The sequence below is a fragment of the Pelagibacterium halotolerans genome (assembly GCF_044811015.1).
Lineage (GTDB): Bacteria > Pseudomonadota > Alphaproteobacteria > Rhizobiales > Devosiaceae > Pelagibacterium > Pelagibacterium halotolerans_A.
On record NZ_CP085243.1, the window covers coordinates 2,392,112 to 2,447,334 of the forward strand.

At 62.3% G+C, this 55,223-nt stretch carries 59 protein-coding genes (1 of these 59 cut by a window edge); 29 read left to right on the plus strand and 30 right to left on the minus strand.

Going from position 1 to position 55,223, the window contains the following annotated elements:
• Positions 1–20: the 3' portion of a radical SAM family heme chaperone HemW gene (gene hemW, locus LG281_RS11725; RefSeq protein ID WP_404400868.1), read on the plus strand. The gene continues 1,132 nt to the left of window position 1, outside the view; the window shows 20 of its 1,152 coding nt (coding positions 1,133–1,152); its start codon lies off the left edge, out of view; it ends in the stop codon at positions 18–20.
• Here the strand turns inward: hemW and LG281_RS11730 are convergent.
• Positions 17–1,279, minus strand: coding sequence for a penicillin-binding protein activator (locus LG281_RS11730; RefSeq protein WP_404400870.1), 1,263 nt, complete (start codon positions 1,277–1,279; stop codon positions 17–19). The genes hemW and LG281_RS11730 overlap by 4 nt on opposite strands.
• Positions 1,280–1,487: 208 nt before the next feature.
• Here LG281_RS11730 and rsmI point away from each other — a divergent pair, with 208 nt between their 5' ends.
• The 3 genes from rsmI to gshB all read left to right on the plus strand — a co-directional run bounded on the left by rsmI (position 1,488) and on the right by gshB (position 3,752).
• Positions 1,488–2,378 (plus strand): 16S rRNA (cytidine(1402)-2'-O)-methyltransferase, encoded by an 891-nt coding sequence (rsmI, locus tag LG281_RS11735; RefSeq protein WP_404400872.1) that lies wholly within the window; start codon positions 1,488–1,490, stop codon positions 2,376–2,378.
• On the plus strand, positions 2,347–2,733 hold the full coding sequence (locus LG281_RS11740; protein ID WP_404400874.1) for a YraN family protein: 387 nt from the start codon (positions 2,347–2,349) through the stop codon (positions 2,731–2,733). The genes rsmI and LG281_RS11740 overlap by 32 nt, the downstream gene beginning before the upstream one ends.
• A 77-nt stretch (positions 2,734–2,810) precedes the next feature.
• Positions 2,811–3,752, plus strand: a complete 942-nt coding sequence (gene gshB / locus LG281_RS11745) for a glutathione synthase (RefSeq protein ID WP_404400876.1) — start codon at positions 2,811–2,813, stop codon at positions 3,750–3,752.
• A gap of 262 nt (positions 3,753–4,014) precedes the next feature.
• On the opposite strand, the gene LG281_RS11750 is transcribed toward gshB, so the two are convergent.
• Complete coding sequence (locus LG281_RS11750) at positions 4,015–4,386, minus strand: hypothetical protein (protein ID WP_404400878.1); 372 nt, start codon at positions 4,384–4,386, stop codon at positions 4,015–4,017.
• A 360-nt stretch (positions 4,387–4,746) separates the two neighbouring features.
• Between LG281_RS11750 and dnaK the strand changes: the two genes are divergently transcribed.
• The 6 genes from dnaK (at position 4,747) to LG281_RS11780 (ending at position 11,314) form a co-directional block, all read left to right on the plus strand.
• Entirely contained in the window at positions 4,747–6,666 is a 1,920-nt protein-coding gene (dnaK, locus tag LG281_RS11755; protein WP_404400880.1) for a molecular chaperone DnaK, read from the plus strand.
• Between the two features lie 239 nt (positions 6,667–6,905).
• Positions 6,906–8,036, plus strand: a complete 1,131-nt coding sequence (gene dnaJ, locus LG281_RS11760) for a molecular chaperone DnaJ (RefSeq protein ID WP_404400882.1) — start codon at positions 6,906–6,908, stop codon at positions 8,034–8,036.
• Positions 8,037–8,195: 159 nt separating this feature from the next.
• Entirely contained in the window at positions 8,196–8,747 is a 552-nt protein-coding gene (locus LG281_RS11765) for an NADPH-dependent FMN reductase (RefSeq protein WP_404400884.1), read from the plus strand.
• Between the two features lie 369 nt (positions 8,748–9,116).
• Entirely contained in the window at positions 9,117–9,803 is a 687-nt protein-coding gene (gene pyrF, locus LG281_RS11770; protein WP_404400886.1) for an orotidine-5'-phosphate decarboxylase, read from the plus strand.
• A 57-nt stretch (positions 9,804–9,860) separates the two neighbouring features.
• Positions 9,861–10,673, plus strand: a complete 813-nt coding sequence (gene dapB / locus LG281_RS11775; protein WP_404400888.1) for a 4-hydroxy-tetrahydrodipicolinate reductase — start codon at positions 9,861–9,863, stop codon at positions 10,671–10,673.
• 17 nt (positions 10,674–10,690) lie between these two features.
• Positions 10,691–11,314, plus strand: coding sequence for a 2,3-bisphosphoglycerate-dependent phosphoglycerate mutase (locus tag LG281_RS11780; RefSeq protein ID WP_404400890.1), 624 nt, complete (start codon positions 10,691–10,693; stop codon positions 11,312–11,314).
• On the opposite strand, the gene LG281_RS11785 is transcribed toward LG281_RS11780, so the two are convergent.
• Both LG281_RS11785 and LG281_RS11790 read right to left on the minus strand, forming a co-directional pair.
• A complete protein-coding gene (locus LG281_RS11785) occupies positions 11,303–12,184 on the minus strand; it encodes a methylated-DNA--[protein]-cysteine S-methyltransferase (protein WP_404400892.1) in 882 nt (293 codons plus the stop codon). The genes LG281_RS11780 and LG281_RS11785 overlap by 12 nt on opposite strands.
• Positions 12,185–12,268: 84 nt before the next feature.
• Positions 12,269–12,748, minus strand: coding sequence for a DUF2244 domain-containing protein (locus tag LG281_RS11790; protein WP_404400894.1), 480 nt, complete (start codon positions 12,746–12,748; stop codon positions 12,269–12,271).
• 20 nt (positions 12,749–12,768) lie between these two features.
• Here LG281_RS11790 and nth point away from each other — a divergent pair, with 20 nt between their 5' ends.
• The gene (gene nth / locus LG281_RS11795; RefSeq protein WP_404400896.1) at positions 12,769–13,479 is read left to right on the plus strand and encodes an endonuclease III; all 711 of its coding nucleotides are present in this window, start codon (positions 12,769–12,771) and stop codon (positions 13,477–13,479) included.
• A gap of 78 nt (positions 13,480–13,557) precedes the next feature.
• Positions 13,558–14,559, plus strand: a complete 1,002-nt coding sequence (locus LG281_RS11800) for an adenosine kinase (RefSeq protein ID WP_404400898.1) — start codon at positions 13,558–13,560, stop codon at positions 14,557–14,559.
• A 311-nt stretch (positions 14,560–14,870) separates the two neighbouring features.
• On the opposite strand, the gene coaA is transcribed toward LG281_RS11800, so the two are convergent.
• From coaA to hisB, 9 genes are all read right to left on the minus strand, one after another.
• Complete coding sequence (coaA, locus tag LG281_RS11805) at positions 14,871–15,821, minus strand: type I pantothenate kinase (protein WP_404400900.1); 951 nt, start codon at positions 15,819–15,821, stop codon at positions 14,871–14,873.
• Positions 15,821–16,138 (minus strand): phosphoribosyl-ATP diphosphatase, encoded by a 318-nt coding sequence (locus LG281_RS11810; protein WP_404400902.1) that lies wholly within the window; start codon positions 16,136–16,138, stop codon positions 15,821–15,823. Before LG281_RS11810 ends, coaA begins: the two co-directional genes overlap by 1 nt.
• 109 nt (positions 16,139–16,247) lie before the next feature.
• Complete coding sequence (gene hisF / locus LG281_RS11815) at positions 16,248–17,036, minus strand: imidazole glycerol phosphate synthase subunit HisF (RefSeq protein WP_404400904.1); 789 nt, start codon at positions 17,034–17,036, stop codon at positions 16,248–16,250.
• A gap of 106 nt (positions 17,037–17,142) precedes the next feature.
• Positions 17,143–17,484 (minus strand): hypothetical protein, encoded by a 342-nt coding sequence (locus LG281_RS11820; protein ID WP_404400906.1) that lies wholly within the window; start codon positions 17,482–17,484, stop codon positions 17,143–17,145.
• Positions 17,485–18,216, minus strand: a complete 732-nt coding sequence (hisA, locus tag LG281_RS11825) for a 1-(5-phosphoribosyl)-5-[(5-phosphoribosylamino)methylideneamino]imidazole-4-carboxamide isomerase (protein WP_404400908.1) — start codon at positions 18,214–18,216, stop codon at positions 17,485–17,487. It abuts the gene before it with no gap.
• Complete coding sequence (locus LG281_RS11830; RefSeq protein WP_404400910.1) at positions 18,213–18,581, minus strand: hypothetical protein; 369 nt, start codon at positions 18,579–18,581, stop codon at positions 18,213–18,215. Before LG281_RS11830 ends, hisA begins: the two co-directional genes overlap by 4 nt.
• Complete coding sequence (hisH, locus tag LG281_RS11835) at positions 18,581–19,231, minus strand: imidazole glycerol phosphate synthase subunit HisH (RefSeq protein WP_404400912.1); 651 nt, start codon at positions 19,229–19,231, stop codon at positions 18,581–18,583. The genes LG281_RS11830 and hisH overlap by 1 nt, the downstream gene beginning before the upstream one ends.
• Positions 19,228–19,596, minus strand: a complete 369-nt coding sequence (locus LG281_RS11840) for a DUF2628 domain-containing protein (RefSeq protein ID WP_404400914.1) — start codon at positions 19,594–19,596, stop codon at positions 19,228–19,230. The genes hisH and LG281_RS11840 overlap by 4 nt, the downstream gene beginning before the upstream one ends.
• 38 nt (positions 19,597–19,634) lie before the next feature.
• Entirely contained in the window at positions 19,635–20,222 is a 588-nt protein-coding gene (gene hisB, locus LG281_RS11845) for an imidazoleglycerol-phosphate dehydratase HisB (protein WP_404400916.1), read from the minus strand.
• Between the two features lie 770 nt (positions 20,223–20,992).
• Here hisB and hslV point away from each other — a divergent pair.
• The 3 genes from hslV to hslU are packed head-to-tail and all read left to right on the plus strand — an operon-like array spanning position 20,993 to position 23,343.
• On the plus strand, positions 20,993–21,517 hold the full coding sequence (hslV, locus tag LG281_RS11850) for an ATP-dependent protease subunit HslV (protein ID WP_404400918.1): 525 nt from the start codon (positions 20,993–20,995) through the stop codon (positions 21,515–21,517).
• Entirely contained in the window at positions 21,517–22,026 is a 510-nt protein-coding gene (locus LG281_RS11855) for a GNAT family N-acetyltransferase (protein ID WP_404400920.1), read from the plus strand. Before hslV ends, LG281_RS11855 begins: the two co-directional genes overlap by 1 nt.
• Before the next feature lie 3 nt (positions 22,027–22,029).
• Positions 22,030–23,343: an ATP-dependent protease ATPase subunit HslU gene (gene hslU, locus LG281_RS11860; protein ID WP_404400922.1), complete on the plus strand. Its 1,314-nt coding sequence runs from the start codon at positions 22,030–22,032 to the stop codon at positions 23,341–23,343.
• Here the strand turns inward: hslU and LG281_RS11865 are convergent.
• The 6 genes from LG281_RS11865 to LG281_RS11890 all read right to left on the minus strand — a co-directional run bounded on the left by LG281_RS11865 (position 23,331) and on the right by LG281_RS11890 (position 27,852).
• Complete coding sequence (locus tag LG281_RS11865; protein ID WP_404400924.1) at positions 23,331–25,058, minus strand: putative bifunctional diguanylate cyclase/phosphodiesterase; 1,728 nt, start codon at positions 25,056–25,058, stop codon at positions 23,331–23,333. The two genes, hslU and LG281_RS11865, sit on opposite strands and share 13 nt — an antisense overlap.
• A gap of 115 nt (positions 25,059–25,173) precedes the next feature.
• On the minus strand, positions 25,174–25,632 hold the full coding sequence (locus LG281_RS11870; RefSeq protein WP_404400926.1) for a DUF6644 family protein: 459 nt from the start codon (positions 25,630–25,632) through the stop codon (positions 25,174–25,176).
• Positions 25,633–25,638: 6 nt separating this feature from the next.
• Complete coding sequence (locus LG281_RS11875) at positions 25,639–26,034, minus strand: hypothetical protein (RefSeq protein WP_404400928.1); 396 nt, start codon at positions 26,032–26,034, stop codon at positions 25,639–25,641.
• Positions 26,035–26,112: 78 nt separating this feature from the next.
• A complete protein-coding gene (locus LG281_RS11880) occupies positions 26,113–26,484 on the minus strand; it encodes a helix-turn-helix domain-containing protein (protein ID WP_404400930.1) in 372 nt (123 codons plus the stop codon).
• On the minus strand, positions 26,481–27,098 hold the full coding sequence (locus LG281_RS11885) for a Smr/MutS family protein (protein ID WP_404400932.1): 618 nt from the start codon (positions 27,096–27,098) through the stop codon (positions 26,481–26,483). Before LG281_RS11885 ends, LG281_RS11880 begins: the two co-directional genes overlap by 4 nt.
• A 34-nt stretch (positions 27,099–27,132) precedes the next feature.
• On the minus strand, positions 27,133–27,852 hold the full coding sequence (locus tag LG281_RS11890; protein WP_404400934.1) for a Tim44/TimA family putative adaptor protein: 720 nt from the start codon (positions 27,850–27,852) through the stop codon (positions 27,133–27,135).
• Positions 27,853–28,138: 286 nt separating this feature from the next.
• Here LG281_RS11890 and LG281_RS11895 point away from each other — a divergent pair, with 286 nt between their 5' ends.
• Positions 28,139–28,573 (plus strand): FxsA family protein, encoded by a 435-nt coding sequence (locus LG281_RS11895; protein ID WP_404400936.1) that lies wholly within the window; start codon positions 28,139–28,141, stop codon positions 28,571–28,573.
• Between the two features lie 148 nt (positions 28,574–28,721).
• Positions 28,722–29,267: a protein-export chaperone SecB gene (gene secB / locus LG281_RS11900; protein WP_404400938.1), complete on the plus strand. Its 546-nt coding sequence runs from the start codon at positions 28,722–28,724 to the stop codon at positions 29,265–29,267.
• A 54-nt stretch (positions 29,268–29,321) separates the two neighbouring features.
• Here secB and dnaQ read toward each other — a convergent pair whose 3' ends face one another.
• From dnaQ to LG281_RS11920, 4 genes are read right to left on the minus strand one after another with little or no spacing between them, the layout of a single operon-like run.
• Positions 29,322–30,026 (minus strand): DNA polymerase III subunit epsilon, encoded by a 705-nt coding sequence (gene dnaQ, locus LG281_RS11905; protein WP_404400940.1) that lies wholly within the window; start codon positions 30,024–30,026, stop codon positions 29,322–29,324.
• A gap of 9 nt (positions 30,027–30,035) precedes the next feature.
• Positions 30,036–30,641, minus strand: a complete 606-nt coding sequence (gene coaE / locus LG281_RS11910; RefSeq protein ID WP_404400942.1) for a dephospho-CoA kinase — start codon at positions 30,639–30,641, stop codon at positions 30,036–30,038.
• Entirely contained in the window at positions 30,638–31,486 is an 849-nt protein-coding gene (locus tag LG281_RS11915; RefSeq protein ID WP_404400944.1) for a shikimate dehydrogenase, read from the minus strand. The genes coaE and LG281_RS11915 overlap by 4 nt, the downstream gene beginning before the upstream one ends.
• Positions 31,483–32,088 carry a Maf family protein gene (locus LG281_RS11920; protein WP_404400946.1) on the minus strand — a complete coding sequence of 202 codons (606 nt, stop codon included), beginning with the start codon at positions 32,086–32,088 and terminating at the stop codon, positions 31,483–31,485. Before LG281_RS11920 ends, LG281_RS11915 begins: the two co-directional genes overlap by 4 nt.
• A 445-nt stretch (positions 32,089–32,533) precedes the next feature.
• Here LG281_RS11920 and hemE point away from each other — a divergent pair, with 445 nt between their 5' ends.
• The 8 genes from hemE to LG281_RS11960 all read left to right on the plus strand — a co-directional run bounded on the left by hemE (position 32,534) and on the right by LG281_RS11960 (position 41,336).
• Positions 32,534–33,568: a uroporphyrinogen decarboxylase gene (hemE, locus tag LG281_RS11925; RefSeq protein WP_404400948.1), complete on the plus strand. Its 1,035-nt coding sequence runs from the start codon at positions 32,534–32,536 to the stop codon at positions 33,566–33,568.
• 13 nt (positions 33,569–33,581) lie between these two features.
• On the plus strand, positions 33,582–34,016 hold the full coding sequence (hemJ, locus tag LG281_RS11930) for a protoporphyrinogen oxidase HemJ (protein WP_404400950.1): 435 nt from the start codon (positions 33,582–33,584) through the stop codon (positions 34,014–34,016).
• A 174-nt stretch (positions 34,017–34,190) separates the two neighbouring features.
• Positions 34,191–35,456 carry a transcription termination factor Rho gene (gene rho / locus LG281_RS11935; protein ID WP_404400952.1) on the plus strand — a complete coding sequence of 422 codons (1,266 nt, stop codon included), beginning with the start codon at positions 34,191–34,193 and terminating at the stop codon, positions 35,454–35,456.
• Between the two features lie 130 nt (positions 35,457–35,586).
• Positions 35,587–36,894, plus strand: coding sequence for a tRNA uridine-5-carboxymethylaminomethyl(34) synthesis GTPase MnmE (gene mnmE, locus LG281_RS11940; protein WP_404400954.1), 1,308 nt, complete (start codon positions 35,587–35,589; stop codon positions 36,892–36,894).
• A 138-nt stretch (positions 36,895–37,032) separates the two neighbouring features.
• Entirely contained in the window at positions 37,033–38,898 is a 1,866-nt protein-coding gene (gene mnmG / locus LG281_RS11945) for a tRNA uridine-5-carboxymethylaminomethyl(34) synthesis enzyme MnmG (RefSeq protein ID WP_404400956.1), read from the plus strand.
• Positions 38,895–39,557 (plus strand): 16S rRNA (guanine(527)-N(7))-methyltransferase RsmG, encoded by a 663-nt coding sequence (rsmG, locus tag LG281_RS11950; RefSeq protein WP_404400958.1) that lies wholly within the window; start codon positions 38,895–38,897, stop codon positions 39,555–39,557. Before mnmG ends, rsmG begins: the two co-directional genes overlap by 4 nt.
• Positions 39,558–39,642: 85 nt before the next feature.
• Positions 39,643–40,443, plus strand: a complete 801-nt coding sequence (locus tag LG281_RS11955; protein WP_404400960.1) for a ParA family protein — start codon at positions 39,643–39,645, stop codon at positions 40,441–40,443.
• 11 nt (positions 40,444–40,454) lie between these two features.
• Positions 40,455–41,336 (plus strand): ParB/RepB/Spo0J family partition protein, encoded by an 882-nt coding sequence (locus LG281_RS11960; protein ID WP_404400962.1) that lies wholly within the window; start codon positions 40,455–40,457, stop codon positions 41,334–41,336.
• Between the two features lie 230 nt (positions 41,337–41,566).
• Here LG281_RS11960 and holA read toward each other — a convergent pair whose 3' ends face one another.
• From holA to leuS, 3 genes are all read right to left on the minus strand, one after another.
• The gene (gene holA / locus LG281_RS11965; protein ID WP_404400964.1) at positions 41,567–42,589 is read right to left on the minus strand and encodes a DNA polymerase III subunit delta; all 1,023 of its coding nucleotides are present in this window, start codon (positions 42,587–42,589) and stop codon (positions 41,567–41,569) included.
• Entirely contained in the window at positions 42,586–43,089 is a 504-nt protein-coding gene (locus LG281_RS11970; protein WP_404400966.1) for a hypothetical protein, read from the minus strand. The genes holA and LG281_RS11970 overlap by 4 nt, the downstream gene beginning before the upstream one ends.
• A 190-nt stretch (positions 43,090–43,279) precedes the next feature.
• Positions 43,280–45,901, minus strand: a complete 2,622-nt coding sequence (leuS, locus tag LG281_RS11975; RefSeq protein WP_404400968.1) for a leucine--tRNA ligase — start codon at positions 45,899–45,901, stop codon at positions 43,280–43,282.
• 136 nt (positions 45,902–46,037) lie between these two features.
• On the opposite strand from leuS, the gene LG281_RS11980 reads away from it, so the two are divergent.
• The 3 genes from LG281_RS11980 (at position 46,038) to LG281_RS11990 (ending at position 48,052) form a co-directional block, all read left to right on the plus strand.
• A complete protein-coding gene (locus tag LG281_RS11980) occupies positions 46,038–46,727 on the plus strand; it encodes a YggS family pyridoxal phosphate-dependent enzyme (protein WP_404400970.1) in 690 nt (229 codons plus the stop codon).
• 119 nt (positions 46,728–46,846) lie between these two features.
• On the plus strand, positions 46,847–47,527 hold the full coding sequence (locus LG281_RS11985) for a response regulator transcription factor (RefSeq protein ID WP_404400972.1): 681 nt from the start codon (positions 46,847–46,849) through the stop codon (positions 47,525–47,527).
• Positions 47,528–47,590: 63 nt separating this feature from the next.
• Entirely contained in the window at positions 47,591–48,052 is a 462-nt protein-coding gene (locus tag LG281_RS11990; protein ID WP_404400974.1) for a Crp/Fnr family transcriptional regulator, read from the plus strand.
• 157 nt (positions 48,053–48,209) lie between these two features.
• Here LG281_RS11990 and LG281_RS11995 read toward each other — a convergent pair whose 3' ends face one another.
• A complete protein-coding gene (locus tag LG281_RS11995; protein ID WP_404400976.1) occupies positions 48,210–49,163 on the minus strand; it encodes an IS5 family transposase in 954 nt (317 codons plus the stop codon).
• Between the two features lie 338 nt (positions 49,164–49,501).
• On the opposite strand from LG281_RS11995, the gene LG281_RS12000 reads away from it, so the two are divergent.
• Positions 49,502–50,473, plus strand: a complete 972-nt coding sequence (locus tag LG281_RS12000; protein WP_404400978.1) for an IS110 family transposase — start codon at positions 49,502–49,504, stop codon at positions 50,471–50,473.
• A gap of 134 nt (positions 50,474–50,607) precedes the next feature.
• On the opposite strand, the gene LG281_RS12005 is transcribed toward LG281_RS12000, so the two are convergent.
• The 3 genes from LG281_RS12005 to LG281_RS12015 all read right to left on the minus strand — a co-directional run bounded on the left by LG281_RS12005 (position 50,608) and on the right by LG281_RS12015 (position 55,181).
• Positions 50,608–51,408 carry an exodeoxyribonuclease III gene (locus LG281_RS12005; RefSeq protein WP_404400980.1) on the minus strand — a complete coding sequence of 267 codons (801 nt, stop codon included), beginning with the start codon at positions 51,406–51,408 and terminating at the stop codon, positions 50,608–50,610.
• 443 nt (positions 51,409–51,851) lie between these two features.
• Positions 51,852–52,475, minus strand: a complete 624-nt coding sequence (locus LG281_RS12010; RefSeq protein ID WP_404400982.1) for an outer membrane lipoprotein carrier protein LolA — start codon at positions 52,473–52,475, stop codon at positions 51,852–51,854.
• Between the two features lie 114 nt (positions 52,476–52,589).
• Positions 52,590–55,181: a DNA translocase FtsK gene (locus tag LG281_RS12015; RefSeq protein WP_404400984.1), complete on the minus strand. Its 2,592-nt coding sequence runs from the start codon at positions 55,179–55,181 to the stop codon at positions 52,590–52,592.
• Positions 55,182–55,223: the final 42 nt, after the last annotated feature.

Genomic DNA, 55,223 nt, shown 5'->3' on the forward strand with positions numbered 1-55,223 from the left:
TGGCGGATTTAGCAGCCTAATTCGAAACCAAACTCGCCCCCACGGGCGGAATCACATTTCCGCCCCCCGAAGGCCGCGCCGTCTGCGCGGGCACGCCGCCGAGCCGTACCGGATCGAGCACCTGCGCCCGGCCCTGCAGGATTTGCTTGATGACGAGCCCATATTCCGCCCGTCCATCGGGCAGGAACCGGAACGGCCCGTCGCGCCCCGTAAACCCCGAAAGCCGCGTCAGAACGCCGTTCGCATAGCGCGGCTGGGTCAGGACGAGCGCGTCGTTGCCAGCCAGAAGTACCGCCGTATAGGCGAGCGTTGCGAAGGGATGCGGCGCGCCGCCGAACCGGGTCTGGTATTCGCGCGCGAGCATCGCCAGCCCGTTGGGGTCGACCGCCGGATAAATCGCGCCAGAGAGGTAGGGCTGGTTGAGGATGGCGTTATCGCCCTCCCAATCCGCCGATCCGATGATGACGATCCGGTCGCGCCGGACCCCTGCCGCTTCGAGCAGGATGCCAAAGCTCGGCGCTGTAGCGCGGTCGGGCAAAAAGAGCGTATCGATCTGTCCGGCCTTCAAAAGCGGCACGAGCGCTTCAATCGCCCGCCGTCCGCTTGCCTCGTCGGCGAACATTTCCACCCCGCGCACGGTAAGGTTCAATTCCCGCGTTGCCGCCTCGAACGCCGCGCGCTGCAACTGCCCATAGGCGTTATCGGGAATGAGCGCGGCAATCGCCTGCGCGCCCTGCGCGCGCGCAAATCCGATGGACCGCATCACCTCGACCTCGGGCATCACGTTCAAAAGATAGACGCCGGGTTCGGCCACCGCCGAGGTGTTGGAAAACCCGATGAGCGGAATGTCCGCACTCTTGGCGACCGCACCGGCCGCCGCAACCGAATCGGCGAGCAGAGGCCCGAGGATGAGGCTCGCCTTCTCGCTCACCGCCGCCTGCGCCGCCGCCCGCGCGCCAGAAGCAGTCCCGCCCGTATCCTTGATGACGAGCTGGATATTACCCCCGGCGATCTCCATCGCCATACGCGATGCCGCAGCCATCGACCCGCCGACCGTGCTTGCGCTGCCGGTCAACGGCAACAGCACCGCCACCCGCACCGGCCCCGACCCCACGATATCCCCGCGCGCCGGCGGCAGCGGTGCGGCGGTTACGGGTGCCCCACTGGAGGGCATTGGCAATCCAGTGTTGGCGGGGAAGCCGAAATCGGCGGTTGGCGAGCACGCGGCAACAACCGCAAGCGCGCAGAACCCAAGAAGGAATCTCAAAGCCCTGCGCATGTGGTCCGCCCTTATGGTGATTCGCCCGATCCGGTGAGGATGCGATTCTATACAAACCTGCCGGCAATGCTAAAAGGCTTTGACCGACCCGCTTGGAGCGCTTTGCGATTTGCTTGACGCAAATCCGCGCTCTAACTTTTTGTCTTGTCGCGTTTCCGAACCGAAAAAGTGGTTTCCATTTTTTCTGGAAACGCTTTAGGAGCCGCCCGTGTCCGACACCGGAAAAGATTACGCCATCGGCGCGCACCGCTACGTCCCCGAGCGACCGGCGCCGGGGCTCTACCTCGTTGCGACGCCGATCGGGAATTTGAGGGATATCACCATTCGCGCATTGGATATCCTCGCGGGCGCGGACCTGATCCTGTGCGAAGACACCCGCCACACCGCCCGGCTCTGCGACGCCTACGGCATCAAGACCCCGCGCACCGCCCTTCACGAGCACAACGAACGCGCCCGCATCGAGGGCATTCTCAAGCGCCTCGAAGAAGGTGCTGTCATCGCGCTCGTTTCGGACGCGGGCACGCCACTCCTTTCCGATCCGGGCTTCCCCCTCGTCCGCGCGGCGCGCGAGGCGCAGCTACCGGTCTTTCCCATTCCCGGCGCCTCGGCGCTGCTTGCGGCATTGACCGGCGCGGGGCTCCCTACGGACGCTTTCTCCTTCATCGGCTTCCTGCCCGCCAAGACCGGCCAGCGCAAGAACGCCCTCGCCCCGCTCGCGATCCGCACCGAGACGCTTGTTTTTTACGAATCGCCCCGCCGTATCGCCGATGCGCTTGCGGACATGACCGAGATCTTCGGCCCAGACCGCCCTGCCGTCGTTGCCATGGAGCTCACGAAACGCTTCGAGCGCTTCGCCTCGGGCACGATCAAGGACCTCGCGCAAGATTTCGCCGCCGACGCGCCCAAAGGGGAAGCCGTCATCCTCGTCGGCGGCGGTGACGGCACCGCGCCGGCACTTGAGGGCGACTGGCAGGAGGACCTCGCCGCGCTCATGTCCGAAAAGCCCCTGCGCGCCGCTGTTGACGAGATCGCGCAAAAATTCGGGCTCCGCCGCAAGGAGGTCTATAATGCCGCCCTTGGCCTCAAAGCCGAAAAATAGCCGACGGCAAGCTGCCGAACGGCGCGGGCGGCGCGGTGAATTCCTCGCCGAGATGTTCCTGCGCGCCAAATTCTACAAGATCCTCTACCGCCGTTACAAAACCCCCTTGGGCGAAATCGATCTCATCGCCCGGCGCGGGCGCACGATCGTCTTTGTCGAGGTCAAGCAGCGGGCGAGCGCGGAGACGTACGGCGAGGCGATGGAGGCGGTCAACACCCGCCGCATCTCCCGCGCCGCAGGCTGGTTCGAAGCCCGCCACCCGCGCTATGCGGGCTTCGATTACCGCTTCGACGTGATTTTTCTTGCGCCGGGCCGCTGGCCGTCCCATCTCTCAAACGCATTCTTTGCCGACTGATTTTCATTATTGTGTCGCGCTTCCGAACCGAAAAAGTCTATCAACTTTTTCTGGAAGCGCTTTAGCCGGAGCCCTTTATGCCCCTTTCCGTTGCCGTCCAGATGGACCCCATCGACGCCATCAACCCGCTTGGCGATTCGAGCTTTGCGCTCATGCTCGAAGCGCAGGCGCGCGGCCATACGCTTTTTTATTATACCCCCTCTTCGCTCGCCCAGCGCGGCGATACCGTCACCGCCCGCGTGCACCGGGTCACGGTCGATGACAAGGAAAAGGGCCTGCATTTCACGCTCGAAGAGTGGAAGAAGACCGATCTGTCCACCTTCGACGTGGTGCTGCTGCGTCAGGACCCGCCGTTCGACATGAACTACATCACGACAACCCACATGCTCGAGCGCATCCACCCCAAAACGCTGGTGGTCAATCACCCCGGCGAAGTGCGCAACGCGCCGGAAAAAATCCTCGTCACCCAATTTCCCGAGTTGATGCCCGATACGCTCATCACCCGTGACCGCGAGGAAATCCGCGCCTTCCGCGAGGAGTTCGGCGACATTATCGTCAAGCCGCTCTTCGGCAATGGCGGCGCGGGGGTTTTCCGCGTTCAGCCGGGCGACGAGAACCTTGCCTCGCTGCTGGAACTGTTCGAAGCCAATTTCCGCGAGCCGTTCATGATCCAGCGCTATCTGCCGGAGGTGAGGAAGGGCGACAAGCGCATCATCCTCGTCGACGGCGAGCCGATCGCAGCGCTTAATCGCATCCCAGCCGAGGGCGAGGCACGCTCGAATATGCACGTGGGCGGGCGTCCCGAGCTTTCGGAATTGACCGACCGCGAGCGCGAAATCTGTGCGGTGATCGGCCCAGAGCTTAAAAGGCGCGACCTGATCTTCGTCGGCATCGACGTGATCGGCGGGTACCTCACCGAAATCAACGTCACCTCCCCAACCGGTATCCGCGAAGTCAAACGCTTCGGCGGGCCGGATATCGCCGTGCTCGTGTGGGACGCGATCGAAAAGCGGCGGTGATGGCGGTGGCTAGTGGTGGTGCACAGAGATTATGACGGGTTGCGCGGCTTCGCCTTTCCTCCGCCGTCATCCTCGCGCTTGACGCGAGGACCCGCAAGCTCTGAGCAGCCCGAGCAGGAGTTGGGAGCTTTGAGCTTGCGCGGTGCGCCCGACTTCTGCCGGGGACGCGGCGGCCCAGCGGGTCCTCGCGTCAAGCGCGAGGATGACGGCGGAGTGGGGGATAGCGACGGTGCCAACCTGTCATAATCACTGTGCAGAACCACTAGAGCCCTTGGAGGTCCAATGCCGCAATGCAGGCGTCGGACGTATAGGGCAATTCCCCGCCGCTTTCGAAGTCGGTGACAACGCGCTCGTCATAGAGTGCGACGATGCCCTCGACGTCTTCGGATGGAATTTCGGCGGCCATGAGCGTTTCCGCGGCCTTTTCGACGAGCATCTGGCTGGCGGCGAAGTAATTGCCGGCCTCGGTCTCGTTCTCGGTCGCGACGCCCAACAGGTGGAGGGCCGAGGAGCACCAGAGGAGCATATCGGCCTCTTGGGGCAGTGTATCCGTGTCCTGCGCAACCGAGGGTCCGGCAAACGCCGTGGCAAGAAGCAGAAAGAGAGCGCCGAAGCGGCGGAGAGGCAGGAGCATGGCCAATCCTTTGTTTATAGCTTTCGTTTATCGCGCTTTCGAACCGAAAAAGTCGACCAACTTTTTCTGAAAGCGCTCCGGTTTTGCCGTTAGGAGGGCCATCCTTACGGAAAATCGTGCCCAAAAGCCATGTTTTGCCGCAAATGACACAAAAAGCGGCGGCATTGCGTTCCCACGCTTGAAGGGGAAAGGGCACCTCCTTATATAGCCAGCCAAGCCCGCCAAACGGGCAAAACGAACCAACGCATCCCCAGAGGGGTCCGGTCCCGCCGCCAGGACGCGATGCCGCAGTTAAAAGGGCGCATCTGAGGCGTAGGGAAAGAAACCAGTACGGGCTCGCTCGAAGAAAGAGGCAGATGAATGGGAAAAGTAATCGGTATCGACCTCGGCACGACGAATTCGTGCGTCGCCGTGATGGACGGCAAAAACCCCAAAGTGATCGAGAATGCCGAAGGCGCGCGGACCACGCCCTCTATGGTTGCATTCTCCAATGATGGCGAACGTCTGGTCGGCCAGCCGGCCAAACGCCAGGCCGTCACCAACCCCGAAGGCACGCTATTTGCCGTCAAGCGCCTGATCGGGCGCCGGTACGACGACAAGACGGTCGAAAAGGACAAGGGCCTCGTCCCCTACAAGATCGTCAAGGGCGACAATGGCGACGCCTGGGTGGAATATGACGGCAAGAAGTCTTCGCCGTCGGAAATCTCGGCGATGATCCTCACCAAGATGAAGGAAACCGCCGAATCCTACCTCGGCGAACCTGTCACGCAGGCCGTCATCACGGTTCCCGCCTACTTCAACGATTCCCAGCGCCAGGCCACCAAGGACGCCGGCAAGATTGCCGGGCTCGAAGTCCTGCGCATCATCAACGAACCGACCGCCGCCGCGCTCGCCTATGGGCTCGAAAAGCGCGAGTCCGGCACGATTGCCGTTTACGACCTTGGCGGTGGCACGTTCGACATCTCGATCCTCGAAATCGGCGACGGCGTGTTCGAGGTGAAGTCCACCAATGGCGACACCTTCCTTGGCGGTGAAGACTTCGACATGCGTCTGGTCGATTACCTCGCCGACGAGTTCAAGAAGGAACAGGGCATCGACCTCAGGGGCGACAAGCTGGCGCTGCAGCGGCTCAAGGAAGCCGCCGAAAAGGCCAAGATCGAGCTTTCGAGCGCCTCGCAGACCGAAGTCAACCTGCCGTTCATCACGGCGGACGCCTCTGGCCCCAAGCACCTGCAATTGAAGCTGTCGCGGTCGAAATTCGAGAGCCTCGTCGAGGATCTCATCAAGCGCACTGTCGAGCCGGTCAAGGCTGCGCTGAAGGATGCCGGCATCCGCGCTGGCGAAATCGACGAAATCGTGCTCGTGGGCGGCATGACCCGCATGCCCAAGGTGCAGGAGACGGTCAAGGAGTTCTTCGGCAAGGAGCCGCATAAGGGTGTGAACCCGGACGAAGTCGTCGCGCTCGGCGCCGCGATCCAGGCCGGCGTCTTGCAGGGCGACGTCAAGGACGTGCTGCTCCTGGACGTAACCCCGCTTTCGCTCGGCATCGAAACGCTGGGCGGCGTGTTTACGCGCCTTATCGACCGCAACACCACGATCCCGACCAAGAAGTCCCAGGTCTTCTCGACCGCCGAGGACAATCAGTCGGCGGTGACCATCCGGGTTTTCCAGGGTGAGCGCGAGATGGCCGCGGACAACAAGATGCTCGGCCAGTTCGACCTCGTGGGCATCCCGTCCGCACCGCGCGGCGTGCCGCAGATCGAGGTGACCTTCGACATCGACGCCAACGGCATCGTCAACGTTTCGGCGAAGGACAAGGGCACCGGCAAGGAGCAGCAGATCCGCATCCAGGCATCGGGCGGTCTTTCGGACGAAGACATCGAAAAGATGGTCAAGGACGCCGAAGCCAATGCCGAGGCCGACAAGAAGCGCCGCGAGCTTGTCGAGGCCAAGAACCAGGCCGAAAGCCTCATCCACTCGACCGAAAAGTCGCTTTCCGAACACGGCGACAAGGTGAGCGAAGAGGTCAAGTCCGAGATCGAGACGGCGATCGCCGATGCGAAATCCGCGCTTGAGGGCGAGGATGCCGAGGCGATTTCGGAAAAGACCAATGCGCTCGCGCAGGCGTCCATGAAGCTCGGCGAAGCCATGTACAAGGCCCAGCAGGACGAAGCCGCGCAATCGGATGCGCAGGCGGACGCCAATGAGGACGACGTCGTCGACGCCGACTTCGAAGAAGTCAAGGATGACGACGACGACGAAAACAAGAAGTCGGCGTAAGAGCCATGATCCGGTCCGTTTCACGTGAATCAGGGCCGGCACAAATAGCGCCCGGGTCGAAAGATCCGGGCGTTCGCACTTGCTCTTTCAGGAAACGCCGCCAATATCTTGGGCAGCAGACCCGGCGGGCCGCCTCAGTTCCGGACGCGCAGAGCGGCCAGATACATAATCACTTGGCACGAGAAATGACCGCGACACAGCTTTTCCCGTTCCGTGCCCCAAAAAAGAGGGGCATATAAATGTCCGCAAAGGCCGATTTCTACGACGTTCTGGGCGTTACGCGCAGTTGTGACGAAAAGGCGCTCAAATCCGCCTATCGCAAGCTCGCCATGCAGTATCACCCGGACCGTAATCCCGGTGACAGCGACGCGGAGCACAAGTTCAAGGAAATCTCCGAAGCCTACGACACGCTCAAGGACCCGCAAAAGCGGGCTGCCTATGACCGGTTCGGCCACGCGGCCTTCAACGGCCATGGCGGCGGGCACAGCGGGTTCGGGCCGGATTTCTCGTCTTCTATGTCCGATATCTTCGAGGATATTTTCGGGGAATTCATGGGTGGCGCGGCGCGGCAACGCCAGCGCGACGCGCGCATGCGCGGATCGGACCTTCGCTACAATCTCGAAATCACGCTCGAGGACGCCTTCACCGGCACGACGGTGGATATCGACGTGCCCTCGATGAGCCAGTGCGAAACCTGCGAGGGCTCGGGCGCCAAGCCGGGGACGGGGTTTTCGACCTGCCGGATGTGCAATGGCCGCGGCAAGGTGCGCGCGGCGCAAGGGTTCTTCACCATCGAACGCGCCTGCCCGCAATGCCAGGGCCGGGGCGAGACGATGGACCAGCCGTGCACGGACTGCTCGGGCCAGGGCCGCAAGCAAACCAGCCGGACGCTTTCGGTCGATATTCCCAAGGGCATCGAAGAGGGTACGCGCATCCGGCTTGGCGGCGAGGGCGAAGCGGGCCTGCGTGGCGGGCCTTCGGGCGACCTCTACATCTTCGTTTCCATCAAGCCGCATCAATTGTTCCAGCGCGACGGCGCGGACCTTTTCGCCAAGGTGCCGATCTCGATGATCACAGCGGCCTTGGGCGGTGAGTTCGAGGTGCCAACGCTCGAAGGCACGCGCGCCAAGGTTAAGGTCAACGAAGGCACGCAACCGGGTCAGCGCGTGCGCCTCAAGGGCAAGGGCATGCCGGTTCTGCGCTCCCAGCAGGTGGGCGATCTTTACGTTCAGCTCGACGTCGAAACGCCCCAGGGGCTGACCAGGCGCCAGCGCGAGTTGCTCGAAGAGTTCGAGCGCGAATCGGACCATTCGACATCGCCGGCGTCCGAAGGGTTCTTCGACAGGCTCAAGAAAATGTTCGAGGCCTAGAGGCTTCGGACACGACTACCGATCAAGCGCCCTCCCGCATACGGAGGGCGTTTTGTTTTGCGAAACATCGCGTTCGCCCCCGCACCCTTGTTCTTGCCCCGTTGCTGCGTTCTTAATGGCGGCGCCCAATCAATTTCAAAGACCTGAGGATTTCCTGCCATGCCCACAGCCCTCACCCTTTCAGGCTCCATCCGCACCGGCTCAATCAACCAAAAGCTACAGATGGCCATGGGGGAACGATTACGCACCGCGGGGGTCGAGGTGAATGCGATAACGCTCAAAGATTTCGACATGCCGATCTTCAACGAAGACCTCGAGCCCGACAACGTGCCCGAGGCCGCAGGCCGGCTGGCCGAACTCTTTCGCACCCACGACATCGTCTTTATCGCATGCCCGGAATATAATGGCGGCGTGCCGCCCCTGATGGTCAACACCATCGCCTGGCTCTCGCGGCAAAAGCCTTCGCCGTTCCGCCACGCGATCTTCGGGATCGGCGGGGTCTCTTCAGGGAAATACGGGACGATCTGGGCGCAGTCGCACCTGCGCGATTCACTTTCAAAAATCGGCGCTCTTGTGGTGCCGACGCTGCTGGGCATCGGCCCGGACGAAAGCGCGATCGGGCCGGAGGGGGAGATTCTCGAAACGGCAATCGAGAAGAAGATGGAGCAGATGGTGAAGGAGCTCACACATTTTTCGCGGGGCGGGATTTAGCAGGGCAATCGCTTGAAGGGACGTCTCCTGCCTGGATGAAGGTATGCTCCGGCTCCGGCTCCGGCGCCTCCACTTCCCCACCGCTGCCCCCGACTTGATCGGGGCCCCATCAGCGTTTGAGGCCCTAACCCATGCCACGCGCACGATTTCCCTTCTCCCCTTGAGGGAGAAGGAAAGCCGTGCCCGGGATAAGGATTAGGGCCTCAAACGGAGATGTGTGAATGTCGTAGGATCAAGTCGGGGGCGGCGAGGGGTGGTGGAGAGGCGTCTCTTCAAGCGATTGCCCTGGGGATTTAGCCCGAAGTCTTGCGCAAACCCGCCAAACATGGCATCGAGCCGCAACACCATTCAGACATCGGGGAGAAAGCCATGGCCGGGACGCTGATCGTCGGGCTGGACGTTTCCACGCGCGGGGAAGCCGAAGACCTCATCGCCAAGCTCGGCGATACGGTGGACGTCTTCAAGATCGGCTATCAGCTCTTTTATGGCGGCGACGGGCTCACCGTGGGACGCGAGCTGATCAAAGCCGGCAAGAAGGTTTTCTTCGATCTCAAGCTTCTCGACATCGACAACACGGTGGCCAAGGGCGTTGCGGCGATTGCCGAAACCGGCGCGCATATGCTCACCGTCCACGCCTATCCCAAGGCCATGGCGGCTGCGGTCGAAGCGGCAAAGGGCAGCGATCTGTGCCTTCTGGGCGTTACCGTCCTCACCTCGATGGACCAGGGCGATCTCGAAGATGCCGGGTACGGCGCTTCGGTTTCCAACCTTGTCGAGCGCCGCGCGGGCCAGGCGCGGGAGGCGGGGATGGGCGGGCTCGTCGCGTCAGCCTTCGAGGCCGGGCGCATCCGTGCAATCGTGGGACCGGACATGGCCATCGTCACGCCGGGCATCCGGCCCGCCGGGTCCGCCGCAGGCGATCAGAAACGCATCATGACGCCGGCGGACGCGCTCAGGGCCGGTGCGAGCCATCTCGTCGTCGCGCGCCCGATCATCGCGGCGCCCGACCCCAAGGCAGCCGCGCGCGGCATCCTCGACGAAATGGCAGCGGTCTGATTTGCCAAACGCACGCGCACTGGCTAAAGACCGGATGAACGAAGGGCGAGGGCAATCATGACGCTTAAGATCGGCATTGTGGGCGCGGGCGGGCGCATGGGGCAGGCCAATATCAAGGCCGTCGCCGCGCATAACGACCTCACCCTCGCCGCGGCCATCGGCCGCGCGGGCACGGGGGCCGTCGGCAAGGATGCGGGCGTTCTTGCCGGGCTCGAACCGTTGGGGGTCACGATTGGTGACGATCTTCCCGCGCTGCTCGAGCGAGTCGATGCGGTTCTCGATTTCACCGCACCGGCGCTGAGTGTCGAGATCGCCGGACGCGCGGCGGAAAAGGGGCTCATCCATATCATCGGGACGACGGGCTGTTCGGCGCAAGACGATGCGGCCATCGCAAAGGCTGCCGAGGCTGGCGCGCGGATCGTTAAATCGGGCAATATGAGCCTCGGGGTCAATCTCCTCGCTGCGCTCGTCAAAAAGGCCGCCGCAGCGCTCGATGAGGATTTCGATATCGAAGTGCTCGAAATGCATCACCGCCACAAGGTCGATGCGCCGTCGGGCACGGCCTTGCTTCTGGGTGAAGCGGCGGCCGAAGGGCGCGGGATCGCCCTTGCTTCTCATTCGGTGCGCGTGCGCGACGGGCATACGGGCCCGCGTGAAAGCGGGTCCATCGGCTTTGCCACGCTCAGGGGCGGTGGGATCATCGGAGAACACTCGGTGCTCTTTTCCTCAATGGCGGAAACCATCACGCTTTCGCATTCGGCGCGCGACCGGTCGCTTTTCGCCGATGGTGCCGTGCGCGCGGCGCTCTGGGCCGCCGACAAGCCCAAGGGTCTCTATTCCATGGCCGACGTGCTCGGCCTTAACGACTAAAAAGGACAATTGCAGACATGACCGGCACGCTGATCCTCGTTCGCCACGGCCAGAGCGAATGGAATTTGAAGAACCTCTTCACCGGCTGGCGCAATCCCGGCCTCACCGAACAGGGCATCGCCGAAGCCCGCGCGGCGGGCAAGGCCCTCAAGGCCAAAGGGTATAAGCCGGACGCCTATTACACCTCGGCGCTCGTGCGCGCCCAGCGCACGCTGGACCTCATCCTTGAGGAAATGGGAATCGAGAACCTCACCATCGTGCGCAACCAGGCTCTCAACGAGCGCGACTATGGCGACCTCGCCGGGCTCAACAAGGACGACGCGCGCGAAAAATGGGGTGAGGAGCAGGTGCATATCTGGCGCCGGTCCTATGACGTGCCGCCGCCGGGCGGCGAGAGCCTCAAGGATACGGCGGCCCGCGTGCTGCCCTATTACGAAGCAGAGATCCTGCCGCGTCTGAAGGCGGGGGAAACCGTTCTCATCGCGGCGCACGGCAACTCGCTACGCGCGCTCGTCATGGTCATCGAAGGGCTGGACGAAGAGGCGATCCTGAAGCGCGAAATCGCCACCGGCGCGCCGATCGTTTATACGATCGATGCGGACGGCAAAAGGGTTTCGACCGAAGAGCTTTTAAGCGCCTGAGACAAGCCCGGCTTCCCAGCCCATGATGGCGCGCTTGCGTACGAGGCCCCAGTGGTAGCCGGTCAGTTTCCCGTCCGAGCCGATGACGCGGTGACACGGAACGACGAAGGAAATCGGGTTGCGCCCCACGGCGCGGCCCACCGCGCGGGCCGCCGAGGGCCGGCCGAGCGATTTGGCGATGGCGCCGTAAGTCGAAGCGCCGCCGGTGGGGATCTTTAAAAGCGTCTCCCAGACCTTCACCTCGAAATCCGAACCGATCATCACGAGCCGCACCGGGCGCTCGGGATCCCATCGGTTGGGATCGAAAATCCGCGCCGCGACCGGGGCGACCGCCGCGTCGTCGCGCCGGTATTCCGCATTGGGCCAGCGGCTAGCAAGATCCTCGAACGCGTAATCCTCCTTGCCCGGATCGGCAAAAGATATCCCCGCCACGCCGTATTGGGTCATCATGATGACGGCAAGACCGAAGGGGGAGGGTGCATAGCCCCAGGTGAATTCGAGGCCTGCACCCCTGGCACGGTAGATGCCCGGCGGAACGGCGTCATAGGTGACGAAGAGGTCGTGAAGGCGTGAGGGGGCGGAAAGCCCGACTTCGTAGGTCGTATCGAGCACGCTCATGTTCTCGCGTAAAAGCTTGCGCGCCTGATTGAGGGCGACGGCCTGGGCGAAGCTCTTGGGCGTCAAGCCGCACCAGCGGCGGAAAAGGTCGACAAGCTGGCGTTCGCTCATCGAAAGCGCGTGGGCAAGTCCGGCGATATCGACCTCCTCCCGGCCAGGGACCGAGAGATATTCGATGGCTTTCGAGATCGTCCCGTAGGCGTCCGGCTGGCGCTCCAATTGGGGCTCGGCGAGGAAAGCAGGTGCAGACATGGGTTCGTAATCGCGTTGCAATTGAGGTCCTGCCTTCACATTAGTGGCCGAAGGTTGGGTGAGCGACCCGATTTTGACGTCTGGTTAGCGTTTGGCCCGGCTCAGCGCCGCGCCGAAGCTTTCAGCAAAGATCGCCTTGTCATCGGGCGTCAGGAATTTCCCGATCTCGGTGTGCCGGCCGCGGGTGACGAGCCGCAAGGCGGTAACCCGATCCTCGCCGTCGCGATCGACGGACAGTTGTACAAAGAAGGGGTTGAACGAACGAAACGTTTCCTTGCCCTTTTTCGTCACGTGCCGAACATCGAGCGCGTCGGGCCAGAGCGTTACTTCCTCATAGGCGTCCGCATCCCTGAGCGAGGCGCTCATCGCCCAATAGAGCGCGAGCACATCGAGCCCCAAAAACCCGACGACCGGCCACGCGCCCATGGCGTAGAAGGTGATACCGGGAATCGAAGCCAGACACGCGGCAAGCGCTATGACCCAGCGAATGGCGCGCTTGTCCATGGCGCGGTGCGGGGTCAAAAGCGCGGCATAAAGCGGTGCGGTACTTGGGGCGTCGCTCACGAGGCAAAGCCGTTTGTCAGATGATCATGGCTTATCTATTGGTATTAAACGCACAAAAATCAATTCAACAAAGAGTTCCCTTCGCCTTGGTCAAAGCCCTCACCAAATCCGAAATCGAAGCCATGTTCGCCGCCTTTGCCGCACACGATCCCGAACCGCAGGGGGAGCTCGAATATGTCAATCTCTTCACCCTGCTGGTCGCGGTCGTCCTTTCGGCGCAGGCGACCGATGTGGGCGTGAACAAGGCTACGCGGCCTTTGTTCAAGATCGCGGACACGCCAGAGAAAATGGTGGCGCTCGGGGAAGAGGGGATCAGGGACTATATCAAGACCATCGGGCTTTACCGCAACAAGGCAAAGAACGTCTACGCGTTGAGCCAGGCGCTCATTGAAAAGCACGACAGCCAGGTCCCCGATAGCCGCGCGGCGCTCGAAGCCTTGCCGGGGGTGGGGCGAAAGACGGCGAATGTCGTACTCAATATCGGGTTCGGCCAGCCCACCATCGCGGTTGATACGCACCTCTTCCGTGTGGGTAACCGCACTATGCTCGCGCCGGGCAAAACGCCGCTCGAGGTGGAGAAAAAGCTCGAAAAGCGGGTGCCGGCGAAATATCTCCTTAACGCGCATCACTGGCTCATCCTGCATGGGCGCTATATCTGCAAGGCGCGCAAACCGGCCTGCGACCGCTGCATCATCGCGAAGTGGTGCCGCTATCCGGCCAAAACCGCGTGAGAGAGTTGAAAGACCCGGCGCGATGCCGTAAGCGGGACGGCCAACGGCCTTTTTTCGTCCAATAATTGCGGAGCGCTGATGACGACCCGGTTCGACGCCCTGACCATCGGCAATGCCATTGTCGACGTGATCGCCCCAGTCGATGACAGATTTTTGATCGACGAGGGCATGCGCAAATCGATCATGCATCTTGTCGATGCCGAGCGATCCGCCGAGCTTTTTGAGAAAATGCCCTCGGTCAAACAGATGATCCCTGGCGGATCGGCGGCCAATACCGCTGCCGGTGTCGCCGCGCTCGGGGGCCGGGCGGCGTTCGTGGGCAAAGTTTCGGACGATGAACTGGGGAAGGTCTTTGCCGCGGACTTTTCCGACAAGGGCATCCATTTCGAAACGCCGTATTTGACCGACGGGACAGCCACCGCGCGCTCGATGATCTTTTTGACCCAAGACGGCGAGCGCACGATGAACACCTATCTGGGTGCCTCCCAGCAGTTGAGCGAAGCGGACATTTTCGAAGAAACCATCGGGTCCGCCGCGATCACCTATATGGAGGGGTATCTCTGGGATCCCCCGCTCGCCAAAAAAGCGTTCGTCCGGGCCGCGCACTACGCGCACAAGGCCGAGCGCGCCGCGGCGATCACACTTTCCGACCCATTCTGCGTCAATCGGTATCGCGAAGAATTCCTCGACCTCATCCGGTCCAAGACGATGGATTACGTCTTCGCCAATATCGAGGAACTAAAGGCACTCTACGAGACCGACGACTTCCAGGCCGCCGTCCTGCAGATCGCGGAAGACGCGGAAGTCGCCGCGATCACCATGGGACCGCGCGGTGCGATGGCGATCGCGCATGGCGAGGTCGTCTCGGTGCCGGCCTTCCCGGTTGAGAGCGTCGTCGACGTCACCGGTGCGGGCGACCTTTTCGCCTCGGGCTTCCTGCTGGCGATGGCGCGCGGGCAGGAGATGAACGAAGCGCTGCGGCTGGGCTGCCTTGCGGCCTCGGAGATCATCTCGCATGTGGGCGCGCGGCCCGTTGCCGATCTCAAGGAGATGGCGCGGGGCGAGGGAATCGCGGTTTAGTGTCCCGTCGCAGTGATTATGAGTGGTTGGCGCACCTGTTTGAGGCCCAGTCCTTGCCACACGCACGGCTTCCCTTCTCCCCTTGAGGGAGAAGGTGGGCCTCGCGAAGCGAGGGTCGGATGAGGGGTGCGCGCCGCAGCAAAGCTCGGCTTTTGTGCTGTTCGCAGCGCCGCAGGCACCCCTCATCCGACCGCTTCGCGGCCACCTTCTCCCTCAAGGGGAGAAGGGAAACCGTGCGTGTGACCCGGCACGGCGCGCCACCGACACCCGCGTGAACCCGTCATAATCTCTGCGACGCGACAAAACAACCGCTAGACCTTCCTCAGCGCCACCTGGTGGATGGCGTGGTCGCGACCTTTTTCAAGAATGAGGTCCGCACGCCCGCGTGTCGGCAGAATATTTTCGCGCAGGTTCGCGAGGTTGATCGACCGCCAGATGTCCTTGGCGGTCGAAACCGCTTCGTCCTCGGTCAGCTCGGCAAAGCGGCGGAAGAAGCTCTTGGGGTCGCGGAAGGCGGTTTGGCGCAGCTTCATGAACCGCTCGACATACCAGTCCTCGAGCACCTCCTCTTCAGCATCGATATAAATCGAAAAATCGATGAAATCCGACGCGAAGACGATGGGCTTGCCGGTTTTGGGCAATTCGCCGGGCTGAAGGATGTTGAGGCCCTCGACGATGAGGATGTCGGGCTTTTCGATCCAGATGCGCTCATCGGGGAGCACGTCGTAAACGAGGTGCGAATAGGTCGGCGCGGAAACCGAAGGTTCCCCCGATTTGATCCGGGCGAGGAAGTTGACGAAGGCAGCCCGGTCGTAGCTTTCGGGAAAGCCCTTGCGCTCCATCAGTCCGCGGTCCTTGAGAACCGCGTTGGGATGGAGGAAGCCATCGGTGGTGACGAGGTCGACCTTGGGCGAGGACGGCCAGCGGCGCAGGAGCGCGCGCAGGATGCGGGCAGTGGTCGATTTGCCGACCGCCACCGAGCCGGCGACGCCTATGACGAAGGGCACCTTGGCGCCGTTATGCCCCAGAAATCGCGTGGAGGCGATGTGCACGGCCTGGACCGCTTCGACATAGAACGAGAGCAGGCGCGTTAGCGGCAGATAGACCTCTTCGGCCTCAGCGAGGCTGATCGGGTCGTTGAGCGCGCGCAGGTGATCGACGTCCTCGGCATCGAGCGTCATGGGCTCGTCGGCGCGCAGCCTCGCCCATTCGGCCATCGAGAAGGTGAGATAGGGGGCGTAGTCGAGCTTATGCGCGCCCATTATTCGGCAGAGCCCCGCGCCGCCTTTTCTTCGAGCCCGGATTGGGCCGTGCGGCGTTCGAGTTCGGTCATGACATCGGACAGGGGGACACCTTCGGCGCGCAGCAGCACGAGCCAGTGATAAATCAAATCGGCGCTTTCCTTGACGAGCTCTGCCTTGTCGTGCGCCATCGCGGCGATGACGGTTTCGACGGCCTCTTCGCCGAGCTTCTGCGCGCATTTGGCGGTGCCGCGCGCGATCAACTTTGCGGTGTACGAGTCCTCGGGCGAAGCGGCGGTGCGCTCGGCCAGCCGCGCATCGAGTGCGTCAAGGGTCATTGGCATCGGATCTCCCCCAAGAAGGACAGAAGTTTTGTTTGTCACGTTTTCGAACCGACCCGAAAGGCCGCGCAAGCGAAAAAGTCTGTCACCTTTTTCTGAAAACGCTCTAATCACGACGCATGGCGATGCCGGCTTCTGCCATATAGGCCTTGGCCTCGCCAATGGTATAGGTGCCGAAGTGGAAAATCGAGGCCGCGAGAACGGCGCTGGCGTGGCCGTCGCGAATGCCCTCGACCAAATGATCGAGCGTGCCGACGCCGCCCGAGGCGATGACGGGGACATCCACCGCGTCGGCGATGGTGCGGGTCAGTTCGATATCGAAACCGGATTTGGTACCGTCGCGGTCCATCGAGGTGACGAGGAGTTCGCCAGCCCCCCGCGCGACCGCCTGGACGGCGAAATCCACCGCATCGATACCGGTGGGCTGGCGGCCGCCATGGGTGAAGATTTCCCACTCGCTCTTGTTATCGCCGCCCACCGCGCGGGTCATGCGCCGCTTGGCGTCGACCGACACGACGATGCACTGATCGCCGAACTTGTCCGCCGCGCGGGCGACGAAATCGAGATCGCGCACCGCGGCGGAATTGATCGAGACCTTGTCGGCGCCCGAGAGGAGCAATTTGCGGATGTCCTCGTTCGTGCGTACGCCACCGCCGACGGTCACGGGCATGAAGCAGTGCTCGGCGGTGCGGGCGACAACGTCGAAGATCGTGTCGCGGCCTTCGTGGGAGGCGGCGATGTCGAGGAAGCACAATTCGTCCGCGCCGGCGGCATCATAGGCGATGGCGGCTTCGACAGGATCGCCGGCATCTTTCAAATCGACGAAGTTGACGCCCTTGACGACACGGCCGTCCTTAACGTCGAGACAGGGAATTATACGCGCCTTCAGTGTCATCGGACGGCCGCTCCATCTTCACCTTTTGCTGTCCTCGCGGCTGCGCCGCTGCGGGCAAGCGGGCCGTCCTTGACGTCGAGACAGGGAATTATCCGGGCTTTGAGTGTCACTGCGCCTCCTTACGCTTCCGGCGCGAATATTGGAAGAGGTGAAGGATGAGCGCACCGAGCCAGGTGAGGATCGCCAGAAATCCCATGGGCAGGGTGACGAGCATGAACCAGCCCATCACGAACATGCCGTAGATCATCGGTCCCCAATCGGTGCCGCCGATCGGGCAGGGGTGGACATCACCCTCGTTGAGGGCGCAGCCATTCGCCTCGGCGATGCGGGCCGCGATATAGGCCGAGCCGGCAGGCGCGAGGGCGAAAAAGAGGATGACCGCGAGGATGATGGCATAGAGCAGCCACGGGAAGCGTCGTTTCGTGGCCGTTCCCCTGGGCGCGGTCATCTACGCCGCGCCCCGCAAAAGCGCGAGTGCTTCACGTGAATCAATGCGCCCATCATAAAGCGCACGGCCGGAAATCGCGCCTTCGAGGATCTGCGCGTCGGCGCGGGTCATGCGCAGGATGTCGTCCATCGACGCGAGGCCTCCCGACGCGATGACGGGGATGGAGGTGGCGTTGGCGAGTTCGAGCGTCGCCTCCCAATTGATGCCCTTCAAAACCCCGTCGCGGTCGATGTCGGTATAAATGATCGCAGAAACGCCAGCGCCTTCGAAACGCTTGGCAAGCTCGATGGCGGAGAGCTCGGACGTCTCGGCCCAGCCCTCGACGGCAACCTTGCCGCCGCGCGCGTCGATGCCCACGGCGACCTGGCCGGGGAAGGCGCGGCAGGCGTTCTTGACGAGTTCCGGATCGCGTACCGCGACCGTACCCAGGATCACGCGGGCGAGGCCCTTGTCGAGCCAGGCGTCGATATGCTCGAGCGTGCGGATGCCGCCGCCCAACTGGACGGGGAAATCCACCGCCTCAAGGATGGCCTCGACCGCCTTGCCGTTGACGCTCTCGCCGGCGAAGGCGCCGTTCAAATCGACCACGTGGAGGTATTCGAACCCCTGGGTTTCGAAGGTCGCGGCCTGCGCGGCCGGGTCGTCGTTGAAAACCGTGGCCTCATTCATATCGCCGAGCTTCAAACGGACGCACTGGCCATCCTTCAAATCGATGGCGGGGAAAAGGATCATGGAGAAATCACCGGCTTGTCGCCGGCGGGACCTTCGGCCTCGTCGATCCGGCGGTAGGAAAAGACCTTGTCGTCATGCACTTCGATCTGGGCGGCATTGTCCGCCGCGTCGGCGACGTGCCCTTGTGCGTCGAGCCAATCGATATGCTGATAGAGCCGCACGGTCAGCCCGTCGACTTCGATGGATTTAATGGTGATGCGCATGGGTTCGGCATCGAACCATTCGGCGGCCACGTCATGGCCGGTACCCACGCCATCCGGACCGTAAAAGGCAATCGCGGCATGGCTCAGGTCCAAAAAACGCGCCTTGTCACGATCGGAAATGGCGTCGCACCAGGCGCGGACGATCGCTTCGGGATCGGTCATCACGGCCTCCAGTTCAGGAAGTTGGCGATAAGGGCCAGACCCAGCGTCTGGCTCTTCTCTGGATGAAACTGCGTGCCAAAGATGTTGTTCCGGCCCACCGCCGCGGTGATCGGGCCGCCATAATCGGCGGTCGCGATCCGGTCCTCGGGGTTTTCGACCGCGAAATGGTAGGAGTGGACGAAATAGGCGTGCAGGCCATCTTCACCCGTTGCGATGCCGTCGAAAAGCGGGTGTTCGCGGGTAAGCGTGAGTGTATTCCAGCCCATATGCGGCACCTTGAGCGTCGGATCGTTGGGCAGGATTTTCTCTACCGCACCGGCGATCCAGTCGAGGCCCGAGGTCTCGATTTTCTCGCGGCCGACGCTCGCGAGCAATTGCATGCCCACACAAATGCCGAGAAACGGGACGCCGCGGCCCAGCACGCGCTCGTCGAGCACGTCGATCATGCCAGAGACCGCCTTCAACCCAGCCATGCAGTCAGCGAAGGCGCCGACGCCGGGCAGGACGATGCGGTCGGCCTTGCGCACGGCGTCAGCGTCGTCGGTGACGACAACATCGATGCCGGAGCCTTCCGCCGCCCGGGCGAAAGCCTTTTGTGCCGATTTGAGATTGCCCGCGCCATAATCGATGATCGCGACCGTGCCGCTCATGCGCGCGCTCCGTATAGTCTTCTGAGCCAGATGGTTTCAGCGCTTTCGAGGCTTGTGGCGCTCACTTCGCCATGGGCCAGCCAGCCGCGCCGCGTGAACCCGTTTTCACGAATCTGCGGCGCGGCGAAGCCGATCCAGAGTGCGAAGACGGTGTAAAGCCCCGCCGCCGTCTCGAAGCCGAGCGCAAGCGCGAGCGGGTCGAAGGCGAGGATGGCAAGGATCCAGGCAAGAAGAACGACCCAGGCGCGATAGAGCAGCGCCCAGACCGGTGTGAGCAGAAACGCTGCCCAGCTAAAGCCCTGCCTCACGGCCTCGATGGCTTCGGGACCGTCGTCGGGTTTGGAATAAATCGCAAAAAGGGTCATCAGCATGATGTCCTTTTTGGCGTGCCCGGCCTTTATCGTCAGAGCACGCCCTTGGTCGAAGGCACCGCGTCTTTGGCGCGCGGATCGATTTCAATGGCCTGCCGCAGCGCGCGGGCCAACGCCTTGAAGAGGCTCTCGGCGATATGATGGTTGTTGTCGCCGTAAAAGCATTCCGCGTGCAGCGTGATCCCGGCATTGGTCGCGAAGGCCTGGAAGAATTCGCGGACCAGCTCGGTATCGAAGGCGCCGATCTTGGGGCTCGTGAACGCCACCCGCCAGACAAGGAATGCCCGGCCCGAAACGTCGAGTGCGACGCGGGAGAGCGTACCGTCCATCGGCAGATCGGATGACGCGTATCGGGCGATGCCCATTTTGTCGCCGAGCGCCTTCTTGACCGCCTGGCCGAGCGCGATGCCGACATCCTCGACCGTGTGGTGATCGTCGATATGAAGGTCGCCCTTGGCTCTGACAGTCATGTCGATGAGGCTGTGGCGGGCGAGCTGGTCGAGCATATGGTCGAAAAAACCGACCCCGGTCGCGATTTCGTGCGTGCCGGTCCCATCGAGATTGAGCTCGACTGCAATATCGGTTTCGTTGGTCTTGCGCTCAAGGCTAGCGGTCCGCATGACCCTATTGCCCTCCGGGGATTGACGAGTGTTCCTCTAACAGGTTGTGCCTGCAACGCAAAGCCCCCTGGCAATTCCAACCGGGCGTTTATCCTGCATACCGCGCTCTGCGTGGCACGATAAGCTGGCGCACAGGGGCTCATCGAGATGTGTGAACATCGCGGGGCTTATCCCCGGGGTGACAACGCCGCGGGGCAGCCGCAAATTACCCCCCGGCCGTCATTCCGGGGCTTGTCCCCGGAATCCAGCCACGTGCTGGACAGCGCGCGAAAGGGCTCTTCCCGCGCTGCGCCTCTGGCCGAAGTTTCTGCCCTAAACTTATCCCCGCCTCCAAAACTTCGCTTATTCTGCGTGCACGGACCCGCTTGATGGGCGCAGGCGCAACGAACGTTTGGGCGGGACCGGTCCGGGTCCGATGGGAGTCGTCCCAGCGGAGGCCCAAACGTCACCGTGGCCAGCCACAGCGATCCTGTGGTAACCGCCGAAAGGCGGCGGGGATTGGCCCCAGCCCGAGCGGACGCCAAGCCAAAAATCCCGGACGTATGCGGCGAGGCTCGCTTCGCACTTTAATAATCAGTATGAGGCGCGTCTCGCCGCATACCGTCCACGCTATTTGAACCTGATGGCAGATTGCCGGAGGGCGCTTTGGGCTGGGCAGTTGCAGAAGGTCCGACTGGGCCTTGATCCGGCCTGCCACGCACCCGCATTGCAATCGGCCCGCCACGACTTAAATATGAGCGGCAAACAAGACAGTGTGGAGTATGCCCTTTATGACGACAATCGTTTCGGTGCGCAAAGGCAACAAGGTCGTTGTTGCCGGGGACGGGCAGGTCTCGATGGGCCAGACGGTGATGAAACACAGCGCCAAGAAGGTCCGCCACCTCGCCGGGGGCACCGTTCTTGCCGGGTTCGCCGGCGCGACCGCGGACGCGTTCACGCTTTCAGAGCGCCTCGAGGCCAAGCTCGAGCAATATCCCGGCCAATTGATGCGTGCCTGCGTGGAGCTTGCCAAGGACTGGCGAACCGACCGTTATCTGCGGCGGCTCGAAGCTATGATGATCGTCGTCGACAAGTCCGATACGCTGATCCTGACCGGGACAGGAGACGTGCTTTCGCCCGAGGACGGCATCGCGGCCATCGGTTCGGGCGGCAATTACGCGCTCGCGGCGGCGCGTGCGATGATCGACACCGACAAGGACGCCGAAGAGATCGCCGAGCGGGCGATGAAAATCGCGGCGGATATCTGCGTTTACACCAATTCCGACATCACGGTCGAAAGCCTCGAGACGGCGTGATGGCGCTGCGCGTGCGGCGGCTGTCCGCAGACGATGCCGATGCCTATCGGACCTTGCGGCTGTTCGCTCTCGGCGATGCACCTTATGCGTTTGGCGACTCGATTGAAGAGGCCGAGGCCCGCCCTTGGCAATACTGGCTCGGCCTGTTTTCGGGCGAACGCGCTTTTTTCGGCGCCTTTAACGGGGAAAACCTCGTCGGGAGCGCCAATTTTATGCCCGAGCCGGGGCAGAAGGCCCGACATCGGGGATGGTTGCTCGGCGTTTATGTCGCGCCTGAGGCGCGTGGGACCGGAGCGGCGGACCTCCTGGTTGAAGCCGTCCTGTCACATGCCAGGCAAAAGGGCGCGTTGCAGGTGCATCTTGGTGTGAGCACCGAGAACCTTCCCGCCCAGCGGCTTTATGCGCGGTTCGGTTTTTCCACATATGGCACGCAACCGCGCGCACTGATGGTGGATGGTAAATTTATCGATGAGCACCATATGGTGCGGTTCCTGGACAAGGACGAATAGACAATGAACGACAGAAGCTTTTCCCCCCGCGAGATCGTCTCCGAGCTCGACCGCTACATCATCGGGCAGGGCGACGCCAAGCGTGCGGTTGCGATCGCGCTCCGGAACCGCTGGCGGCGCCAGCAATTGCCCGAGGATATCCGCCGTGAGGTGACGCCCAAGAATATCCTCATGATCGGGCCGACGGGCGTCGGCAAAACCGAGATTTCGCGGCGGCTCGCACGGCTCGCGCAGGCTCCGTTCGTCAAGGTCGAGGCGACCAAGTTCACCGAGGTGGGCTATGTGGGCCGCGATGTCGAGCAGATGATCCGCGATCTCGTCGAGGCCGGTATCGTGCTCTTGAAGGACAAGAAGCGCGCCGAGGTCAAAGCCACCGCGCATATCAACGCCGAAGAGCGCGTGATCGATGCGCTCGTGGGGCAATCGGCTGCGCCCTCGACCCGCGACAGTTTCCGCAAAAAGCTCCGGAATAACGAGCTTGACGACAAGGAGATCGAAATCGAGGTCACCGGCCAGCCCGGCGGCATTCCCATGTTCGAAATCCCCGGCATGCCTGGAGGCGGCGCGGGAATGATCAATCTTTCGGACATGCTCGGCAAGGCTTTGGGCGGCAAGGGCCAGAAGCGTACGGTCAAGGTCAAGGACAGCTACGATATCCTCATCAACGAGGAGGCCGACAAGCTTCTCGACCAGGACAAACTGACAGCCGAAGCCATCGAACTCGTGGAAAACCACGGCATCGTCTTTCTCGACGAGATCGACAAGATTTCGGTGCGCGACGGGCGGGGTGGCGGCGACGTTTCGCGCGAGGGCGTGCAGCGGGACCTCTTGCCACTCATCGAAGGCACGACGGTCGCCACCAAATACGGGCCGGTCAAGACCGACCATATCCTCTTTATCGCTTCGGGTGCGTTTCACGTCTCCAAGCCCTCGGACCTCCTGCCCGAACTGCAGGGCCGCTTGCCGATCCGGGTGGAACTCAAGGCGCTCACCAAGGACGATTTCATCGCCATTCTCTCGGACACCGAATATTCGCTGATCCGGCAGTATGTCGCACTGATGGGAACCGAGGGAGTGACGCTCGAATTCACCCCCGACGCCATCGAGGCGGTTGCCGATATCGCGGCCGCGGTCAATGAAAGCGTTGAGAATATCGGCGCACGGCGGCTTCAGACGGTGCTCGAGCGGCTGGTCGAGGACATCTCCTATGATGCGCCTGACAAGACCGGCACGACAGTCACCATCACCGGCGAGATGGTGCGCGAGACCGTCGGCAAGATGGCCGGCGACGCCGATTTAAGCCGCTACGTGCTCTGAAAGCCCCTATCCCGCGGCGCCGGTATTGGTTTGCGGCGCCGCGGGGAGGTCTGCACGCCGTTGATGAAGGGGGCGGGCTTGCCGACGAGATAACCCTGAATGCCATGACAGGCCTCCGCGGTGAGGAATGCAAGCTGTGCGGGTGTCTCGACACCCTCGGCGATGATGGGCAGATTGAGGCCGCGCCCCAATCCGATCACCGCGCGGATAATCTCCTTGGCGTGCTCGGACTGGTCGATCCGGGCAACAAAGGACCTGTCGATCTTGAGCTTGTCGAAGGGGAAAGCCTGCAGATAGGACAGCGAGGAATAGCCGGTCCCGAAATCGTCCATGGCGATCTTGACGCCGAGATTCTTGATCCGGCGCAAAAGGCTGAGCGCCCGGCCGAAATCGTCGACGAGCGTGCTTTCGGTGATTTCGAGCTCGAGCCGGTCTGGCCTTAGTCCAGTGTCGAGCAGAACCTCGTGGATCAGCCCGGCGAGATCGCCGTGGCGGAACTGGACCGGTGAGAGGTTGATCGCGATGTGCAAGGGCTCGGGCCAGTCGGCGGCCTCGCGGCAGCCCTCACGCAGGACCCATTCCCCGATATCGATAATAAGCCCGGTCTTTTCCGCAAGCGGGATGAAATCGTCGGGCATGACCATGCCAAGGCGTGGCAAATCCCATCGTACCAAGGCCTCATAGCCGGTAATCGTGCCGTCGATTCTGGCCTGGGGCTGGTAGTGAAGCTTTAATTCATTGCGCGCGACGGCGACACGCAGGTCCTGCTGGAGCAGGCGCTGCTCGTGGATACGCTCGTCCATTTCGGGCTTATAGAACCGCATGATGCCGCGGCCTTCGGATTTCGAACGGTAAAGCGCGGCGTCCGCACGGTTGAGCAGGGTCTTGGCGTCGTCCCCGTCGGTGGGGAAGATCGCGGCTCCCATACTCAGCCCAACCACCAGGGAGTGATCGTTGATCACCATTTCGCCCGAGGCGTGGGAATAGATACTTTCGGCGAGCGTGGCGACACCGTGCGGCTGAGAGCCACGGCAGATGAAGGTGAACTCGTCGCCGCCCAGACGGGCGAGGAACTCACCCCCGACAGCCTTACTGAACCTTTTGCCGATTTCCTTGAGCAGCGCGTCCCCTGTCGCATGGCCGAAGACGTCGTTGACATCCTTGAAATGATCGAGATCGACAGCGAGGACCGCGAACTCCTCGCGCCGCACGCGCGCTTCTTCAAGCAGAGTGGTCAATTCGGACGAGAACGCGGCGCGGTTGGGCAATTCGGTCAGCGGATCGTGAAGTGCCAGATAGGCGGCGCGGCGCTCGGCGATCACCTGGTTGGTGATGTCCTGCTGCGTCGTGAGCAGATATTTGCCCTCGAGCGGACTGTCGTTAACCGCGATAACGCGGCCGCCGATCTCGACCTCAGCGGAAAAGGGTTCGCCCCGGCGCAGGGTATCGGTCAGGCGCTTGAAATAGGCCGCCGGATCCTCTTTCCAGTCGGTGAAACGCCCTTCGGCGATCATCTCGTCAAACGAAAGCGGCCTGTCGAGTTCGCCCTCCTTGATGTGGTAGAGTTCGCGGAACATCCGATTAAAGAGGATCGGCCGGCCATCGAGGTGCAAAAGCGCAACGCCAACCGGGAGCTCTTCGACGGCCAGATCGAGCGCTTCGAGGCGCTCTTCGGTGCCCGCAAAGGTCTTGGACCATAGCACCGTGCTTGCCATGGGAAGTCCTCCCCTTGCCTTACGTCACATGGCGACGAACGGTAGCGGGAAAACTTTAACTATCTGTTTGGATTTTCATAAAGAGTGAGCCGAACTCAACTTTGAGCGGTTTGCCCTACTCGCTCCCGAAATAACCGATGGCACGGCCGGCAAAGATGGCCAAGGCCCACAAAAGCATCGAAAGAACGGCCGAGATCCGGGTCACGGCACTCTCGGGGTCAAGATGGCGCCGGGCGAGTACGAAATATCCGGCATTGGCGAAAGCCAGCCCCACGAGCAAGATCTTGGTCCAGAAGACCGGATTGGGCGCGTAGTGCAGCGGCTGGACGATAAAGAGCAGAACGCCGGTCAAAGCCGCGATCCCCAATGCACTGATGGCAAAGGGGCGGAGCGCGTCGACCACCGCGCCCGTCTCCAGCCGGCGTCCGAGGCCCAGAATGCGCAGATCCATGAGAACGGCGGTTGTAAACAGCACCCCGAGCGCAAGGATATGGAGCGCATTGACCACCGGGTAGGTGTAAAGGTCCCGGCGCAGGAAATGCGCCAGGGGCATCTGTTCAATGGCCTCGAGCATCGCCGGTCAGTCCCCGAGCGCCGCGGCGCGTTGCGGATAGACGTCGAACGTGCCCACCTCGGTGATCACACGGACCGCCTTCATGTGCGGTTCGTTTTCGTCCAGCGCTCGATGGCCGATTACGGTGATCGTGTCGCCGATTGCAGCAGCGGATTCATCGAACCCCGCGGCAAGCGTGGGCGCAAGCGGGGCAAGATCGACATGCCAGATGGTCTCCCCATCGTCGATCTCCACGGTCACGTGCGGATGGCCGATATACATATCGGTCAAAGCGCCCGTTAATTCGAACCATGCATCGGTGCTGGTCCAGGCCCAGCCATGATGCGCCATGGCGGGTGTTGCCACTATCAAGGGCAGTCCGGCCAGAATGGCGAGAGCCCTTCTGCGCGAGAGAAAAGACATGGCACGCCTCCTTTCCCATGCCTATCTTTGGGCCGGAAGGATCGGAAATCTTTGTGACCGGGCGATGGCGAGAAGTGTTCACGCTTTCTTGCGCAATGCCCGGCGGATGATTTCGTCCTTAAGAGCGGTCATATCTTCAGGGGCAAGATTGGCGATCTCGGCGGCCAGACGGTTGGTCAATTCGGTCGCCTGGGGCGGCAGTCCGGCTGTATCGATCGTGATCCTGGGATCGGATATTTCCGCAAGCCGCTGGATTTCCTCGGCTTCGTCCCAGATGACGTTGAAATAAGCGATGATCCGCTGAACCATGAACCAGGTGGGCTTGCCGCGCTTTCCGTGCTCAAGGGCTGAAAGATAGGCGCTCGACACATTGAGCGCCTTGGCCATGTCCTTAAGCGCAATGCCGCGGTCGGCGCGCATCTTGCGCAATTTGGCTCCCAAAGGCGTCAAAACCAATCCTCCCGCTTGCGCTTGAGCCGGACGTAGAGCGCGCCCTCCCCCCCATGGCTCTGGTGAGCGCGGTCGACCCCGGCAATGAACGGAGCGAGCTCGGGCGCCTTGAGCCAGACCGGCACCATGGAGCGCAGGACGCCTTTCTGCTCGATCTGGAGATAGCCGGTCTTTTTGAGCCCCTTGCCGGTGATCACGAGAATGGTCCTGTCACCGCGCGCGGCGCGCGCCGGGATGAAGCGATGGAGCGCCGCCTGGGCTTCATCCTGTGTCAGCCCATGCAAGTCGAGCGTCGCATCGATAGGCAGATGGCCGCGTTCGAGGCGTTTTTTGAGCCCGGGCTCGATGGGCTTGTCGACCGGAGGGCGGGCGGCGGAGATGACCGGACGGGCCGATGGCATCGGCGCTGGCGCGATCCGTGGAGCGGCGTCCCTGTCCGCCTTCTCCGATTTGCCCCGCGCGTTGAGCGCGGCGTCGAGCTCATCGAGCAGGGTCTTGGGATCGGAGGTCTTGCGGTGGGGGATGGGGTTGACGGTCTTGCCGACCGCGCGCCAGAGATGCCAGTCGCGCAAGGGTCCCGCCGTTCTGCGTTTGTCGGAACCCTTCTTACTCATGGCCACGCTCCGATACGTCCGGACGGATCGGGCGTTACTGAAGATCGTTGGTGGCGACCAGCTTCCAGTTGGGATCGCGCGAGCGGGTGTTGCGCACGAAGGTCCATTCGTCCGCGATCGAAACCACCTGGCCCGGCGTACCCTCGACAACCTCGCCGTCCCGGTCGCGGGTGACGGACACCACTTCGGCGTCGATCCTCAAGGTCACCACCGCGTTGCGCTTGTCCATGCCGACTTCGGCGAAATCGATATTGGAAAGCCCCACGAAGGTGAAATCGACGGTTTGCCCGGCGGCCTCGCGCTCGGAAATGGCCGCTTCGAAGCTGTCGTAGACGTCCTTGTCCAGGAGCGATTTGAGCGTCTTGCGGTCGCCCGCGGCAAAGGCCGTGACGATCATCTCATAGGCGGATTTGGCGCCCTCGATGAAGGACTTGGGCGAGAACCCGGCATCTGCCGCGGCAATCTCGTTGAGGCCTTTGATGATGTCCTCTCGGCCATTGCCGAATTTTTCGATCTCGGCCTCGCGTTTTCTCTCGAAGCGCTCGGTTTCCGCGTCATCGGCCTGGGGCTTGCGGTTGGGAAGCTGCACGACGGTCTCGTCATTGTCCGGCCGTGTGCGGGAGACGCGCTCATAGCGGGCCGAAGGTGGACGCTCATTGCCGGTGCGCGTACCGAGGACGGAGCGCAGCCGCAACAGGACGACAATGGCCACCACGATAACGATGATGGTCGGGAAATCGAGAAATTCGCCCATAAGTGTCTCGCATCCTCAAGCGTTAAGCGTTGGAATTTTCCGGCAGCCGGCCGGCCCAATAGGACATTGAGTGACCTATATATAAGCTATCGCGCCGTGCAAACCACCTTGGGGCGCAGAAAGCTCAACGAATGGTGATAACCAAAACGCTGCTCAAGACACCTCATTCATACAATAATACGCGTTTATGCGCGGAATTTGGAGGCCTCGGGGTTGAAATCACGCATTTCTGTGCGCAGTTGAGTCCGCAACGATAGCTTGCATACCACGCAAAGGACAATTCGCGATGGGCCGCCTGATCCTTCTGGCCATCCTTTTGATGCCGTTCATCGAGATTGCCGTCTTCATCTGGGTCGGTGGACAGATCGGCATTCTGGCAACGTTGGCCGCGATCGTGGGCACCGCGGCCGCGGGCATTGCCCTTTTGCGCATGCAGGGGATCGGGCTTATTCTCGATTGCCAGCAAATGATGGCGCGCGGGGAAGTCCCGGCGCGGCAGTTTGGCGAGGCGATGCTGCTGGCGCTGGCAGGTGTCCTGCTGCTGATCCCGGGTTTTGTGACCGACGCGATCGGTTTCATCCTGTTCATCCCGGCGGTACGCGCGGCGATCTTTACGGCGCTGAGCCGCAACATGGTCGTGGTCACGACCTACCGGCCGGCGAACTATCCGGGGACCGACGGACCCAAATCGATCGATCTCGATCACGATTCCTACCGGTAGCCTCGCCGGAGGCGGCAGATAGAGGGCCTCCTCGCGCCTTGTGACCTTCGGCCAAAAGTGATAGCCACCTGACCAAACCGGCTCACAAGGATCATGCGCGACGCCTTTTCCGGGCGGCGCGCAACACAAAAGAGGAAACTGAACACCCATGGCAGAGGAAACCAAGGACAAGCCCGATACCGGCGCGGCGGGGCAGACCCCGGATGCGGCCAGCACGCCGTCTTTCGCAATTGTCGGGCAGTACATTCGGGATCTGAGCTTTGAAAACCCGAACGCTCCGGGCTCGCTGGTCGCCGCCGCGCAAAAGCCGGGGTCGAACGTCAACATCAACGTTCAGGTCAAAAAGCAATCCGACGAGGTTTATGCCTCGGAGATCGGGATCAACGTCAAGACCGAACATGACGGTAAGCTCGTTTATGCGGTCGAACTGGTTTATGGCGGGCTTTTCCGTGTCAAGAACGTACCGGAAAACCAGCTTGGCGCGCTCCTCATGGTCGAAGCCCCCCGGCTCATCTTCCCGTTTGCCCGCCAGGTGCTCGCCCAGACCATTCAGCAGGGCGGCTTCGCGCCCCTGATGCTCGAACCTGTCGATTTCCTTTCGCTCTACCGCCGCAACCTTCAGGCCGCCACCGAGCGCCAGAAACAGCAGGCAGGCGAAGAGGCCGGGGCAGAGGCCAAGCCGACGGTCAACTGACCTGAAATACGGCAATGAAAAAACGTCCGGAGCCGCGGTTCCGGGCGTTTTTTGTCAGCTCTCGTATTGCGTCCAGATCGCCTTGTCGCCCAGTTCCTTTTCCAGGAACGCTGCGTGAGCGGCCAGCTCGGCTTGCGTCAAACGCGGGGGCAGTGGCTGTGGGCGCTGCGCGGCGCGCGGGCGGGCGTCGGGTTCGGCGCCATAGGTCCGGGCTTCCTCGGACAGGGCGAGGGCCACCTGACGGCCGCCGATCAGTTCGAGATAGACCTCGGCGAGAATTTCGGAGTCCAGGAGAGCGCCGTGGAGTGTGCGGCGCGAATTGTCGATGCCGTAATGCTTGCAGAGCGCGTCGAGGCTCACCCTGGCACCCGGATGCTTTTCGCGCGCGAGCATCACCGTATCGATCACGGGGTTGGTTAGCGCCGGACGCTGCACCCATTCGAGCTCGGCGTTCAAAAACCCCATGTCGAAAGGCGCGTTATGGATGATCAGCGTCGCGTCGCCGATAAAGGCGATGAAGTCTTCGACGACATCGGCGAAGACGGGTTTATCGCGCAGGAACTCATCCGAAAGCCCATGTACCCGGAAGGCCTCCTCGGGCATGTCCCGCTCGGGATTGATATAGACGTGGTGGTTTTTGCCCGTGGGCACGTGATTGATCAGTTCCACGCAGCCGATTTCCACGAGCCGGTCGCCCTGCCGCGGGCTGAGCCCCGTGGTTTCGGTATCGAGGACGATTTCCCGATTGCTAGCCTGCATTTCTCACACTCACTGTGCCCTGCCTCTTTTTTCCCGCAGTGTTGCGATGATGTGGCGCAGCTGGTTGGCGCTGTCGGCCTTCGTGCCCGAGGTGTCGATAACATAATCCGCCCGCGCGGCCTTGTCCTCCTGACGCATCTGGCGGGCGAGGATCATGTCGAGCTTTTGTTCGCTCATGCCGGGCCGGCCGAGGGCCCGCCGGCGCTGCAGTTCGGGCTTGCACACGGTCACGATAACCGCATCGAGCGCGTAGCGCGACCCGGTTTCGAAAAGCAGTGGAATTTCGACAACGGCGATATCGGCGCCGCCATCTTCGGCCGCATCGAAAAAAGCCTCGGTCTTGCCGCGCACGAGGGGGTGGATGAGCTCTTCGAGATCGACGATACGCTTTGGATCGTCCGCGAGCGCGGCGCTCAATGCCGCGCGGTCGACCCGCCCGCCGGCGGTGACGCCGGGAAACATGGTTTCCATTGCCGCCACGGCGTCCTTTTCGTAGAGTTCGTGGACGGCCGTGTCGGCCGAATACGTCGGCAGGCCGAGCGCTTCGCACTGGGAGAGAATTGTCGATTTTCCGGTCGCGATCGATCCGGTGAGCGCCACACGCAGCATCGTCATAACCCCATCGCCGCGACAATCCGCGCGCGCAGCTCTTCGGTCACCTCGGGCGCCTTGCCGAACCATGCGGCAAAGCCGGGGGCGGCCTGATGGAGGAGCATGCCCAGCCCGTCGACCGTCACGTGCCCCCGCGCGCGCGCCGCCGCCAGCAGCGGAGTGACAAGCGGTGTGTAGACGATATCGTTGACCACCGCGCCTTGCCCCAGCGCGTCGAATGGCAGGCCGTCAAAACGTGTGCCGCCCATGCCGACCGACGTAGTGTTAACCAGAAGCCCCGCTTCCGGCGCGAAATCGGCAAAATGCTCGAGCGCACCGAGGTCGACCGACGCACCGAAATCCCGCGCCAGCGCCTTGGCGCGATCGGGCGTGCGATTGAGGACGACGATCTTTTCTGCCTTGCGCGCGACGAGCGCGGCGAGTACGGCCCGTGCAGCACCGCCAGCGCCCAGGACGATCGCGGTCTTGAGATTTTTGTCCCAGCCCGGTGCGCCGGCGTCGAGATTGGCGAGGAAACCGAGATAGTCGGTATTGCTGCCGTGAATTTCTTCACCCCGGCGCACGAGCGTATTGACCGCGCCGATGGTCCCGGCGAGCGGATCGATCCGGTCGCAATGGGCCATAACCGCTTCCTTGTGCGGGATGGTGACATTGCCGCCGACAAACTCGGCCGCGCGCAGCCGGGCAATGAAATCCCCCAGATCCGCCGGGGCGACGTCAAAGGCGGTGTAAGACCCGGCAAGACAATAGCGCTCGAGCCAATAGCCATGAATAAGCGGCGATTTCGAGTGTGCGATCGGATGGCCGATGACGAAGGCAGCCGGGGAGGGGAAAGACGACGATGTCATGATGCGCCCGGTTTGAGAGTCTCGGGTGCAAACTGGGCCAGCGCAGCCATCAGTGGCAAGAGCGGCAGGCCCAGAATGGTGAAATAATCCCCGGAAATGGACGCAAACAGCCGCACCGAGGGTCCCTCGAGCCGATAGCCGCCCACCGAGGAGAATACTCTCTCACCTTCGAGATCCAGCACCGCATTGAGCTCGGCCTCCGAAAAGTCCTTGATCACGAGCGTCGCGGTCTCGACATGCCGCCAGAGCGGTACCCCGTCCCTCGCGAGCGCAATCCCCGCGTGGAGCTGGTGCGGCCGGCCCGCCATCGCGCGCAATTGCGCGGCGGCGTCGGCCCGCGAAGCCGGCTTGTGGACGTCGAGATCCCCGCATTCGAGCGTCTGGTCGGCACCGATCACCACGGCGCCGGGATTGTCCTTGCTGACGGCTTGCGCCTTGGCGAGCGCGAGGGCTTCGGCAATCGCGGCTTTGCCCGCTCCGGCGGCCTTTGCCTCATCCTCGATTGCGCGCTCGTCAATGGCCGCGGGGTGTGCGGAAAAGACCACCCCCGCGTTTTCCAGAAGCGTTTTCCGCGTTGCGCTTTGCGAGGCGAGGATCAGCATTATCAAGCCTTTCGGGCACTCCGGCGCCGGGATTATTCACAGGATCGTCCCCACAGCCTGTTAAGATGCGATTTGGTACCGTGCGGGACGGAATTTGTCCCCGCTGGCTCGATTTTGGTTAACAGATCGTTATCTGTGGAGCCAGACGGCTGGGTGTGGCTAATTATGGGGAAAACCGGTCAGTGAGCCGAACCTGCCCGTTAAGCTTTCGTTAACACTTTCCCACAGCCGGCATCATGGTTAACGCGAGATTAACCCGCGCCGGCGCACGAACATCCCCGGGACCGGTGCGCAGCAATCCCCAGCACGGACTTGGGCGGGTTTGCCGCAGCGCGCCATCCGACATCGCGGTTGTGGGCAGAGAAGAATTCCTGCAAAACACAGCTATAAAGAAGAAACAGATTCTATTTAGACTCTTTAATAAGAGCCCAGAGCGCCTTCACCCATGCCTTCGATCCCGACCGGAAAACCTCTGCTCGATACCGCGTTGGGTATGCGTCAGAACACGCCCCCCATCTGGATCATGCGTCAGGCCGGCCGCTACCTGCCCGAATACCGTGCCGTACGCGAAAAGGCCGGAAGCTTTCTCGACCTGTGCTTTACCCCCGAATATGCAACGGAGGTCACCCTCCAGCCCCTGCGGCGTTTCGATCTCGACGCCGCCATTCTTTTTTCCGACATCCTCGTCATTCCGCATGCATTGGGACAAACCGTACGCTTTGCCGCTGGCGAAGGCCCGATACTTGAGCCCCTGGATGCAAAGGCAATCGCAAACCTGACGCCGGAAAAGGCTCTGGAAGAACTCGCGCCTGTTTTCGAGGCCCTGGACCGCATCAAATCCGCGCTTGATGCAAGCAAGACGCTGATCGGGTTCTGCGGTGCGCCGTGGACGGTGGCAACCTACATGTTGGGCGGAAGGGGCTCCCCGGACCAGGCCGCCGCGCGGCTTTTTGCGCTGCATGCGCCGGAAGCTTTCGCCGCGCTCATGGATATTCTCGTCGAGGTTTCCGCGCGGTATCTCGTCGCGCAGTTCAAGGCGGGCGCGGATATTGTCCAGATTTTTGAAAGCTGGGCGCTCAATCTCGATGAGGACGCATTTGCCCAATATGTCATTGGGCCCAATGCGCGCATCGTCGAACGGGTTCGCAAGGAAATCCCCGATGCACCGGTTATCGGATTTCCCCGTGGTGCTGCCGGTTTGATCTCTCGCTATGCGGCGGCAACGGAGGTCAATGTCGTGGGACTCGATTTTTCGATGCCGGTTGCCTTCGCCAACAAGATGCTGCCCGAAACTCTTGCTGTGCAGGGCAATCTCGATCCCTTGCGCGTGGTTGCGGGCGGCAGGCAGATGGAAGCGCGCGCGCGGGCCATCGTTGACGGGTTCAAAAATCGCCCGCATATATTCAATCTCGGGCACGGGATCACGCCGCAAACGCCCATCGAGAATGTCGAAGCCCTCATCAAGACGATAAAACAATAAACGGATCAGCGTCGTGAACTGGTATCCCTGGGTCCTGTCCTTTCACGTCATCTCCATCATTGCGTGGATGGCCGGCTCGCTTTATCTGCCCAGGCTGTTCGTTTATCACGCGGATGCGGAAACCGGCTCGGTGCAGTCGGAAACCTTCAAGATCATGGAACGCCGGCTTTTAAGGGGCATAACGACGCCCGCAATGATCGCAAGCTGGGTGTTCGGGCTGATCCTGGCCTTCGGGTTCGGTGTTGTCGATTTCTCGAGAGGCTGGATGTGGGTCAAAGCGGCCTTTGTCATCGCGCTTTCGGGTTTTCACGGCGTCCTCACGCGGCATCAGAAAGCGTTCGCGGCCGACAAGAACGACAAGCCGGCGCGCTACTTCCGGATGATCAACGAAATACCGACGGTCCTGATGATCGTCATTGTCATCACGGTGATCGTGAAACCGTTCTGATCGAGGTGATATGGTCCGCCGATTTCCGGTTCCGCTTGCAATCGGACGCGAAATCGGTTTATGCAAAATTGCAAAGACCGTGCGTCCGTCGCGGCATGGGCCTTTCTCGAACGTGCCCGTTCTTTTCCTTCACATATCCTTCCCGTTTATATCTATCTCCCGAAAAGGCAGATCATGGAATTCATGAAGCTTAGGGACTTAAAGGCCAAATCCCCGGCCGAACTGCAGTCCTTTGCTGAAGACCTCGAAGTTGAAAACGCAAACACCCTGCGCAAGCAGGAGCTGATGTTCGCCATCTTGAAGCAATTGGCGACGCGCGACGTCGATATCACGGGCGAGGGCGTGGTCGAGGTTTTGCCGGATGGCTTCGGGTTCCTGCGCTCGCCAGACGCCAATTACTTGCCCGGACCGGACGACATCTATGTCAGTCCCTCGCAGATCCGGCGGTTTGGCCTGCGGACCGGCGATACGGTCGAAGGCGAAATTCGTTCGCCCAAGGAAGGCGAGCGTTATTTCGCGCTTTTGAAGGTCAATACGATCAATTTCGAAGAGCCCGAAAAGGTTCGTCACAAGATCAATTTCGATAATCTGACGCCGCTTTATCCTGACGAACGGCTGCGGATGGAACTCGAGGATCCGACGACGAAGGACCGTTCGGCGCGCATCATCGACCTCGTTGCACCGCTTGGAAAGGGTCAGCGCGCGCTGATCGTCGCGCCCCCGCGCACGGGTAAAACGGTATTGTTGCAGAATATTGCACAGTCGATCGCGACCAATCACCCCGAATGCTATCTTATCGTGCTTCTGATCGATGAGCGGCCCGAGGAAGTCACCGACATGCAGCGCTCGGTCAAGGGCGAGGTGATCTCCTCGACTTTCGACGAACCGGCTTCCCGCCACGTTCAAGTGGCTGAAATGGTTATCGAAAAAGCCAAACGCCTGGTCGAGCACAAGCGCGATGTCGTGATCCTGCTCGATTCGATTACCCGCCTTGGCCGCGCCTACAACACGGTGGTGCCGTCTTCGGGCAAGGTTCTGACCGGCGGTGTCGATGCCAATGCCCTGCAGCGGCCCAAGCGCTTCTTCGGCGCGGCGCGCAATATCGAGGACGGCGGCTCGCTGACGATCATCTCGACGGCGCTGATCGATACCGGCTCGCGCATGGACGAAGTGATCTTCGAAGAGTTCAAGGGCACCGGCAACTCCGAAATCGTTCTTGATCGCAAGGTTTCCGACAAGCGCGTCTTCCCCGCGATCGACGTCACCAAGTCCGGTACCCGCAAGGAAGAGCTGTTGGTCGAACCCGATATCTTGAGGAAGATGTATGTGCTGCGGCGCATCCTTAATCCGATGGGTACGGTCGACGCGATGGAATTCCTTTTGGACAAGCTGCGCCAGACAAAAACGAATTCGGAATTCTTCGAGTCGATGAATACCTAGAGCATTTTGGTTCCGATGGGCTCGGAACGAATGTTCTAAGTCTTTGTTTTGTTGTGTTTCGCTTACGCGGACCTACGGCTCCTGGATACGCTCCAGGTTTGGTGCGACCTCGCGTTCATCGGTCAAGGTCATGGCTCAATCAACGATCGCAGCGCTGTCTTCGGGTTCCTTGCCGTCGGGCGTTGCGATCATCCGTCTGTCCGGTCCGAAAGCTCTTCGGGCCGTCCAGACGCTATGCGGGGACATACCGGCACCCCGCAAGCTCGGATTGAGAACGTTGAGGGATCCCGAAACGGGCGATCCCCTCGATCAGGGCCTCGTGGCAACCTTTCCGGCACCGCATTCGTTCACAGGCGAGGATTGTGCCGAGCTACAGGTCCATGGCTCGCCGGCCGGTGTAAAGGCGATTCTCGGCGCTCTGACGGCGATGGAGGGCATAGCACTTGCCGGACCGGGCGACTTCACCCGGCGGGCTTTCGAGAACGGAAAGCTCGACCTTACGGCCATCGAAGGGTTGGGCGACCTCATCGCAGCGGAAACCGAAAGTCAGCGCAAGCAGGCGTTGGCACGGCTTTCCGGCGCACTTGCCGAAAAGATCACGCTTTGGCGCGACGCGCTCATAGACGCGCGTGCCGAGATCGAGGCGCATCTCGATTTTGCCGATGAGGACGACGTTCCGCAGGATTTACCCAGAGATTTCGGCCCACGGCTTGCCCGGCTCGCCAGCGATATCGAATCGGTGCTGGCCGGCTATGCTGATGGCCGCATCGTTCGCGAGGGCTTCCGCATTGTCCTCGCCGGACCGCCGAATGCGGGAAAATCCAGCCTTCTCAATGCCCTGGCGGGGTCCGACCTTGCCATCGTTACGGACGAAGCGGGTACGACGCGCGATACCAAAGACGTGGCCATCGATCTTGGTGGCCAATTGGTGATCGTCACCGACACCGCGGGCCTGCGGGAGACGACCAGCAAGGCCGAGGCCGCGGGTATTGCCCGCACGGGGCGGGCACTGGATCTCGCCGACCTTGTGCTGTGGCTCGAAGCGCCGGACGTCGCGCCCATGCCCTTACCCGAATCGCAATCGGCCCTTTGGCGCCTGGCGACGAAGGCCGACCTTCAAAACGATCCAAGTCCGGATACCTTCGCCATTTCGGTCGTCTCTGGCACAGGCCTCAAAACCTTGATTTCCAGGCTTAAAAGCCATATCGAGACCCGGCTTAGCGGTGCGGAAACCGGGCTTGTGAGCCATTTGCGGGACCGGCAGGCGCTCGAGACGGCCCGGGACCATATTCATCGTGCGATCGCGCTTGCCGACAGAGCGGAATTGTGTGCCGAGGAATTGCGGTTGACGTCCGATGCGCTGGCGCGTCTCGTCGGGCTGATCGATACGGAAGCCGTTCTGGACCGGCTGTTTGCGGGATTTTGCATCGGCAAGTGATTCACGTGAAACAGCGATTGGCGGTTGCAAGAGACCGTGATTCACGTGAAACACGATGACGACAATGAAACCATCGTGGCCACTACGCTGAGAAGTGTCGCCAATAAACGGATTCACGTGAAACAGAGTTAGACGAAGATGAGCGATTTCGGTGTCATTGTAGTGGGGGGCGGACACGCGGGCTGCGAAGCGGCGGCGGCGTCCGCGCGCCTGGGCGTACCGACAGCGCTCATTACCCACAAGCGCGCAACCATCGGCGAGATGAGCTGCAACCCGGCCATTGGTGGGCTGGGGAAGGGGCATCTGGTCCGGGAAATCGATGCGCTCGACGGCGTCATGGGCCGCATTGCCGATGCCGCGGGCATTCAATTCCGGGTTCTCAACCGCCGCAAGGGACCCGCCGTGCGCGGACCGCGCGCGCAGGCGGACCGGAAGCTCTATCGCGAGGCGATGCAGGCTGAACTGGCCGGGACGCCGAACCTCGAAATCATCGAGGGTGAGGTCGACGATCTTGTCACCGCTGGCGGGGTGGTGACCGGCGTGGTGCTTCTCGACGGACGCAGGTTCGGGACAAAGGCCGTGGTGCTGACGACCGGAACCTTCCTGCGTGGCCTCATTCACCGCGGCGAAGAAACAATTCCGGCGGGCCGGGCCGGGGAAAAGCCGGTTTTGGGCCTCTCTGAACGGCTCGAAGGGCTGGGGCTCAAGCTGGGACGGCTCAAGACGGGCACGCCACCACGGCTCGACGCAGGGTCGATTGACTTCAGCGTGCTCGCCGCGCAGCAGGGAGACGATCCGCCGGAGCCGTTCTCGGCGCTGACCGAAACGATCGGCAATCCCCAGATTACGTGCTTTGAGACACGCACGACCCCGGAGGCACACCGGATCATCTCCGACAACCTCTCGCGCTCGGCGATGTATTCGGGGCGGATCCAGAGCCGTGGTCCGCGTTATTGCCCGTCGATCGAGGACAAGATCGTGCGGTTCTCCGACAAGGAGAGCCATCTGGTCTTTCTGGAGCCTGAGGGCCTCGACGATCCGACGATCTATCCGAACGGACTTTCGACTTCGCTGCCCGAGGACGTACAACTTCACTTCCTGCAGTCCATGCCCGGGCTCGAGGCCGTCACTATCAAGCGGCCTGGCTATGCCATCGAATACGATCATGTCGATCCGCGCGCGCTCTCGCCGGCGCTGATGCTGCGCGCGCTCCCGGGGCTTTATCTCGCCGGGCAGATCAATGGGACGACGGGCTATGAGGAAGCCGCGGCCCAGGGGTTGCTTGCCGGGGCGAATGCGGCGTTGGCGGCCAAGGGCGCCGAACCCCTCATCCTGTCGCGCACCAATTCCTATCTGGGAGTCATGATCGACGACCTCGTGACCCGGGGGGTAACGGAGCCCTACCGGATGTTTACCTCCCGCGCCGAGTTCCGCTTGCAGCTGCGTTCGGACAATGCCGATCAGCGGCTGACCGATCTCGGTATCGCGGCGGGGCTCGTCGGCGCGCGGCGCGTTGCGCATCACCGCGCGCGCATGGCGCGGCTCGAGGCGGGAACGGCGCTCCTCAAATCGCTTTCAGTGACACCGACCGAGGCGCGCAAGGCGGGCGTGAAGGTCAATGCGGATGGAGTGCGGCGCACGGCGTTCGAGCTTATGAGTTATCCAAATACGGAAAGACAAGATATTACAGCGCTTTGGCCCGAAATCGAGGGAATCGATCCCGCGACCTACGCGCAACTTGCGATCGATGCGCAATATGCCGTCTATCTCGACCGGCAACAGGCCGATGTCGAGGCCGTAAAGCGCGACGAGGGCCGGGCCATTCCCGATTGGCTCGATTATGCCGCGTTGCCCGGTCTGTCCAACGAGATGAAGCAGAAGCTCATCGCCGCCCGGCCGCAGACCATTGCGCAGGCCCAGCGCATTGAAGGCGTGACGCCCGCGGCGCTGACGCTGATCCTGGCCGTGATCCGGCGCGGCCGTATGGAGCGCAAAGCCAGTTGAGCGCGCCGTCCGATACGATTCGCTCATTGGAGCCCTACAGCACCCGGTTCGGCCGCGAGCTCCAAGAGGTTCATGCCGATCTCCTGGGGCTTCAAGATATGGTGGAAAAGTGGCAGCGTGTGCAGAATCTCGTTTCACGTGAAACAGTGCGCGCGATCTGGACCCGCCACATCCTCGATTCGCTGCAGCTTCTGCCGCTGATGGGGCAGTCCGCTTCGGCGCCCGTCCATATTCTCGATATTGGATCCGGTGGCGGGTTTCCTGCGATTCCCCTGGCAATAGCGCTCAAAAGCAGCGGCGCGCGCATCGATCTGATTGAATCAAATGGCCGCAAATGCGCGTTTCTGAATGCGGCGATCCGGGAATTCGCGTTGCCGGGAACGCGGGTTCATAACGCGCGTATCGAAGGTGTTGCGCCGGAAAAGCTTGGCGAAATCAATGTCATAACATCGCGTGCCCTGGCACCTTTGCCGCTTTTGCTGGACTATGCGCTGCCCTTTTTTGGCCCGAGTACAAGAGCCTATTTCCATAAAGGCCGGGAATTTCGTGAAGAACTGCAACAAGCGGATTCTTCTTTTGCCTTCGACGTGGTACATCATAAGAGCCTGATCGATCCTGACGGGGTCATTCTGGAGCTGACGCACCTGCAGGCGCTCTGATCGGGATATGGACTATGGTGCCGCAACCTTCCCTATTGGGTAATTGGCGCTAACATATTGAAACCAAACGGGTTTCGGAGGCCACATGCATCCGCGTATCCTCACGCTCGCCAATCAGAAGGGCGGCGTTGGCAAGACAACAACGGCGATCAATCTCGCGACGGCGCTTGCGGCGATTGGCGAGCGGGTTCTGATCATCGATCTGGACCCGCAAGGGAACGCTTCGACCGGTCTGGGGCTCGGGCGGGCGCAACGCGAGCGTTCGAGCTACGATCTGCTGCTCAACGAGTGCACGGTTGTCGAGGCCGCGGCGCGGACGGCCGTGCCCAATGTTGCGATCGTGCCGTCGACAATGGACCTGCTGGGTGTCGAGTTGACGATTGCCGCCGAGCGCGACAGGGCGTTCCGGCTCAAGGAAGCGCTCAAGCCGGCGCATGAGATCACCATCGACGGCAAGCCGATCAGCTATGTGCTTATCGACTGCCCACCCTCGCTGAACCTGTTGACGATCAACGCGTTGACAGCGGCCGATGCGGTTCTTGTGCCGCTGCAATGCGAGTTTTTCGCGCTCGAGGGGTTGAGTCAGCTTCTGCAGACGATCGAGCAGATTCGGTCGACGCTCAATCCAAGGCTATCGATCCAGGGCGTCGTGATGACCATGTACGACAAGCGCAACAATCTTTCAGAACAGGTTCTCGCGGATGTACGCGACCATATGGGGACGTTGGTGTATGACACCGTCATTCCGCGCAATGTGCGGTTGAGCGAGGCGCCGTCCTACGGCAAGCCGGCGCTTTTGTACGATTTGAAGTGCGCAGGCAGTCAAGCCTATCTGCGGCTCGCGACCGAGGTGATCAAACGCGAGCGGCAGTTGAGGGCGGCGTGATGGAGACCAAAATGAACGACAAACCTGCCCGTCTGGGCCGCGGCCTTGCCGCTTTGATTGGTGACATGGGGCCTGTCGAGGCTCCCCGGCAGCTCGATACGGGCTCCGGCGTCCGCCGCCTTCCGGTTGAATTCGTCGTCGCCAACCGCGCCAATCCGCGTAAGGATTTCGACGACGAGCTGCTTGAGGATCTGACCAATTCGATCCGCGAAAAGGGCGTGATGCAGCCGCTGTTGGTGCGCCCAAGCGCGGACGATCCGGACCGGTTCGAGATCATCGCCGGGGAGCGGCGCTGGCGGGCCGCGCAGAAGGCCGGGCTGCACGAAGTGCCGGTGCTTGTGCGCGAGGTCGACGACAAGGAGGCGCTCGAACTCGCGATCATCGAAAACGTCCAGCGCGCCGATCTCAATGCGCTCGAAGAAGCCCAGGGCTATGGGCAGTTGATGGATCAATTCGGCTACACACAGAACGATCTCGCACAGGTGATCGGCAAGTCGCGCTCGCATGTGGCCAATACGCTGCGGCTGTTGCGGTTGCCGTCGGAAGTCCAGCACATGATCGAGAGCGGGGAATTGACCGCAGGGCATGCGCGGACGCTCATCACCTCGGACGATCCGCTCTCGCTGGCGCGGCGCATCGTTTCGGCGGGGCTATCGGTCCGCGAGGCTGAGGCGTTGCATCAGAAAGACACGGAGGCGAAGAAGCGTCCGGGCGGGGATGGCAGCGCGCGAGCCAAGGAAAAGGATGCCGATACGCTGGCGCTCGAGCGGCAATTGTCCAATGCGCTGGGGCTTTCAGTGACGCTCGACCATAAGGAGCGGGGTGGGAAGCTGGAGATCCGGTATAAGACGCTTGAGCAGCTCGATGCGGTGTGTTCGCGGCTGATGGGGTGAAACGCCTGTTTGTTCAATGGGTTGGTGTGGGCCTGGCGCGGTTGTGCCGGGCCCATTTTTGTGGGTGTTTCACGTGAAGCGTTACGAGTGCTGTTGTAAAAATTGTATATAATACAATGGGTTATGGAGTTCTGGGACCATCGATGTGCTGGGGAGTCTTCGGCGCACTGGAGAGCGCGGTGCCGGATTGCCAGTGTGAATCCGGTTGCGATCCCGGAGGCTGCAGCCTGTTAGCGCCGCGCTGCGGCCATGCAGACGGCGAGCATGGCCTGGCGGGCCGTGGCCTGGGCGAGGGCGGGGGTTTTCCGCGATTGGGAGACGGCGAGGCTGAGCCGCGCGCAGGCGTTGGCGAGCGCGTCGTCATTCCAGATGCGGAGTTGCTGCTCGACCGCAGATTTGCGGGAGAAATGGATACGCGGGGTCGTTCTGGCCACGACGTCGCCCGGCGAGGCGCCTTCATCGATGAGCGCGCGCATCGCGCGCAGGCGCGAGAAGTGGTTGAGCGTGACCGCGAGGATGCGTTGGGTATCGGTGCCAGCCGCTGCGGCGCGTGTTAGTGCCGTGTCGAAGTTCTTTGCGTGGCCGCTGGCGATGGCGTCGACGACCGCGTCGAGGGCGAGGGCGGCGTTGTCGCCGCAGAGCGCGGTGACGTCGTCGCGGGTGAGGCTTCCGCTTTCGCCGGCGTAAAGGATGAGCTTTTCGATCTCGCCGCGCGTCACTTGCCGGTCGTTGCCGAGCATGTCGCGCAGGAAGGGAATAAGATCGGGTTCGGTGGTGATGTTCGCAGCGGAAAAGCTCTCGCGGATCAGCTTGTCGAGGGATTGGCCGGTATCGGCATAGCAGGGCACGGCACGGGCGTCGCGGCGTTGCTCGGCGAGTTTTCGCAAGGAATCAGAAGGCTTTAGGTCCCCCGCCTCAACAACGAAGAGGGCGTCCGCCTTCTCGTCGAGCAGTTCGGTGAGGGTGGCTGAAAGCTTGTTGGTGGCGGCGCGGATGCGGATGGTCTTGCCCGAACCGAAGAGCGATGGCGTACGTGCCTCGATGCCCAGGCGCTGGGTATCGGCATCGATCTCGGTCATATGAAGCGTCGTGAGGCTTTCGGGGTCCGGCGGGTCGCCGGCAAAAGCTTTGACGAGGCGGCTGGCATTTTCCGAAACAAGGCCGCTATCGGGCCCATAGACGAGGATAAACCCTTGATTAATCGCGGGTTTTGAAAGAAAGGCCTCGATGTCCCGGCCCTTGAGAGCGGTCATTGTCCGGCCAATTCGGCGAGAAGGGCGAGCCGGATGGATTGCGCGACGGCATGGACGGCCTGCTCTTCGGCATTCGCCTCGGCCTGGTCGTCAGCGAAGGTCTGGCCGGTGCGCTGATAGCCGGAAACTGCGGTGCGCTTGCCGGTGGAGACGACCGTGCCGTTCTCTTGGACGGTCCAGGTGGCGGCGGCGACAACCTGCCGGTCGGAAAGGGGGCTCGTTGCGGAGGAGAGGCCGACGCGGGTTTCGCTGATCCTGATGGACACCGAGAGCGTCGGCGCGGCGGGGTCGGAGGCGCGGCCCAGCTCGCGGGCGAGGTCCTGGTAGACGATCTGCTCGAGCCGGGAGGTGGGGGCGGCATAGCGCAGGGCAAGGGCGGATTGGGTTTGCTCCGCACTGGAATAGACGGGGCCCAAGCTGCAGGCGGAAAGGAGCGGGGTGGCGAGTGCGGCGGCGAGGAGGACGGCGATGCGAAGGGGCGGAAACGTACGTACCGCCAAGCCGCCCTGGCGGCGATCACTAAGGACCTTTTTCCCGGTGCCGGTGCGTGAACTCAACGTGGCGAGCATACTCGGCCCAGGATGACAGTTGGGGCGATGCCGTGCATTGCCGGCATCGGTACGCACTGAAGCGCGGAGCGCGATACGCTCCCGTAATCCGTTCCGAGCGGATTGCGCTTCAGCGGTCCCGCTACGCCACCACATTGACGATCCTGTTGGGCACGACGATGACCTTTTTGGGCGCTTTGCCGTCCAGGATACGTGCGACCGCGTCGAGCGCAAGGGCGGCTTCTTCGACCTGAGGGCCGGCGGCATCCTTGGCGACGGAGATCTCACCGCGGCGCTTGCCGTTGACCTGGACGGCCAAAACCACTGTATCGTCAATAAGATAGCGCGGATCGGCCTTCGGCCAGGGCGTATCGCAGACCATTTTTTCATGTCCGAGAACGGCCCAACAGCTTTCGGCCAGATGCGGCATCATCGGGGCGATGGCCTGGACGAGAAACTCGATCGCGGTCCGCAGGGCCTTGATCGCGGTCAATGATGGCGACTGCGCGATGGCGGGGAGGAATTTCGAGATCGCGTTGGTCAACTCGTAGATCTGCGCAACCGCGCGGTTGAAGCGCAGGCCATTGAGGTCGCGGGTGATCTGGTCGATGGTTTTGTGCGCTGTCTTGAGCATGTCGGTCGAGGCCGGGTCGTCGTCGAGTGTCTCGGCCTGGATGTCGAGCACGGCTTTCGCTTCGTTGACGAGCCGCCAGACGCGCTGGACGTAGCGCCAGGCACCCTCGATGCCGGCTTCGGTCCATTGCACGTCGCGTTCGGGGGGCGAATCCGAGAGGACGAACCAGCGCACCGTGTCGGCGCCATAGGCAGCGATCATGTCCTCGGGGTCGATGACGTTGAGCTTGGATTTGCTCATCTTTTCGACCGAACCGATCGTCGCCGGTTTCCCTGTGGCGATGTGGCGCGCAACGCGCTCTTCGCCCACCATCTCGATTGCGACCTCGGAGGGCGAGAGCCACTGGCCGAGCTCGTCCTTATAGGTCTCGTGGGTCACCATCCCTTGGGTGAAGAGCCCCTTGAAGGGTTCGTCGATATCGAGGTGCCCGGTCTTTTTCATCGCGCGGGTGAAAAAGCGCGAATAAAGAAGGTGCAAGATCGCGTGCTCGATGCCACCGATATACTGATCGACCGGCAGCCAGGCATTGGCGAGCGCCGGCACGGTAGGGGTCTCGGCGTTGGGCGCGGTAAAGCGCGCGAAATACCAGGACGAATCGACGAAAGTGTCCATCGTGTCGGTTTCGCGCCTGGCGTCGGCACCACATTCGGGGCAGGTGGTGTGCCGGAAGGTCGGATGCCGGTCGAGCGGATTGCCGGGGGTATCGAATTCGACATCCTCGGGCAGGCGCACGGGCAACTGGTCCTTGGGGACAGGCACGATACCGCAATGGTCGCAATGGATCACCGGGATCGGGCAGCCCCAGTAGCGCTGGCGCGAAATACCCCAGTCGCGCAGGCGGTAATTGGTCTGGCGCACGCCCTGGGGTTTGCCGTCGACGAGGCGGGTTTCGAGCGTTTCGGCGATCTTTGCCTTGGCGTCCTCAACCTCGAGCCCGTCGAGGAAGCCGGAATTGAAGACCTTGCCGGGGCCGGTATAGGCATCGTCGCTGATTTTGAACGTCTCGGGGTCCGCGCCTTCAGGCAGGATGACCGGGATGACGGGCAAGCCATAGGTGTTGGCGAAATCAAGGTCGCGCTGGTCGTGGCCGGGGCAGCCGAAGATGGCGCCGGTGCCGTAGTCCATCAGGACGAAATTGGCGACATAAACGGGCAGTGTTGCGCCCTCGATCAGGGGATGCTTGACTTCGAGCGGTGTCTTGAAGCCTTTTTTCTCAGCGGTTTCAATGGTTTCGGCGGCGGTGCCCATGCGGCGGCACTCGGCGATGAAATCGACCAGCGCCGGGTCGGATTTCGCCAGTTCGCCCGCGAGCGGGTGGTCGGCGGACAGCGCGATGAAGGAGGCGCCGAAGAGCGTATCGGGGCGGGTGGTGAAGACCTCGATGGTTTTGGCCGGGCTCTTCTCGGTCGCGACCTCGAAGAGCATGCGCAGGCCTTCGGAGCGCCCGATCCAGTTCTGCTGCATCAGGCGGACTTTTTCCGGCCAGTTGTCGAGCCCGTCTATGGCTTCGAGCAAGTCTTGCGCAAAATCGGAGATCTTGAAGAACCACTGGGTCAACTCGCGCTGCTCGACAAGCGCGCCCGAGCGCCAACCGCGGCCATCGATCACCTGCTCGTTGGCCAAGACGGTCTGGTCGACGGGGTCCCAGTTGACCTTGGAGGTCTTGCGGGTAACGAGTCCGGCCTCGAGGAAATCGAGGAACAGCATCTGCTGGCGGTGGTAATAGGCCTCGTCGCAGGTGGCGAATTCGCGGCTCCAGTCGATGGAAACGCCCATACTCTGGAGCTGTTTGCGCATGGCGGCGATATTGGCGTAGGTCCATTCGCGCGGATGGACCTTGTTGGCCATCGCCGCGTTTTCCGCCGGCATGCCGAAGGCGTCCCAGCCCATGGGGTGGAGGACCGTTTTGCCCTTGGCGCGCTGGAAGCGCGCGACGACGTCGCCCATGGCGTAATTACGGACGTGACCGACATGGATGCGGCCCGAGGGGTAGGGGAACATCTCGAGCACGTAATAGGGATCGGCGGGAATGTCGCTTGAAACCGTGAAGGTCTCGTGCTCGTCCCAGGTCTTCTGCCAGAAGGGTTCTTTCTCGCGCGGATTGTAGCGCTCGAAATCGTTTGCGGTCACTTTTAAGCCCGAACTCTGCTGTTGGTTGAAGTGCGGTCGCGCGTTCGCGGCGAAAAGGCGCTATCCCCCTTTGTCCGACCACGCTCCCAATGGTAGTTACCCAACACCAGAAAAGCACCCAAAGGTCAACCGTTCCATGAGTGAAGCGAAGCCCTTCCAAACCCCCGCCGCCCAACGGCTTACCGATATCCGGCAGCGCATCGAGAAGGCCGCCGGGCGCATCGCGGGGCTGGCGGTACCCAGGCTTATCGCGGTTTCCAAGACGTTCGGGCCCGAGGCGATCGCGCCGGTGCTCGAAGCCGGACAGCGGGATTTCGGCGAGAACCGGGTGCAGGAGGCGATGGCCAAATGGCCGGCGCTGAGGGAAAAATACCCGGATGTGACGCTGCATCTGATCGGGCCCTTGCAAACCAACAAGGCGAAGGACGCGGTGGCGTTGTTCGATGTGATCCACTCGGTGGACCGGGATAAACTCGCAAAAGTCCTTGCCAAGGAGATGATGGCGCAGGGGCGAAACCTGCCATGCTTCGTGCAGGTCAATATCGGGGGCGAGGCGCAGAAGGCGGGGGTTGCGGTTTCCCAAACCGTCGATTTCGTCAGGCGCTGCAGGGACGAACACGGGCTCGATATCGTGGGGCTGATGTGTATCCCGCCGGTCGATGCGGCGCCGGGCCCCTTTTTCGCGCAGCTCAAGCAATTGGCGCGGGAGGCGGGGGTTTCCGGGCTCTCGATGGGGATGAGCGCGGACTTCGAAACGGCGGTTCTGATGGGGGCGACGCATGTGCGGGTGGGTTCGGCCCTGTTCGGCGCGCGCGATAGCCATTGAAACAATTTCCGGGTTTCATACGTATTGATAGATATAACGACGATGTGATTGGCTCAGCCCCGACTGTGAGCTAGACTGGTTCCGCGCCGAAAGTGTTTTGAGTTCAAGGGCTTTGAGGGATGATCAAGCGCCATTTGTTGATCGTTGACGACGACAAGGAGCTGCGCGAGAGCCTGCGCGACCAGCTCGCGCCTTATCGCGAGTTCGAGGTTGCAGTGGCCGAAACCGCAGCCGAGGCGCGCGAAGCGGCGTCCCGGCATGTCGACCTGATGCTGCTCGATGTAGGGCTCCCCGACATGGACGGGCGCGAAGCGCTCAAGCTGATGCGGGAGAACGGGTTCCGTGCGCCGGTCATCATGCTGACCGGACAGGATAGCGACGCGGACGAAATCCTGGGGCTCGAAAGCGGGGCGAACGACTATGTCACCAAGCCGTTCCGGTTTTCGGTGCTGTTGGCCCGCATCCGTGCGGCACTCCGGCAGCACGACCAGAGCGAGGATGTTGTCTTCACCATCGGACCCTATACGTTCCAGCCGGCGGCGAAGCTCCTTGAGAATGGCGACGGGCAGAAGATTCGGCTCACCGACAAGGAAACCGCGATCCTGAAATTTCTCTACCGGCAGGGTGCCAAGACGATTTCGCGCGATGTGCTTCTGGCCGAGGTCTGGGGATATAACAACCGGGTGACGACGCATACGCTCGAAACCCATATCTACCGCCTGCGGCAGAAGATCGAGCGCGACCCCTCGCATGCACGGCTGCTGATTACCGAAGAAGGCGGGTACCGGCTGGTGCCGTAAGCCTTTGCGGCGGCTGAAAAATATGTCACCTATAGGCCATTCCGAGTGCCGCTGGGGGCGGGGATGGGTGACGACGAGGCGGTGACCGCCTTCCGCAAATTCGAGATTTTCGGCGCGTTCGACGACGAGCAGTTGAAGCTTCTCGCCTTCGTGAGCGAGGAGCGGGCGCTTGGACGCGGGGAAACGCTCTACGAGGCAGGAGAGAAGGCCGACGGGGCATATGTGCTCGTCACCGGAACGCTCGAGGGGTTTGACGGGGGCGCTCAAAGTACCGATGAGCGGGCGGTTTATCCGATCATTCCGCCGGCGTTGATCGGGGAAATGGGGCTGATGCTCACGCGGCCGCGCGCGACGACGATCCGGGCACGGTCTTCGGCGCGGCTGTTGTTCATCCCGCGCGAGCCGTTTTTGAAGCTGTTACGGAACGATCCGGAACTGGCCGAGAGCGTCTCGGCGATCCTGCGTGAAGAGCTGGCGCGCTATCTCGAGCGGATCGCGCAGGTGGCACCGAAATTTACCGAATAGGGGTTGTGGCATTCTTCCCTTCTCCCCTTGAGGGCCTGTTGCGCAGTTTACGGGAAGGTTGATGCGGCAGGCGCAACGGCGACGGAGGCGGTTTTCGGTTTGCCTGATTGGGCGGTTTCGGCTGTTTTGTTGCGGTTTTGCCGGATGGCGGACGCAGCTATGGCGTGATCGCCGCCCAACGTCGCATGTTGAAGGCGATGGCGGCGAGGAGCACCTGGGCGGTTGCCTTGGCGAGACCGCGATAGCGAATGCGGGTCAAGCGCATGCGGTTCTTCCATGTGGCAAAAGTTGTTTCCACCGCCGCCCGGCGTCTTGCGACGAGGCGGTTGAAGCGCTTCAGCCTTGGTGACAGTTTGGGATGGTGCTTGTTGGGCCGTCTCGCCAGCCGTGCCTTGACGCCACGTGCCTTGAGCGCTGCTTCGCGGGCATGGGTGTGGTAGGCCGCATCCGCCCATACCGCCTTCTCGTCGCCGCGGATCAGCCGGTCGGCCGGCGTGGTGTCGTTGACATTGGCCGGTGTGGTGATCACTGCGCGCACCAGGCCGGAGCCCTCGTCGACGCCCACATGGGCCTTGTAGCCGTAGACCGAGCCGCCCTTGCCCTGGCGCTTGGCGAAGCGGGCATCCGCGTCGACGGCCGGGCGCCCGTCGCCTGGCCGCGCCGAGGCGGACGCGATCAGCGTCGCATCCAGCATCGTGCCGCGCTTCAGGATCAGCCCGGCCTTCTCCAACTGCCGGTCGAGTTCTCCGAAAAGCCGCTCCACATGCCCGCCGGCGGACAGTTCGTTGCGGAAACGGCACAGCACCGTGTGGTCGGGAACGCCTTCCTCCAGCGATAGGCCACAGAAGCGCCGGAACGACAGCCGGTCGCAAAGCGCCTCCTCCAGTTCCCGGTCGGAAAGCCCATAGAGCGATTGCAGGATTAGCGCCTTGAACAACACCAGCGGCGGCCAGGCCGCCCGGCCCGGTCCGCTGTCGCGCAAGGGCGCCAAAAACTTCTCGAACCGGTACCACTTCACCAGCCCCGAAAGCCGATCCAGCGCCGTCGACCCGGCCGTCGCGCCGACGACCCCGTCCGCAAACCCAAGCTGACCTGTCCGCTTCACCGCCATGACGATCTCCCAAATCAGATACAAGCAGTGAATCACAATTCGCAAATTGTGCAACAGGCCCCTTGAGGGAGAAGGTGGGCCTCGCGAAGCGAGGGTCGAATGAGGGGTGTGCGCGGCAGCAAAGCTCGGCTTTTGTGCTGTTCGCAACGCCGCAGGCACCCCTTGCATGTTGTTTTTGCCGCGTTTGTGAAACTGTTGCGGTGGCTCCCGGCGGATGGCCATCCGCCGGAAGCCGGACGAGCGGGACCGAGCACCCCTTGGATTTGGGATCCGCGGATGAGATGGGTCCGTTCGTCCTTCGCGCTGGTCCTGAACAGATGAATGGGAGCGAGTCCCGCATGCAAGGCAGGGAAATGCCCGAACCCAACGCGATACCGCCAGTGTATGTCGGTATTGACGTATGTAAAGACTGGCTGGACGTGTACCTGCATCCTTCCGGCCAAAGCCTGCGCGTGAGCAATGATCGCGTCGGGCACAAGCGGATCAAACGTGTTCTGAGCGGCCAGCCGGTGGCACGGGTCGTGATGGAGGCGACCGGAAAGTACCATCGTGCCGTACAGCGCAGCCTGCACGCCGCGGGCCTGCCCGTTTGTCTCGTCAATCCCCTGCGGGCCCGGCTGTTTGCCGAGGCGAGCGGCACGCTGGCCAAAACCGACGCGCTTGACGCCCGGATGGTGGCGCGGATGGGCGCCGCGCTCGATCCCGGCGTCACCGCGCCGTGTCCGATCGCTCTGGAGCATTTGCGCGAACTGGTGGGTGCGCGCACCGCGGCAACCGCCGAACACACCGCGCTCGTCAATCGGTTGTCCTGCACCACCACGGCGTTTCTGCGCACCGAGCTGCGCCGCCGCATCGCCAGTTGCCGCACCCATATATGCAGGCTCGACGCCGAAATCGAGGCGCGGATCGCCGCCGATGAGGTCCTGGCACACAAACGGGCCATCCTCCTCTCGATCCCCGGCATCGGGCCGGTCGTCGCAACCGCCCTGCTGACCGGCATGGATGAACTCGGCACGTGTTCGGCCAAGCAGGCCGCCAGCCTTGCAGGGCTCGCTCCGCTCGCACGCGACAGTGGCGCAGCCCAAGCTCCGCGCTTCATTCGCGGCGGGCGCCGGCATGTGCGAAACGCGCTCTACATGGCCGCCCTCTCCGCCAGCCGCCACGCACCCGGCCTCGCCATCTTCGCCAAACGCCTCAAGGCAGCCGGAAAACGGCCCAAGGTCGTCCTCGTCGCAGTCATGCGAAAACTCATCGTGCTCGCAAATACCCTGATCGCCCAAAACCGGAAATGGCACCCAATCGCGCCTTGACACAAAACACAGATGCTCATCCGACCGCTTCGCGGCCACCTTCTCCCTCAAGGGGAGAAGGGAAATCGTGCTTGTGACCCGACCGGTGCGCCACCGACACCCGCGTAAACCTGTCAAATCCCTGTGTAGAATCGCTAGCTAAAATCCACGATGATCGGCACGTGGTCGGAGGGCTTGTCGGACCAGCCGCGGGCGGGGCGGAGGATACGGCAGGCGCTCGAATGGGCGGCGATGTCTTTTGTCGCCCAGATGTGGTCGAGGCGCCGGCCGCGGTCGGAGGCGGACCAGTCCTTGGCGCGGTAGCTCCACCAGGAATATATCTTTTCTTCAATCGGGATATGCCGGCGCACGAGGTCAACCCAGTTGCGGCGGTCAAGGAGTGCGTTGAGCGCTTCGGTTTCGACCGGCGTGTGGGAGACGACGTTCAGGAGCTGCTTGTGGCTCCAGACGTCGTTTTCGTGCGGGGCGATGTTGAAATCCCCGCAGATGATCTGGCGCTCATCGAAAACGAGATCGTCGAACCAGTCGGCCATTTCGGCAAGGAAATCGAGCTTGTGGCGGAATTTGGGGTTCTTGTCGGGGTCCGGCTCGTCGCCGCCGGCAGGGATATAGAAATTGTGCACGGTCACCGGGCCGCGCCCGAAATCGAGCTTGGCGGAGACGTGCCGCGAATCGGGAATCTCGCAGAAGCCGCGCGCGGCGATCTCGCTTAAGGGGACTTTCGAGAGGATGGCGACGCCGTGATAACCCTTTTGCCCGTGGACGGCCTGGTGGGCATAGCCGGCTTCGGCGAACGGCTTGGCGGGGAACTGGTCATTGGTGCATTTGATCTCCTGCAGGCACAGGACGTCCGGCGCGTATCGGGAAAGGAAGTCGAGGACGATCGGCAGGCGCAGGCGCACCGAATTGATGTTCCAGGTGGCAAGAGAGGGCATGAACGACTCGAAAAAGGGATGAAGACGTGCGGTCTTTATCCCTTTGCAGTCCGGGTGTGTAAAGGGTGCCGGCGTTCGTTCACAGGGCAATCGGGTGAAGCCAGCCTCTCCACCACCCCCTCGCCGCCCCCGACTTGATCGGGGGGCCATCAGCGCTTTGGCGAGTCGGGATCGTTGTGCGATGCACGGCGCTGCCACCGACCCTTGCCGCGCCGAATGGTGAGAGTATCGGGTGCATTGGGCGGGCAACGGGATCCTCAGAGTCTCACTATCCGGCACGCACCCGGTTCCAGGCAGCGCTTTGCATCGCACGTCCAATTCGGGCGTGCAAACGCTGATGGGCCCCCGATCAAGTCGGGGGCGGCGAGGGGTCATGGAGGCGCCAGAGCATACCGCCATCCGGGCAGATAGAACATCCCATCAAGCGATTGACCGGCGTTCGTTCAGCGCTGCAGCTGGGAGTAGGTGGGGTCGATATAGAAATAGTGGTCGGGGATCTCGATGTTCTTCTGGGTGTCGTAGATCGAGAATGTGGTTTCCACCCCCGAAGGCTCGATGAGGCTCCATTGGACAAGGTCTAGGGTTTCGCGGTCGAAAATCAGCGAGACCTGCACCGTGCCGATGGGCGTGTCGTCGATGAGCGAGACGACGACGTGGGTGTCGCTCATCACGACGTCGGTCAGGTTGGAATTGATGAGGCTCACCTGGTCGCCAAGGACCTGACGGAGCGGGACGTGCTCCTGGTTATAGGCGTATTGGGTGCGCGCCTCGCGGTCGATGACGTAAAAACCCCGGCCCTGGGAAATGATTTCCTCGCGGCTGGGGGGCCCATAGCGGAAGCGGATGTGGTTGGGGCGCTTGAGCCAGAACACGCCCTCGGTGCGTCCGCCCTGGCTGTCGATCTGGACGAAGCGGCCGGCCAGGGTGCGGATCTCGGTGTTGTGCCGGGATATCTCCTGGAGCATGTACTCTTCGTCGAGCGTGAGCTGCCGGGTTTGCGCGGTGGCCGCCGTTGCGGCGGCGAGGAGGAGGATAATCGCGAGCGCGGCTTTATAGATGCGGTTCATTACGGCCAAGACTTTCGAGCGAATGGTTTTTACCCCTTGGGAATTGGGGTAGAGGGCAAATGCGGCGACAGGAAGGATTGCGCGGCACGAACGGCGGCAACTATCCACCCCTCCTCAATATCCGTCCGCGTTATCGCCCACCAGCACCTCGCGTTTGCCCGCGTGGTTGGCCGGGGAGATGATGCCTTCCTGTTCCATGCGCTCAATGAGCGTTGCGGCCTTGTTGTAGCCCACCGACAGGCGGCGCTGGATGTAGCTTGTCGAGGCCTTCTTGTCGGTCAGAACGATGTTGACGGCCTTGTCGTAGAGTTCGTCGCCCGATCCGGCGAACTGGCCATCCTCGTCGAGCGCGTTGCCGTCGCCTTCGTCTTCGACCGTAATCGATTCGAGATATTCGGGCGTGCCCTGGCTCTTTAGGTGCGAGACGATCGATTCGACCTCGCTGTCATCGACGAAGGCGCCGTGCAGACGCTTGATGCGACCGCCGCCGGCCATATAGAGCATGTCGCCATTGCCGAGGAGCTGTTCGGCGCCCTGCTCGCCAAGGATCGTGCGGCTGTCGATTTTCGAGGTCACCTGGAAGGAGACGCGGGTGGGGAAGTTGGCCTTGACCGTGCCGGTGATGACGTCGACCGAGGGGCGTTGCGTCGCCATGATCAGGTGGATGCCGGCGGCGCGGGCCATCTGGGCGAGGCGCTGGATGGCGCCTTCGATGTCCTTGCCCGCGACCATCATCAAATCGGCCATCTCGTCGACGATGACGACGATATAGGGGAGCGGTTCGAGGTCGAATTCTTCCGATTCGAAGATCGCCTCGCCGGTTTCGCGGTCGAAGCCGGTCTGGACGGTGCGGGTGATGACCTCGCCCTTTTTCTGCGCTTCGCTGACGCGCTGGTTGAAGCCGTCGATGTTGCGGACGCCGACCTTGCTCATCTTCTTGTAGCGGTCTTCCATCTCGCGGACGGCCCACTTCAAGGCCACCACGGCCTTTTGCGGGTCGGTGACGACAGGGGTCAGAAGATGCGGGATGCCGTCATAGACCGACAATTCAAGCATTTTCGGGTCGATCATGATGAGCCGGCATTCTTCGGGCGTCATCTTATAAAGGAGCGAGAGGATCATGGTGTTGATCCCCACGGATTTGCCCGAGCCGGTGGTGCCGGCGATGAGCAAGTGCGGCATACGCGCCAGGTCGACGATGATCGGCTCGCCGCCAATGGTTTTGCCGAGGCAGATCGGCAGCTTGGCCTTGGCCTTTTCGTAGTCGACCGAATCGAGGAGTTCGCGCAGGAACACCGTCTCGCGGGTCGCGTTGGGCAGTTCGATGCCGATGGCGTTGCGGCCGGGGACGACGGCGACGCGGGCGGCGATGGCCGACATCGAGCGGGCGATGTCGTCGGCGAGCGAAATGACGCGGGACGATTTGATGCCGGGGGCGGGTTCGAGCTCGTAGAGCGTCACGACCGGGCCGGGGCGGACATTGATGATGTCGCCCTTGACGCCGAAATCCTCGAGGACACCTTCGAGCCGCTTGGCGTTCTCTTCAAGCGCTTCGGGGCGATGCTCGGGGTTGAGCTGGTTGGCCTTGGGAGCCGCCAGGAGATCGAGCGGGGGCAGGTCGAAGCCGTCATCGACGAGGAACGAGCCCTGGGCTTCGCGCATGGTGCGGCGCGAGGGCGCCGGGCGCGGCGCGGGGGCCGCAACGCGCGGGGAGGCGCCGTTCTGCTCGACGATCAGCCGGGCGATGTCGTCGTCGTTTTCGGCGCGGGCTGGGGGCGCCGGCTCGTAATCGGTGTAATCGAGATCGTCGTCCGGCTCATCCCATTCGGGTTGGGCCGCGCCGAGGCTCGGCTCGCGGCGATAGTCGGTGCCCGGGGCCGGAATCGAGCGGTCGAGCTGGGGCTCGAAATCGGCGCTTTGCCAGGGACGGGCCGGGAGATCGGCTTGTTTGCGCCGGGCCATCAGGCGCTTGATGAAGCCCAAAAGCATGTAGCCCCAATGAGCGATCGATCCGATGACGACGGCGAAGGGGCTGTCGCCATCGGCGTCGCTGTCGTCTTCGGGTTCTGCGGCGCGCTGCGTCTGCGCGCGGTTGGCGCGGGGCTTTTGCGCCGCGCGGGGGGCGGGCATCGAATCGTGCGTGCGCGCGGGGCGGGCGGACAGCCAGATCAGCGCGACGGTCGGGGGCAGGAGAATGAGCGCATAGAGAATGGCGCCCCAGCCTTCAGGCGGGCTGCCCAGGACGAGGCTATAAAGCGCGGAAAAGCCCGTGCCCGCGAAACCGCCCAACCCGAGCGGCAGCGGCCAGCTCTGGGGGGCAGGGAAGCCCGAGAGGACGCCGGTGGCGAGAACGGTGCCAAGCACCCATCCGGTGATCCTGAGCCCGAGGAAATTGGGGACTCGGCGCCCGATGAGCGAAAAGGCCCATACGACGGGCGGAATGACGAGGACGGGCGCCGCGAGGCCGACGAGCTGGAAGACGACATCGGCGATGGCGGCGCCGGAAAAGCCGAGCCAGTTTTCCGCAGGCTTGTCGGTGGCGTACGAAAAGCTCGGATCGTCGACATGCCAGGAGGCGAGCGAGACGAGCACGATGGCACAAACGGCCAGAAGGACGAGCCCGATCAGACGCACGGGAATTGCGATCCGCAGCACCTCGCGGGTGCCGTGGGTGTCGTCCAGGTGCGGGGAGGGATGCAAACTCATCGAAATGGCCGGCTCGTTACGCAAATACTCTATCGAGCGGAG

Coding starts and splice junctions, on each gene's coding strand:
- LG281_RS12010 (WP_404400982.1), bottom strand. CDS start 52,475: ATGAACCGCATCTATAAAGCCGCGCTCGCGATTATCCTCCTCCTCGCC.
- LG281_RS11980 (WP_404400970.1), top strand. CDS start 46,038: ATGAGTGAAGCGAAGCCCTTCCAAACCCCCGCCGCCCAACGGCTTACC.
- dnaQ (WP_404400940.1), bottom strand. CDS start 30,026: ATGCAGGCTAGCAATCGGGAAATCGTCCTCGATACCGAAACCACGGGG.
- hisB (WP_404400916.1), bottom strand. CDS start 20,222: ATGCGGACCGCTAGCCTTGAGCGCAAGACCAACGAAACCGATATTGCA.
- pyrF (WP_404400886.1), top strand. CDS start 9,117: ATGGCCGGGACGCTGATCGTCGGGCTGGACGTTTCCACGCGCGGGGAA.
- LG281_RS11915 (WP_404400944.1), bottom strand. CDS start 31,486: ATGACATCGTCGTCTTTCCCCTCCCCGGCTGCCTTCGTCATCGGCCAT.
- hisA (WP_404400908.1), bottom strand. CDS start 18,216: ATGATCCTTTTCCCCGCCATCGATTTGAAGGATGGCCAGTGCGTCCGT.
- hslV (WP_404400918.1), top strand. CDS start 20,993: ATGACGACAATCGTTTCGGTGCGCAAAGGCAACAAGGTCGTTGTTGCC.
- LG281_RS12000 (WP_404400978.1), top strand. CDS start 49,502: ATGCAAGGCAGGGAAATGCCCGAACCCAACGCGATACCGCCAGTGTAT.
- LG281_RS11985 (WP_404400972.1), top strand. CDS start 46,847: ATGATCAAGCGCCATTTGTTGATCGTTGACGACGACAAGGAGCTGCGC.
- LG281_RS11875 (WP_404400928.1), bottom strand. CDS start 26,034: ATGTCTTTTCTCTCGCGCAGAAGGGCTCTCGCCATTCTGGCCGGACTG.
- LG281_RS11990 (WP_404400974.1), top strand. CDS start 47,591: ATGGGTGACGACGAGGCGGTGACCGCCTTCCGCAAATTCGAGATTTTC.
- coaA (WP_404400900.1), bottom strand. CDS start 15,821: ATGGGCGCGCATAAGCTCGACTACGCCCCCTATCTCACCTTCTCGATG.
- LG281_RS11920 (WP_404400946.1), bottom strand. CDS start 32,088: ATGCTGATCCTCGCCTCGCAAAGCGCAACGCGGAAAACGCTTCTGGAA.
- mnmE (WP_404400954.1), top strand. CDS start 35,587: ATGGCTCAATCAACGATCGCAGCGCTGTCTTCGGGTTCCTTGCCGTCG.
- LG281_RS11800 (WP_404400898.1), top strand. CDS start 13,558: ATGACGACCCGGTTCGACGCCCTGACCATCGGCAATGCCATTGTCGAC.
- LG281_RS11830 (WP_404400910.1), bottom strand. CDS start 18,581: ATGACCGATCCCGAAGCGATCGTCCGCGCCTGGTGCGACGCCATTTCC.
- secB (WP_404400938.1), top strand. CDS start 28,722: ATGGCAGAGGAAACCAAGGACAAGCCCGATACCGGCGCGGCGGGGCAG.
- LG281_RS11810 (WP_404400902.1), bottom strand. CDS start 16,138: ATGACCCTTGACGCACTCGATGCGCGGCTGGCCGAGCGCACCGCCGCT.
- LG281_RS12005 (WP_404400980.1), bottom strand. CDS start 51,408: ATGCCCTCTCTTGCCACCTGGAACATCAATTCGGTGCGCCTGCGCCTG.
- gshB (WP_404400876.1), top strand. CDS start 2,811: ATGCCCCTTTCCGTTGCCGTCCAGATGGACCCCATCGACGCCATCAAC.
- hemE (WP_404400948.1), top strand. CDS start 32,534: ATGCCTTCGATCCCGACCGGAAAACCTCTGCTCGATACCGCGTTGGGT.
- nth (WP_404400896.1), top strand. CDS start 12,769: ATGATCATGGCTTATCTATTGGTATTAAACGCACAAAAATCAATTCAA.
- dnaJ (WP_404400882.1), top strand. CDS start 6,906: ATGTCCGCAAAGGCCGATTTCTACGACGTTCTGGGCGTTACGCGCAGT.
- LG281_RS12015 (WP_404400984.1), bottom strand. CDS start 55,181: ATGAGTTTGCATCCCTCCCCGCACCTGGACGACACCCACGGCACCCGC.
- LG281_RS11870 (WP_404400926.1), bottom strand. CDS start 25,632: ATGCTCGAGGCCATTGAACAGATGCCCCTGGCGCATTTCCTGCGCCGG.
- LG281_RS11840 (WP_404400914.1), bottom strand. CDS start 19,596: ATGACCCTTTTTGCGATTTATTCCAAACCCGACGACGGTCCCGAAGCC.
- LG281_RS11740 (WP_404400874.1), top strand. CDS start 2,347: ATGCCGCCCTTGGCCTCAAAGCCGAAAAATAGCCGACGGCAAGCTGCC.
- rho (WP_404400952.1), top strand. CDS start 34,191: ATGGAATTCATGAAGCTTAGGGACTTAAAGGCCAAATCCCCGGCCGAA.
- LG281_RS11885 (WP_404400932.1), bottom strand. CDS start 27,098: ATGAGTAAGAAGGGTTCCGACAAACGCAGAACGGCGGGACCCTTGCGC.
- holA (WP_404400964.1), bottom strand. CDS start 42,589: ATGACCGCTCTCAAGGGCCGGGACATCGAGGCCTTTCTTTCAAAACCC.
- LG281_RS11730 (WP_404400870.1), bottom strand. CDS start 1,279: ATGCGCAGGGCTTTGAGATTCCTTCTTGGGTTCTGCGCGCTTGCGGTT.
- LG281_RS11865 (WP_404400924.1), bottom strand. CDS start 25,058: ATGGCAAGCACGGTGCTATGGTCCAAGACCTTTGCGGGCACCGAAGAG.
- coaE (WP_404400942.1), bottom strand. CDS start 30,641: ATGACGATGCTGCGTGTGGCGCTCACCGGATCGATCGCGACCGGAAAA.
- mnmG (WP_404400956.1), top strand. CDS start 37,033: ATGAGCGATTTCGGTGTCATTGTAGTGGGGGGCGGACACGCGGGCTGC.
- LG281_RS11995 (WP_404400976.1), bottom strand. CDS start 49,163: ATGGCGGTGAAGCGGACAGGTCAGCTTGGGTTTGCGGACGGGGTCGTC.
- LG281_RS11820 (WP_404400906.1), bottom strand. CDS start 17,484: ATGACCGCGCCCAGGGGAACGGCCACGAAACGACGCTTCCCGTGGCTG.
- LG281_RS11895 (WP_404400936.1), top strand. CDS start 28,139: ATGGGCCGCCTGATCCTTCTGGCCATCCTTTTGATGCCGTTCATCGAG.
- dapB (WP_404400888.1), top strand. CDS start 9,861: ATGACGCTTAAGATCGGCATTGTGGGCGCGGGCGGGCGCATGGGGCAG.
- dnaK (WP_404400880.1), top strand. CDS start 4,747: ATGGGAAAAGTAATCGGTATCGACCTCGGCACGACGAATTCGTGCGTC.
- hisF (WP_404400904.1), bottom strand. CDS start 17,036: ATGACACTGAAGGCGCGTATAATTCCCTGTCTCGACGTTAAGGACGGC.
- hisH (WP_404400912.1), bottom strand. CDS start 19,231: ATGAGCGGCACGGTCGCGATCATCGATTATGGCGCGGGCAATCTCAAA.
- LG281_RS11780 (WP_404400890.1), top strand. CDS start 10,691: ATGACCGGCACGCTGATCCTCGTTCGCCACGGCCAGAGCGAATGGAAT.
- LG281_RS11890 (WP_404400934.1), bottom strand. CDS start 27,852: ATGGGCGAATTTCTCGATTTCCCGACCATCATCGTTATCGTGGTGGCC.
- LG281_RS11765 (WP_404400884.1), top strand. CDS start 8,196: ATGCCCACAGCCCTCACCCTTTCAGGCTCCATCCGCACCGGCTCAATC.
- LG281_RS11955 (WP_404400960.1), top strand. CDS start 39,643: ATGCATCCGCGTATCCTCACGCTCGCCAATCAGAAGGGCGGCGTTGGC.
- hslU (WP_404400922.1), top strand. CDS start 22,030: ATGAACGACAGAAGCTTTTCCCCCCGCGAGATCGTCTCCGAGCTCGAC.
- LG281_RS11855 (WP_404400920.1), top strand. CDS start 21,517: ATGGCGCTGCGCGTGCGGCGGCTGTCCGCAGACGATGCCGATGCCTAT.
- LG281_RS11785 (WP_404400892.1), bottom strand. CDS start 12,184: ATGTCTGCACCTGCTTTCCTCGCCGAGCCCCAATTGGAGCGCCAGCCG.
- LG281_RS11750 (WP_404400878.1), bottom strand. CDS start 4,386: ATGCTCCTGCCTCTCCGCCGCTTCGGCGCTCTCTTTCTGCTTCTTGCC.
- LG281_RS11960 (WP_404400962.1), top strand. CDS start 40,455: ATGAACGACAAACCTGCCCGTCTGGGCCGCGGCCTTGCCGCTTTGATT.